This is a genomic window from Rhodobacter sp. JA431 (assembly GCF_900217725.1).
In the GTDB taxonomy this organism is placed as follows: Bacteria; Pseudomonadota; Alphaproteobacteria; order Rhodobacterales; family Rhodobacteraceae; genus Rhodobacter; species Rhodobacter aestuarii.
On sequence record NZ_OBMP01000003.1, the window covers coordinates 392,193 to 448,533 of the forward strand.

Annotated in this window: 50 protein-coding genes and 1 pseudogene (1 of these 51 running past the window's edge); 25 read left to right on the forward strand and 26 right to left on the reverse strand. The window is 61.5% G+C overall.

From position 1 onward, the window contains the following. Both CRO18_RS08720 and CRO18_RS08725 read right to left on the reverse strand, forming a co-directional pair. A protein-coding gene (locus tag CRO18_RS08720; protein ID WP_097081833.1) for a quinone-dependent dihydroorotate dehydrogenase crosses the window boundary here: on the reverse strand, positions 1 to 767 show its 5' portion. Its footprint begins 292 nt before the window's first position; the window shows 767 of its 1,059 coding nt (coding positions 1–767); the start codon lies at positions 765 to 767; the stop codon falls past the left edge of the window. Further along, the gene (locus tag CRO18_RS08725; protein WP_076485556.1) at positions 764 to 1,102 is read right to left on the reverse strand and encodes a DUF952 domain-containing protein; all 339 of its coding nucleotides are present in this window, start codon (positions 1,100 to 1,102) and stop codon (positions 764 to 766) included. The genes CRO18_RS08720 and CRO18_RS08725 overlap by 4 nt, the downstream gene beginning before the upstream one ends. A 147-nt stretch (positions 1,103 to 1,249) precedes the next feature. Here CRO18_RS08725 and CRO18_RS08730 point away from each other — a divergent pair, with 147 nt between their 5' ends. Together CRO18_RS08730 and CRO18_RS08735 are read left to right on the forward strand one after the other, a co-directional pair. Beyond that, positions 1,250 to 2,818, forward strand: coding sequence for a bifunctional UDP-sugar hydrolase/5'-nucleotidase (locus tag CRO18_RS08730; RefSeq protein WP_097081834.1), 1,569 nt, complete (start codon positions 1,250 to 1,252; stop codon positions 2,816 to 2,818). 94 nt (positions 2,819 to 2,912) lie between these two features. Next, entirely contained in the window at positions 2,913 to 3,599 is a 687-nt protein-coding gene (locus tag CRO18_RS08735) for a D-lyxose/D-mannose family sugar isomerase (protein WP_097081835.1), read from the forward strand. A 39-nt stretch (positions 3,600 to 3,638) separates the two neighbouring features. Here CRO18_RS08735 and CRO18_RS08740 read toward each other — a convergent pair whose 3' ends face one another. Further along, complete coding sequence (locus CRO18_RS08740; protein ID WP_097081836.1) at positions 3,639 to 4,469, reverse strand: bifunctional allantoicase/(S)-ureidoglycine aminohydrolase; 831 nt, start codon at positions 4,467 to 4,469, stop codon at positions 3,639 to 3,641. Continuing rightward, positions 4,466 to 5,881 (reverse strand): allantoinase PuuE, encoded by a 1,416-nt coding sequence (gene puuE / locus CRO18_RS08745; protein WP_097081837.1) that lies wholly within the window; start codon positions 5,879 to 5,881, stop codon positions 4,466 to 4,468. The genes CRO18_RS08740 and puuE overlap by 4 nt, the downstream gene beginning before the upstream one ends. Positions 5,882 to 5,978: 97 nt before the next feature. On the opposite strand from puuE, the gene uraH reads away from it, so the two are divergent. Further along, on the forward strand, positions 5,979 to 6,335 hold the full coding sequence (gene uraH, locus CRO18_RS08750; protein ID WP_097081838.1) for a hydroxyisourate hydrolase: 357 nt from the start codon (positions 5,979 to 5,981) through the stop codon (positions 6,333 to 6,335). A 6-nt stretch (positions 6,336 to 6,341) separates the two neighbouring features. On the opposite strand, the gene CRO18_RS08755 is transcribed toward uraH, so the two are convergent. Continuing rightward, a complete protein-coding gene (locus CRO18_RS08755) occupies positions 6,342 to 8,954 on the reverse strand; it encodes a methyl-accepting chemotaxis protein (protein ID WP_170952609.1) in 2,613 nt (870 codons plus the stop codon). A 19-nt stretch (positions 8,955 to 8,973) separates the two neighbouring features. After that, complete coding sequence (locus CRO18_RS08760) at positions 8,974 to 9,543, reverse strand: hypothetical protein (protein ID WP_097081840.1); 570 nt, start codon at positions 9,541 to 9,543, stop codon at positions 8,974 to 8,976. Between the two features lie 220 nt (positions 9,544 to 9,763). Between CRO18_RS08760 and CRO18_RS08765 the strand changes: the two genes are divergently transcribed. The 5 genes from CRO18_RS08765 to CRO18_RS08785 all read left to right on the forward strand — a co-directional run bounded on the left by CRO18_RS08765 (position 9,764) and on the right by CRO18_RS08785 (position 13,116). Beyond that, positions 9,764 to 10,393 (forward strand): ATP-dependent Clp protease proteolytic subunit, encoded by a 630-nt coding sequence (locus CRO18_RS08765; RefSeq protein ID WP_076485548.1) that lies wholly within the window; start codon positions 9,764 to 9,766, stop codon positions 10,391 to 10,393. Between the two features lie 117 nt (positions 10,394 to 10,510). Then, a complete protein-coding gene (clpX, locus tag CRO18_RS08770; protein WP_076485547.1) occupies positions 10,511 to 11,782 on the forward strand; it encodes an ATP-dependent Clp protease ATP-binding subunit ClpX in 1,272 nt (423 codons plus the stop codon). A gap of 117 nt (positions 11,783 to 11,899) precedes the next feature. Beyond that, positions 11,900 to 12,274 carry an NADH:ubiquinone oxidoreductase subunit NDUFA12 gene (locus tag CRO18_RS08775; protein ID WP_076485546.1) on the forward strand — a complete coding sequence of 125 codons (375 nt, stop codon included), beginning with the start codon at positions 11,900 to 11,902 and terminating at the stop codon, positions 12,272 to 12,274. 21 nt (positions 12,275 to 12,295) lie between these two features. After that, on the forward strand, positions 12,296 to 12,751 hold the full coding sequence (locus CRO18_RS08780; protein ID WP_097081841.1) for an outer membrane lipid asymmetry maintenance protein MlaD: 456 nt from the start codon (positions 12,296 to 12,298) through the stop codon (positions 12,749 to 12,751). Further along, on the forward strand, positions 12,748 to 13,116 hold the full coding sequence (locus tag CRO18_RS08785) for a DUF2155 domain-containing protein (protein ID WP_097081842.1): 369 nt from the start codon (positions 12,748 to 12,750) through the stop codon (positions 13,114 to 13,116). The genes CRO18_RS08780 and CRO18_RS08785 overlap by 4 nt, the downstream gene beginning before the upstream one ends. Here CRO18_RS08785 and aat read toward each other — a convergent pair. Then, positions 13,080 to 13,718, reverse strand: a complete 639-nt coding sequence (gene aat, locus CRO18_RS08790; protein ID WP_170952610.1) for a leucyl/phenylalanyl-tRNA--protein transferase — start codon at positions 13,716 to 13,718, stop codon at positions 13,080 to 13,082. The two genes, CRO18_RS08785 and aat, sit on opposite strands and share 37 nt — an antisense overlap. 64 nt (positions 13,719 to 13,782) lie before the next feature. Between aat and CRO18_RS08795 the strand changes: the two genes are divergently transcribed. Then, on the forward strand, positions 13,783 to 14,490 hold the full coding sequence (locus CRO18_RS08795) for a DUF1698 domain-containing protein (protein WP_097081843.1): 708 nt from the start codon (positions 13,783 to 13,785) through the stop codon (positions 14,488 to 14,490). A gap of 30 nt (positions 14,491 to 14,520) precedes the next feature. On the opposite strand, the gene accC is transcribed toward CRO18_RS08795, so the two are convergent. The 3 genes from accC to CRO18_RS08810 all read right to left on the reverse strand — a co-directional run bounded on the left by accC (position 14,521) and on the right by CRO18_RS08810 (position 17,246). Beyond that, the gene (gene accC / locus CRO18_RS08800; RefSeq protein ID WP_097081844.1) at positions 14,521 to 15,867 is read right to left on the reverse strand and encodes an acetyl-CoA carboxylase biotin carboxylase subunit; all 1,347 of its coding nucleotides are present in this window, start codon (positions 15,865 to 15,867) and stop codon (positions 14,521 to 14,523) included. A 7-nt stretch (positions 15,868 to 15,874) separates the two neighbouring features. Further along, positions 15,875 to 16,375 carry an acetyl-CoA carboxylase biotin carboxyl carrier protein gene (accB, locus tag CRO18_RS08805; protein WP_076485541.1) on the reverse strand — a complete coding sequence of 167 codons (501 nt, stop codon included), beginning with the start codon at positions 16,373 to 16,375 and terminating at the stop codon, positions 15,875 to 15,877. Between the two features lie 346 nt (positions 16,376 to 16,721). Next, positions 16,722 to 17,246, reverse strand: a complete 525-nt coding sequence (locus CRO18_RS08810; protein ID WP_097081845.1) for a hypothetical protein — start codon at positions 17,244 to 17,246, stop codon at positions 16,722 to 16,724. A gap of 169 nt (positions 17,247 to 17,415) precedes the next feature. Here CRO18_RS08810 and CRO18_RS08815 point away from each other — a divergent pair, with 169 nt between their 5' ends. The 4 genes from CRO18_RS08815 to CRO18_RS08830 all read left to right on the forward strand — a co-directional run bounded on the left by CRO18_RS08815 (position 17,416) and on the right by CRO18_RS08830 (position 22,041). Next, entirely contained in the window at positions 17,416 to 18,066 is a 651-nt protein-coding gene (locus CRO18_RS08815; RefSeq protein WP_097081846.1) for an ABC transporter ATP-binding protein, read from the forward strand. Next, complete coding sequence (locus CRO18_RS08820) at positions 18,063 to 20,462, forward strand: FtsX-like permease family protein (protein ID WP_097081847.1); 2,400 nt, start codon at positions 18,063 to 18,065, stop codon at positions 20,460 to 20,462. Before CRO18_RS08815 ends, CRO18_RS08820 begins: the two co-directional genes overlap by 4 nt. Beyond that, entirely contained in the window at positions 20,452 to 21,501 is a 1,050-nt protein-coding gene (locus CRO18_RS08825; protein ID WP_097081848.1) for a lipocalin-like domain-containing protein, read from the forward strand. The genes CRO18_RS08820 and CRO18_RS08825 overlap by 11 nt, the downstream gene beginning before the upstream one ends. Before the next feature lie 144 nt (positions 21,502 to 21,645). Further along, a complete protein-coding gene (locus CRO18_RS08830) occupies positions 21,646 to 22,041 on the forward strand; it encodes a hypothetical protein (protein ID WP_097081849.1) in 396 nt (131 codons plus the stop codon). 24 nt (positions 22,042 to 22,065) lie between these two features. Here the strand turns inward: CRO18_RS08830 and CRO18_RS08835 are convergent, their stop codons facing one another. The 5 genes and pseudogenes from CRO18_RS08835 to CRO18_RS08860 all read right to left on the reverse strand — a co-directional run bounded on the left by CRO18_RS08835 (position 22,066) and on the right by CRO18_RS08860 (position 28,724). Then, positions 22,066 to 22,791 carry an NAD(P)-binding domain-containing protein gene (locus CRO18_RS08835; RefSeq protein WP_097081850.1) on the reverse strand — a complete coding sequence of 242 codons (726 nt, stop codon included), beginning with the start codon at positions 22,789 to 22,791 and terminating at the stop codon, positions 22,066 to 22,068. A gap of 25 nt (positions 22,792 to 22,816) precedes the next feature. Beyond that, positions 22,817 to 24,896, reverse strand: a pseudogene (locus CRO18_RS08840) (TRAP transporter permease). Between the two features lie 84 nt (positions 24,897 to 24,980). Next, the gene (locus CRO18_RS08845) at positions 24,981 to 25,985 is read right to left on the reverse strand and encodes a TAXI family TRAP transporter solute-binding subunit (RefSeq protein ID WP_097081851.1); all 1,005 of its coding nucleotides are present in this window, start codon (positions 25,983 to 25,985) and stop codon (positions 24,981 to 24,983) included. 217 nt (positions 25,986 to 26,202) lie between these two features. Then, positions 26,203 to 27,768 (reverse strand): autoinducer-2 kinase, encoded by a 1,566-nt coding sequence (gene lsrK, locus CRO18_RS08855; RefSeq protein WP_076485532.1) that lies wholly within the window; start codon positions 27,766 to 27,768, stop codon positions 26,203 to 26,205. Then, complete coding sequence (locus CRO18_RS08860; RefSeq protein WP_097081853.1) at positions 27,768 to 28,724, reverse strand: sugar-binding transcriptional regulator; 957 nt, start codon at positions 28,722 to 28,724, stop codon at positions 27,768 to 27,770. The genes lsrK and CRO18_RS08860 overlap by 1 nt, the downstream gene beginning before the upstream one ends. Positions 28,725 to 28,988: 264 nt before the next feature. On the opposite strand from CRO18_RS08860, the gene CRO18_RS08865 reads away from it, so the two are divergent. The 7 genes from CRO18_RS08865 (at position 28,989) to lsrF (ending at position 35,685) form a co-directional block, all read left to right on the forward strand. Further along, positions 28,989 to 29,306, forward strand: a complete 318-nt coding sequence (locus CRO18_RS08865) for an antibiotic biosynthesis monooxygenase (protein ID WP_076485530.1) — start codon at positions 28,989 to 28,991, stop codon at positions 29,304 to 29,306. A 5-nt stretch (positions 29,307 to 29,311) separates the two neighbouring features. Beyond that, complete coding sequence (locus tag CRO18_RS08870; protein WP_097081854.1) at positions 29,312 to 30,034, forward strand: ribulose phosphate epimerase; 723 nt, start codon at positions 29,312 to 29,314, stop codon at positions 30,032 to 30,034. After that, positions 30,027 to 31,523 (forward strand): sugar ABC transporter ATP-binding protein, encoded by a 1,497-nt coding sequence (locus CRO18_RS08875; protein WP_076485528.1) that lies wholly within the window; start codon positions 30,027 to 30,029, stop codon positions 31,521 to 31,523. Before CRO18_RS08870 ends, CRO18_RS08875 begins: the two co-directional genes overlap by 8 nt. Further along, the gene (locus tag CRO18_RS08880) at positions 31,520 to 32,551 is read left to right on the forward strand and encodes an ATPase (RefSeq protein ID WP_097081855.1); all 1,032 of its coding nucleotides are present in this window, start codon (positions 31,520 to 31,522) and stop codon (positions 32,549 to 32,551) included. Before CRO18_RS08875 ends, CRO18_RS08880 begins: the two co-directional genes overlap by 4 nt. Further along, a complete protein-coding gene (locus tag CRO18_RS08885; protein ID WP_097081856.1) occupies positions 32,548 to 33,597 on the forward strand; it encodes an autoinducer 2 import system permease LsrD in 1,050 nt (349 codons plus the stop codon). Before CRO18_RS08880 ends, CRO18_RS08885 begins: the two co-directional genes overlap by 4 nt. Positions 33,598 to 33,672: 75 nt before the next feature. Continuing rightward, entirely contained in the window at positions 33,673 to 34,707 is a 1,035-nt protein-coding gene (gene lsrB / locus CRO18_RS08890) for an autoinducer 2 ABC transporter substrate-binding protein LsrB (protein ID WP_097081857.1), read from the forward strand. A 99-nt stretch (positions 34,708 to 34,806) separates the two neighbouring features. Continuing rightward, positions 34,807 to 35,685 (forward strand): 3-hydroxy-5-phosphonooxypentane-2,4-dione thiolase, encoded by an 879-nt coding sequence (gene lsrF / locus CRO18_RS08895; RefSeq protein WP_097080916.1) that lies wholly within the window; start codon positions 34,807 to 34,809, stop codon positions 35,683 to 35,685. Positions 35,686 to 35,771: 86 nt separating this feature from the next. Here lsrF and CRO18_RS08900 read toward each other — a convergent pair whose 3' ends face one another. From CRO18_RS08900 to CRO18_RS08915, 4 genes are all read right to left on the reverse strand, one after another. After that, positions 35,772 to 38,453 (reverse strand): EAL domain-containing protein, encoded by a 2,682-nt coding sequence (locus tag CRO18_RS08900; protein ID WP_097081858.1) that lies wholly within the window; start codon positions 38,451 to 38,453, stop codon positions 35,772 to 35,774. 79 nt (positions 38,454 to 38,532) lie between these two features. Next, positions 38,533 to 40,341 (reverse strand): patatin-like phospholipase family protein, encoded by a 1,809-nt coding sequence (locus CRO18_RS08905; RefSeq protein ID WP_097081859.1) that lies wholly within the window; start codon positions 40,339 to 40,341, stop codon positions 38,533 to 38,535. Between the two features lie 11 nt (positions 40,342 to 40,352). After that, positions 40,353 to 41,366, reverse strand: coding sequence for an endonuclease (locus CRO18_RS08910; RefSeq protein ID WP_097081860.1), 1,014 nt, complete (start codon positions 41,364 to 41,366; stop codon positions 40,353 to 40,355). Further along, positions 41,353 to 43,338, reverse strand: a complete 1,986-nt coding sequence (locus tag CRO18_RS08915; protein ID WP_212710084.1) for an AAA family ATPase — start codon at positions 43,336 to 43,338, stop codon at positions 41,353 to 41,355. The genes CRO18_RS08910 and CRO18_RS08915 overlap by 14 nt, the downstream gene beginning before the upstream one ends. Before the next feature lie 520 nt (positions 43,339 to 43,858). Here CRO18_RS08915 and CRO18_RS08920 point away from each other — a divergent pair. Beyond that, entirely contained in the window at positions 43,859 to 45,598 is a 1,740-nt protein-coding gene (locus tag CRO18_RS08920) for a bifunctional diguanylate cyclase/phosphodiesterase (RefSeq protein ID WP_097081862.1), read from the forward strand. A gap of 134 nt (positions 45,599 to 45,732) precedes the next feature. On the opposite strand, the gene CRO18_RS08925 is transcribed toward CRO18_RS08920, so the two are convergent. After that, complete coding sequence (locus tag CRO18_RS08925) at positions 45,733 to 45,933, reverse strand: hypothetical protein (RefSeq protein WP_076483001.1); 201 nt, start codon at positions 45,931 to 45,933, stop codon at positions 45,733 to 45,735. 185 nt (positions 45,934 to 46,118) lie between these two features. Here CRO18_RS08925 and CRO18_RS08930 point away from each other — a divergent pair, with 185 nt between their 5' ends. Beyond that, a complete protein-coding gene (locus CRO18_RS08930; protein ID WP_249276021.1) occupies positions 46,119 to 48,104 on the forward strand; it encodes a bifunctional diguanylate cyclase/phosphodiesterase in 1,986 nt (661 codons plus the stop codon). Between the two features lie 342 nt (positions 48,105 to 48,446). On the opposite strand, the gene CRO18_RS08935 is transcribed toward CRO18_RS08930, so the two are convergent. After that, positions 48,447 to 49,436, reverse strand: coding sequence for an aldo/keto reductase (locus tag CRO18_RS08935; protein WP_097081863.1), 990 nt, complete (start codon positions 49,434 to 49,436; stop codon positions 48,447 to 48,449). Between the two features lie 181 nt (positions 49,437 to 49,617). Here CRO18_RS08935 and CRO18_RS08940 point away from each other — a divergent pair, with 181 nt between their 5' ends. Further along, entirely contained in the window at positions 49,618 to 50,235 is a 618-nt protein-coding gene (locus CRO18_RS08940; RefSeq protein ID WP_097081864.1) for a class I SAM-dependent methyltransferase, read from the forward strand. A gap of 22 nt (positions 50,236 to 50,257) precedes the next feature. Here the strand turns inward: CRO18_RS08940 and CRO18_RS18615 are convergent, their stop codons facing one another. Next, positions 50,258 to 50,470 carry a hypothetical protein gene (locus tag CRO18_RS18615; protein ID WP_076483004.1) on the reverse strand — a complete coding sequence of 71 codons (213 nt, stop codon included), beginning with the start codon at positions 50,468 to 50,470 and terminating at the stop codon, positions 50,258 to 50,260. 351 nt (positions 50,471 to 50,821) lie between these two features. On the opposite strand from CRO18_RS18615, the gene CRO18_RS08950 reads away from it, so the two are divergent. Then, positions 50,822 to 52,759, forward strand: coding sequence for a methyl-accepting chemotaxis protein (locus CRO18_RS08950; protein WP_249276022.1), 1,938 nt, complete (start codon positions 50,822 to 50,824; stop codon positions 52,757 to 52,759). Positions 52,760 to 52,762: 3 nt separating this feature from the next. On the opposite strand, the gene CRO18_RS08955 is transcribed toward CRO18_RS08950, so the two are convergent. Genes CRO18_RS08955 through CRO18_RS08970 form a run of 4 tightly spaced genes read right to left on the reverse strand, consistent with a single transcriptional unit; the run spans position 52,763 to position 55,526 of the window. Beyond that, entirely contained in the window at positions 52,763 to 53,449 is a 687-nt protein-coding gene (locus CRO18_RS08955; RefSeq protein WP_097081866.1) for an NnrU family protein, read from the reverse strand. A gap of 56 nt (positions 53,450 to 53,505) precedes the next feature. Continuing rightward, a complete protein-coding gene (locus CRO18_RS08960) occupies positions 53,506 to 54,486 on the reverse strand; it encodes a DUF4105 domain-containing protein (RefSeq protein ID WP_097081867.1) in 981 nt (326 codons plus the stop codon). A gap of 50 nt (positions 54,487 to 54,536) precedes the next feature. Continuing rightward, entirely contained in the window at positions 54,537 to 54,818 is a 282-nt protein-coding gene (locus CRO18_RS08965) for a YiaA/YiaB family inner membrane protein (protein WP_076483007.1), read from the reverse strand. A gap of 30 nt (positions 54,819 to 54,848) precedes the next feature. Next, complete coding sequence (locus CRO18_RS08970; protein WP_170952612.1) at positions 54,849 to 55,526, reverse strand: PspA/IM30 family protein; 678 nt, start codon at positions 55,524 to 55,526, stop codon at positions 54,849 to 54,851. A gap of 105 nt (positions 55,527 to 55,631) precedes the next feature. Here CRO18_RS08970 and CRO18_RS08975 point away from each other — a divergent pair, with 105 nt between their 5' ends. Continuing rightward, positions 55,632 to 56,249 carry a TetR/AcrR family transcriptional regulator gene (locus CRO18_RS08975; protein WP_097081924.1) on the forward strand — a complete coding sequence of 206 codons (618 nt, stop codon included), beginning with the start codon at positions 55,632 to 55,634 and terminating at the stop codon, positions 56,247 to 56,249. Positions 56,250 to 56,341 lie beyond the last annotated feature (92 nt).

Sequence of the window (56,341 nt, forward strand, 5' to 3'; positions counted from 1 at the left end):
CCCATCTGGCTTGAATGTGCACTTTTCAAACCTTCGCGCGAAAGCGTGGTGTTGGTGGCAATCAGCCCATCAATGCCAGAGGCGCGCGCCACCTCGGCCACATCTTCCAATTCTGCCGGGGCAAGATCGGGGGCGATTTTCAAAAACACCGGGATCGGTTTGGTCAAACCATCGCGCGCGGTGATCACGCCCGCGAGCAGCGCGGAAAGCGCGTCTTTGCCCTGCAAATCGCGCAGTTTTTCGGTGTTGGGGGAACTCACGTTCACCGTGGCAAAGTCGATCTGCGCGCCTGCGTGGGTCAGAACCTGGGCAAAGTCGGCGGCGCGGTCGGCGCTGTCTTTATTGGCGCCGAGGTTGAGGCCGACCGGGATGCCCGCAGGCCGCGCGGCCAGCCGGGTGGCAATCGGCTCCACGCCCTCATTGTTAAAGCCAAAACGGTTGATCACCGCGCGATCTTCGCTCAGCCGCCACAGGCGCGGGCGCGGATTGCCCTCTTGCGCGCGCGGTGTGGCCGCGCCCACTTCCAAAAAGCCAAAGCCCGCACGCATCAGCGCAGGCAGCGCGACGGCGTTTTTGTCAAAGCCCGCAGCAAGTCCCACCGGATTGGGCAGATCAAGCCCCGCAAGCTTGGTGGCCAGCCGCGCGCCCGTCACCGGGCCGGGCAGCGGCACCGCGCCCATGCGCAACGCCGAAAGGGCCAGCCCATGCGCGGTTTCCGGGTCGAACTGGTGCATCAGCTTGAGACCCAGTTTCTCGATCATGCTCATAGCAAGCCCTCGGGGAAGATATGGCCCGAGACGCCGAGCGGAAGCGCGGTATCCCATGCCACGTCTTCGCGGCGCAAGGCCCGGTAAAGATGGGGGAAAAGCGCGCCGCCGCGCGACACTTCCCATTTCAGCGCGGCGCCCAAAGGCTCAGCGGCGACGGCCACCAGAACCAGATCGCTTTCAGAAGCGAAATGTTTTGCAGCGGTTTCCACCACCTGCGCGGCGGTGGAGAAATGAATGAACCCATCGGCCAAATCAATCGGCGCGCCTAAGGTCTTACCTGCGGCGCAAAGGGCATCCCATTCGGGGCGGCGGAAGATCTTGTAGATCAGCATGGGCTTTTCATGGACCTTGCCTTGAAAATCGTCAATCCCGACGATGCATTGGGCAGCAGATGAAAAGGCAGGCAGTGGCTGGCACGGGCTTTGACAGCGCTGCGGCTTCACGCCACACTCAGCCCATTCCCAACTCCGGAGGATTTCATGACCCGCCGCCTTTTGCTGAGTTCCGCAGCGCTGGTGCTGATGGCTGGCACCGCGCAAGCCGATTACACGCTGCATGTGCTGCACACCAATGACCTGCACAGCCGCATTGAATCGATCAACAAATATGACAGTACCTGCTCGGCAGAAGATGAGACCGAGGGCAAGTGCTTTGGCGGTATTGCGCGGGTCGCGGCCAAGGTGGCAGAGATGCGTGCGGACCTTGCGGGCGAGAATGTGATCTTGCTTGATGCGGGCGACCAGTTCCAAGGCTCGATGTTCTACACCACCTATAAGGGCAAAGACACGGCCGAGTTCATGAGCGCCATTGGCTATGATGCGATGGCGGTGGGCAACCACGAATTTGACGATGGGCCAGAGGCTTTGGCGGCCTTTGTGGATGCGGTGCCGTTCCCGCTGGTCTCAGGCAACCTCGACGTCAGCCGATCCGATCTTTTGAAAGACCGCATTCACGGCATGTACGTGCTGGAGGTCGGCGGCGAGAAGATCGGCATCATCTCGGCGCTGGCAACCGATACGGTAGAGACCTCTTCGCCGGGGCCGAATGTGCTCTTTCAAGATGAAATTGAAAGCCTGAAGGCCGATGTGGCTGCGCTTGAGGCCGAGGGCGTGACGAAAATCATCGCCATCCCGCATACGGGCTTTGTGAAAGACCAAGAGATTGCCGCCGCCGTGCCGGGGCTGGATGCCGTGGTGGGCGGGCATAGCCACACGCTGTTTGGCGAGGGCGGCGAAGCTTACCCGACGATGGTGGGCGATGTGCCGGTGGTCTCTGCCTATGCCTATTCGAAATACCTTGGCCATTTGGTGCTGACCTTTGACGATGCGGGCCATCTGAAATCGGCCACGGGGGAACCGATTTTGCTTGATGCTTCGGTGACGCCGGACCCGGTTTTGGCGGCGCGGGTGGCGGAATTGGCGGTGCCGATTGCCGAGGTGCGCGAAGAGGTGGTGGCGGAGGCCGCCGCCGCGATTGAGGGCGCGCGCGAGGTCTGCCGTGCGGGCGAATGCGCGATGGGCAACCTTGTGGCCGATGCGATGCTTGACCGGGTGAAAGACCAAGGCATTTCCATCGCGATTGCCAATGGCGGCGGGCTGCGCGCCTCGATCGAAGCGGGGCCGGTGACGATGGGCGAGGTGTATACCGTTCTGCCGTTCCAAAACACGCTCTCCACCTTTGAGGCGAAAGGGTCGGTGATTTTGGCCGCGCTGGAAAATGGGGTGAGCGAAATTGAAGAAGGCGCGGGGCGTTTTCCGCAGGTGGCGGGGCTGAAATACAGCTTTGATCCCGCCGCCCCCGTGGGCAGCCGCATCAGTGATGTGATGGTGGGCGCGGGTGAGGCTTGGGCGCCGCTCGACCTTGAGGCCAGCTATGGCGTGGTGACCAACAACTTCATGCGCGGCGGTGGCGACGGCTATAAGATGTTCGCGACCGAGGGGATGAACGCCTATGACTTTGGCCCTGATCTGGCCGATGTCACGGCGGAGTATTTGGCCGCGCATGCGCCCTACACGCCCTATACCGATGGCCGCATCACCCAGAAATAAGCCTTTCCAAAGGCTTGAAAGGCGGGGGCTTCGGCCCCCGTTTTTTGTTGCGGGGCGGGGCGCTTTCGTCAAGGCTGGTGCCAAGGAGGCCCCCATGAAACGCTCAGAAATCAATGAAATCATCCGCGATGCGGATCGGTTCATCCGTTCTTTTGGCTATATTCTGCCGCCCTTTGCCTATTTCTCGCCCGCCGAGATGCAGGCCCGGCGCGATGAGATTGAGGGGATTGTCTCGGCTCGGCTGGGCTGGGACATCACCGATTACGGGCAGGGGGATTTTGCCAATCTGGGGCTCTTTTTGTTCACCACCCGCAACGGACGGGCGGAGGATTTAGCGCGTGGCTCGGGCATGTGTTACGCTGAGAAGATCATGATTTCGCGGCACAATCAGATATCGCCCATGCATCGGCATGTTGTGAAGGCGGAAGATATCATCAATCGCGGCGGGGCCAGTTTGGCGATTGAGATGTTTTCCTCCGATGCCGCGGGGCAGATTGATCCGAGGGCGGAAGTGGTGGTGGCCTGCGATGGCGTCATCAAGCGGCTTTCGGCGGGGGAGGTGCTCTATCTGTCGCCCGGAGAAAGCGTGACGCTGATGCCCGGCAATTGGCACAAGTTCTGGGGCGAGGGCGGCGATGTGCTGATTGGCGAGGTCTCGACCGTGAACGACGACCGCACCGACAATATCTTTCGAGAGCCGATCGGGCGCTTTGCCGAGATCGAGGAAGATGAAGACCCGCTTTACCTGTTGGTGTCGGATTACGAGGCTTGGTTGGGCTAAAGTGCGGTTGGCCCGGGCTGGTCGCCCGGGCCAATAGGTTTACCGCCCCAAAACACCGCCCAAACGGGCGTGGCGGTTGACGTCTTTGTAAAGCAGGTAGCGGAACGGGCCGGGCCCGGCGGCGTAACACGCCTGCGGGCAATAGGCGCGGAGCCACATGAAATCGCCGGCTTCCACCTCGACCCAATCGCGGTTGAGTTTGTAGACCGCTTTGCCTTCCAGCACGTAAAGCCCGTGCTCCATCACATGGGTTTCCTCAAACGGAATGAGCCCACCGGGTTGGAAGGTGACGATATTCACATGCATGTCGTGGCGCAGATCGGTCGGGTCGACAAAGCGCGTGGTAGCCCAGCGGCCTTGGGTGTCGGGCATCGCTACCGGTGCAATTTCGCGCTCGTTCGTCACGAAAGCTTCGGGGGTCTCGATCCCCTTAACGGGCTCATAGCGCTTGCGAAGCCAGTGAAAGCGCAAAGGATCATCGGCGCCGTTTTTCACCGCCCAGTCGCAGCCCGGCGGAATATAGGCATAGCCGCCCGCCGAGAGTTCATGCTCCTGCCCATCAAGTGACAGCCACATCGCGCCTGAGGTGATGAACAGCACATGCTCCACGCCCTCTTCGGTTTCGGGGCTGTCAGAGCCGCCATCGGCGCCCACTTCCATCACATATTGGCTGAAGGTTTCCGAAAAGCCACTCATCGGGCGGGCGATGAGCCACATTTTCGTTTCGCTCCAACCCGGCAAGAAGCTGGTGACAATGTCCGAAAAGCAGCCCTTCGGGATCACTGCATAGGCCTCGGTGAAGACCGCACGGCCTGTCATCAGCGCGGTTTGCGGCGGCAGCCCGCCGGGGGGGGTATAATAGTCGCTCATGCGAAAACCTCTTTCAGGCGGTGCCAAGCGATGCGCTCCACTTGCGCGCAGGCCTCGGCAAATTCGGTGGCGCGGTCGTTCTCGATCCGGCGTTGGAAGGCGGCAAGGATCGTGGCCTTGGTGTTGTCTTTCACCGCGATGATGAAAGGGAAGCCGAATTTCGCGGTATAGGCGGCATTCAGCCCCTCAAAGGTGGCGCGCTCGTCATCCGTCAGCGCATCCAGCCCGGCGGAGGCTTGCTCGGCGGTGCTTTCTGCTGTCAGTCGTTTGGCTTGGGCGAGCTTGCCCGCAAGGTCCGGGTGGGCTTGCAACACGGCCAAGCGCTTGTCTTCGGGCGCGGCGCGGAAGGCCCGGGCCAGCGCGCTCGCCACACCTTCATGGCAATCATGCGCGGGGCCAAGCTCCAACCCATGCGCGACCTCGGCCACCCAAGGGGAATGTTCGTAAATGCCGCCAAAGGCTTGGACAAAATCCGCTTGGCTCATTTCGCTGGGGCGGTTGAAAGCTTTGGGCGGATGGGTCGCGGCCCAATGGGCGGCAATCTCGCCGCGCGTGGCAAACCAAACGCCTTCATGGCTGCGGGCATAGTCCAAGAACCGCTTCAGGCCAGCCACTTTGCCGGGGCGACCAATCAGCCGACAATGCAGCCCGATTGAGAACATCTTCGCCGCGCCCGCTTCGCCCTCGGCATAAAGCGTATCAAAGGCGTCGCGCAGATAGGTGAAGAACTGCTCGCCCTCAATATAGCCCGGGGCCGTGGCAAAGCGCATGTCATTGGCTTCCAGCGTATAGGGGATGATCAGTTGATCGCGGTCGCCGACCCGCTTCCAATAGGGAAGATCATCGTCGTAAGTATCTGAAATCCAATCAAAACCGCCTTCTTCGGCGGTGAGCTGCACGGTGTTGAACGAACAGCGCCCCGTATACCAGCCGCGCGGGCGTTCGCCCACCACTTCGGCATGCAGGCGGATCGCCTCGGCAATCTGGCGGCGTTCTTCTTCTTCGGGCATGTCGCGGTGTTCGACCCATTTCAGCCCATGGCTGGCAATCTCCCAACCCGCCGCTTTCATCGCCGCGACCTGTTCGGGGCTGCGGGCAAGCGCGGTCGCCACACCGTAAATGGTGATCGGCAGGCCCATCTCGGTGAACAGGCGGTGCAGGCGCCAAAAGCCCGCGCGCGCGCCGTATTCGTAAATCGATTCCATATTCCAATGGCGCTGGCCGGGCCATTGCGCGGCGCCCGCAATATCGCTCAGAAACGCTTCGGAGGCCGCATCGCCATGCGCCACGCAGTTTTCGCCGCCCTCTTCATAGTTCAGAACCAGCGAAATCGCGACCTTTGCGCCCTCCGGCCATTGCGCATTGGGGGGATGGGCGCCGTAACCGCGCATGTCTCTGTCGTATCGGGTCATTGTTATCTCCACGGCAACCGCTTGCCGTGGCGAGGATTTCAGGTTTTTCTCGGAAAGGAAATCAACAGTTTGCGCTTGCGCGCGCGAAGGAGACCCAATGGCAGGATATCTGACAACGCATGTGCTGGATACGGCGCGGGGCTGCCCGGCGGCGGGGCTGCGCATCGTGCTCAGCCGGATCACGGAAACCGGGGCCGAGGTGTTGGCCGAGCGGGTCACCAATGCCGATGGCCGCACCGATACACCGATTTTGCCCGCCCAAGACTTCGCCTGCGGGGTTTATGAGTTGAGCTTCCATGCGGGCGATTACCTGTGCGGCAGCGGGCAAGGCGGGGCCGAGCCGCTGTTTTTGGATGTGGTGCCCATTCGCTTTGGCATCAATGATGAAGGGGCACATTACCATGTGCCCCTGCTTCTCTCGCCTTACGGCTATTCGACCTATCGCGGCAGCTGACGCGGCTTAGAAATCTTCCCAGTTGTCCTCAGCCGGGGTGGATTTCACCGCCACAGCGGTCAGGCCACCGCCACCAGCGCGGCGCGCCGGCGCGGGCGGCGGCGGGGCCGGGGCCTTATTGGCCGGGGCAGGCGGTGCCGCCGGTTTGGCGGTCGCTGCTGCGGGGGCCGGAGCAGGCGCAGCCGCGGGCATTTTCGGCGTGTTCGCGGGCATCCCGACGTTGAACCGGCCCATCGTCATCGCCAGACCATCGGCCTCGCGCACCAGCGATTGGCTGGCCGCCGAGGTTTCTTCGAACATCGCGGCATTGTGCTGGGTCACCTGATCAAGCTGGGTGATCGCGGTGTTCACCTCGCTCAGGCCCGCCGATTGTTCGGAGGTGGCCGAGGTGATTTCCGACATGAAGGTCACGATCGAACCGACCGAGCCCTGAATGCCTTCAAGCGCATTGCCCGCTTGGCCCACAAGATCCACACCACGTTTGACCTGTGCCGAGCTGTCAGAGATCAGCGCCGCAATTTCACGCGCCGCTTCCGAGGAGCGTTGCGCCAGCGCACGCACTTCCGAGGCGACAACGGCAAAGCCGCGCCCAGCCTCGCCCGCGCGGGCGGCCTCGACCCCGGCGTTCAGCGCCAGAAGGTTGGTTTGGAACGAGATTTCCTCGATCACCGAGGTGATTTTGGAGATTTTGTTCGAGCTTTCCGAAATCTCGCCCATCGCTTGCACCGCTTCGCGCACCACTTGGCCGCTTTCTTCGGTGTTGCGGCGCGCTTTCGTCACCATGTCATTGGCTTTGAGCGTGCGTTCGGCCGCCGATTTCACCGAAGCGGTGAGTTCGTTCAGCGCGGCGGCGGTTTCTTCCAGCGTGGCGGCCTGTTGTTCGGTGCGACGCGACAGATCATCGGCGGCGCGCGAGATGCTGCCCGACTCGGTGTGGATCGTTTCCGAGTTTTCCATCACGATCTGCATCGCATCGCGCAGTTTCGCGGTGGCTTCGTTGAAGTCGAGGCGCAGGGTTTCGTAGTCGCCCGGGAAGGCTTCCGCGATTTTATGCGTCAGATCGCCACTCGACAGCGCATTGAGCGCGGCGCGCAGCTTCTCAACGACTTGGCGCTGTTCGGCCACGACGCGTTCGCGTTCGGCTTGGCTACGGGTTTCGCGCGCTTCCACATCGGTCACATCGGCGCCAATGCCAATGACACGCTGAATTTTGCCAGCGCGGTCACGCACCGGGGTCATGGCGCCGTTAAGCAGCACTTCGCCCATCGGCATCATAACCTTCAGCCGGCCAATCACGGATTCGCCGCGCGCAATCACCTCAAAGGCCGGTTCGCCCGTGGCGGCGACGGTGATTCCTTGTGAGAAGTCCTGCCCGATCAGCTCGGCTTCGTCCATTTGCGTCATCATGCACATGGCGACGTTGGCAGCGGTCATTTTGCCATCGGGGGTGAATTCCACCCGCAGCTGGGTCGCATCGATCGCCTCGGTGGTGGCGGCGTTGCGTTTTTCTTCGGTGACGTTTTTCCACTCCACCGCATAGCCGAGCACAGAGCCATCGGTATCCGGGATCAGGCTGATCGACAGGCTGTAAAAACCTTTGCCAATCGGGAACTCGCCCGACATCGGCATTTTGTCGGGATTCAGCGCCATATGCTGCTTGGAGCCTGCGCGGTGGAAATAGGTGAAGGGACGGCCTACCAGCGCTTCCGGGGCAAAATCCGGTTTGACGGAGCGGAAATCATCAATGTTCTCGGCAAAAAGCGCCATCAGCGCGGGGTTGGTGGCTTTCACATTGCCTTCGCCGTCGAGCAGCATCATCGCCGCCGAGGAGTAGTTATAGGCCGCGCCGCGGAACAGGCCCTCGCGGCTGTCTTCCTCAGACTTGGCGAGTTTTTCGCGGAACGATTCGAGCGATTGCGCGATTTTGCCGATTTCATCCTTGCCGTTGGTCTCGGGCACTTGGGTTTGCAGCGCGCCCCCGGCGATAGAGGCCATGGCATTGGTGATCCGGCCAAGACGGGTCGAGATCATCGACCGGAACACGAGCGAGGTGGCGACAAGCGCCACGGCCAGAATCGAAATTGCCACGATCAGGCTTTGGCGGGTGGAGGCAGAAATCGCGGCGACGGTCGGGTCATCCGACCAGGTCGACGCGAAATAGCCCACCGTGGTGCCATTGGGCATCACGACCGGGTGGACCTGGGTCAGCATGTCTTCGGAATGCGTTTCATCGCCCGTTGCGATCGATTCTTGGATCAAGGCGTGCATCGGTGCCAGATCAGAATCGTGGATCACATAGCTGGCCAGTTCATTGCCTTCCGCATCGGTGGCAATCATCCCGTTCGACGGGTTTGACGGATCGTCGATCACGGATGTGAAGATATTCGAGATTCGCTCGCCATCGCCGAAGCGCACGGGCGCGACAAGCTGCTTGATGATGATCTCGCTCGACCCATGCGCTTGGTCGCGCAGCTGGCTCATGGCGATATCGGTGGTCGAGCGTAGGTTCAGCATGGTCATTGCAACCACGATGGCCGAGGCCGACAGCAGCACCAGAAGGGCCGCTCGGAAGAAGCTGGAATTGAAGAACGGGACGGATCCGGTCGATTTGGCGCTCATCGCTGGCCTCATGTACTAGTTATTCGATCATTTCGGCGTTGAGGCCGACGGTCATGGCGCCGATGGGCGCGCCGGTTTCAGGGTCGTTGACGGTAAAGGAGGCCTGCACCTGATAGGTCTGCGTGGATTCATCGAATTCCACCTCGCTGACATGCACGGCACCGGCACCTTTCGGGTAGGTTTCTTGGAATTTCGCCTCATCGCCCTGCCAAAAGTCTGAGGTGGGGCGCGCTTGCACGACGTTCAGGCCAAGGTGGTCCATCACGAAGATTTCCGAAATCCGTCCGCGTGAGCTGTCCACCTTGTCGCGCAGCGACAGTGACACCGGCAGCGCCAGAATCGCGTCGATCATCGGTTGCTCGGCGCCGTCGATCTCGGCGCGCCATGTTTGGTCGAGCGCGTCGATCTCTTCTTGCGGAAGATCCCCGCGTTCGGCATTGGCGGCTTTGACGGCCTCAATCAAAGCGGGATCATTGGCCCAGCCGCGAAGGTCTTTTTCGACGGTGGCCGCCACCTGCGCCGAAAAATCTTCGGCCAGTGCGGGCGCCGCCGCAAGGATCAGCGCAAGGGAGAAGAGACGGGTCTTCATTCAGTTGCTCCGGTTTTGGGGAACGGATTCCCCGTGTAGAATTGTCGCACAGACTAGCCAGCAACTCTTTACGGGCCGTGAATCGCCAAGAATCATTCCAAAGCGGGGGAGCGGATGCGCTTTTCCTGTGGCCGCCCTTGCAGGGTGGGCGTGGCAACACTAAGACTCAGGTAAGTATCTCGCGCTAAAGCTGTGCGAGCATTATCAGGAGAGGCAGCAGATGAAAGATCCGGTCGACCTTTACATGAACACGCTCGTGCCGATGGTGGTCGAGCAAACCTCGCGCGGCGAGCGGGCCTATGACATCTTCTCGCGGCTGCTCAAGGAACGGATCATCTTCCTTGCGGGCCCGTTCCATGATGGCATGTCGAGCCTGATCTGCGCGCAGCTTTTGTTCCTTGAGGCCGAGAACCCGTCGAAAGAGATTTCGATGTATATCAACAGCCCCGGCGGCGTTGTGACCTCGGGTCTCGCGATCTATGACACGATGCAATACATCCGCCCGAAAGTGTCGACGCTGGTGATTGGCCAAGCCGCTTCGATGGGCTCGGTGATTTCTTGCGCGGGCGAAAAGGGCATGCGCTTCTCGCTGCCGAACTCGCGGATCATGGTGCACCAGCCGTCCGGCGGGTTCCAAGGTCAGGCGACCGATATCATGATCCATGCGCGCGAAACCGAAAAGATCCGCCAACGTCTCTACGAAATCTACGTGAAGCATACCGGCCGCACGATGGAAGAAGTGGGTGAGGCTCTGGAACGTGACCGCTTCATGTCGCCCGAAGAGGCGCTTGAATGGGGCCACATTGATGAAATTCTCGCCGCCCGCCCGGGCTTGGATGGCGAAAAGTAACAGTAGGATGACCCGCCTTAACCGGAGTGGGGAATTTACGATTGAGAACAACGTGGGGCTGCCCTAGACTTTAAGGACAGCCCACCACAGCCCCTTGGGGGCATTTTGAGGATGACGATGGCGAACAATCAAGGCTCCGACAGCAAGAACACGCTCTACTGCTCGTTCTGCGGCAAGAGCCAGCATGAGGTGCGCAAACTCATCGCCGGCCCGACGGTGTTCATCTGCGACGAATGTGTCGAACTGTGTATGGACATCATCCGCGAGGAGACGAAAACCACCGGCCTGAAGGCCACCGATGGCGTGCCGACCCCGCGCGACATTGCTAAAGTGCTTGATGATTACGTGATCGGCCAAATGCATGCCAAGCGCGTGCTCGCCGTGGCCGTGCACAACCACTACAAGCGCCTCAACCACGCCTCCAAGCAGGATGTGGAACTGGCGAAATCGAACATTCTGCTGATCGGCCCGACGGGCTGCGGTAAAACGCTTCTGGCGCAAACGCTGGCGCGCATTCTGGATGTGCCTTTCACGATGGCCGATGCAACCACGCTGACCGAAGCGGGTTACGTGGGCGAGGATGTGGAAAACATCATCCTCAAGCTTCTGCAGGCGTCGGAATATAACGTCGAGCGGGCGCAGCGCGGCATCGTCTATATCGACGAGGTCGACAAGATCACTCGCAAGTCGGACAACCCCTCGATCACCCGCGACGTGTCGGGCGAGGGCGTGCAGCAGGCGCTGCTCAAGATCATGGAAGGCACGGTCGCTTCGGTGCCGCCGCAAGGGGGCCGCAAGCATCCGCAGCAGGAATTCTTGCAAGTGGATACGACCAACATCCTGTTTATCTGCGGCGGCGCTTTCGCGGGCTTGGATCGAATCATCGCGCAACGCGGCAAAGGCTCGGCGATGGGCTTTGGCGCGGATGTGAAAGATCCGGAATCGCGTGGTGCGGGCGAGCTGTTCAAAGAGCTCGAACCGGAAGATCTGCTGAAATTCGGCCTGATCCCGGAATTCGTTGGCCGTCTGCCGGTGATTGCGACGCTGGAAGACCTTGATGAAGCGGCGCTGGTGACGATTTTGACCGAGCCGAAAAACGCTTTGGTCAAGCAATACCAACGTCTCTTCGAGATTGAAGACGTGAAGCTGACCTTCACCCCCGATGCGCTGAATGCGATTGCCGCGCGGGCGATCCAACGTAAAACCGGGGCACGGGGTCTGCGCTCGATCCTCGAAGACATCCTGCTCGACACGATGTTTGAACTGCCCGGCATGGAAAACGTGCAAGAAGTGGTGGTCAACGAAGAGGCCGTCGAAGTGGGTGGCAGCGCCAAGCCGCTGCTGATCTACGCCGACGACGCGAAAAAAGAGCCGAAATCGGCTGGTTAAGCCCCGAAGCTTGGGGAAAAGGGCGGGGAAACCCGCCCTTTGTTTTTGCCGCCCGCGCGAGGGGCTGGACGTAATTGTCGCACCCGCTATAAGGGGGCAAATGCTGGGAGAGAGACGATGAAATTCCTGCTGCGCCTGCTGACCTGGTGGAACGACCAGACCCTTGGCACCCAGATCTATACCGCCCGCAACGGCGTGAAGGTCGGGGAAGATGCCGAAGGCAACCGCTATTTCCAAAGCAAAGACGGCAAGCGCCGCTGGGTCATCTACAATGGCGAATGCCAAGCCAGCCGCATTCCGCCGGATTGGCATGGCTGGATGCACCACACCTGGGACGAGCCGCCGACCACCAAGCCCTTGGCGCATAAGGGGTGGGAACTGCCCCACCAAGAAAACCAAACGGGTTTGGCCTCGGCTTATATCCCGCCGGGGTCGCTGCGCCGCGCCGCGCCGGTGGAGCGCCGCGACTATGAGGCATGGCAGCCGGAGTGATCCGGCAACAGGATCTTTAAGATGAGCGAGAATCGCGTCGAAGTGCTGACCGGTGCGGCTGTTTTGGCCGTTGCGGTCGGCTTTTTTCTTTGGGCCGGGCAAGGGCATGGGCTCTCGACCGGGGCGGGGAGTTATCCGCTGAAAGCCTCTTTCCGCTCGGTGGAAGGGGTGAGCCTTGGCACCGATGTGCGGATGGCGGGCGTCAAGATCGGTGCGGTCACCGATATCGCGCTCAATACCCAGACATTTTTTGCCGACACCACCTTTAGCGTGCAAGACGGGATCGAGATCCCGGATGATTCCCAAGTGATCGTTGCTTCTGAGGGGCTTTTGGGCGGCGCTTTCGTCGAAATCCTGCCCGGTGGCAGCTTGATCAACCTTGGTCCCGGCGAAGAGGTGATCGACACGCAGGGCGCGGTCTCGACGCTCGGGCTGCTGATGAAATTTGCGGGCGGCGGGTCGGAGGATAGCCAATGATCCGCAAGGCCCTGATGGCGCTTGTTCTTTCAGGCTCGGCGCTTTGTGCGCAAGAGGCGCCCGAGGGCTTGGCCGATGCGCCCGGCGCCTATCTGCGCGGGTTGGATAAAATCGCCGCTGCGGCGAGCGATATCACGCTCGCAGTGGGGGATACGGTCGATTACGGCTCGCTGTCGGTGCGTTTGGTGCAATGTCGTTACCCGGCAGAAGACCCGGCCTCAAACGCCTATTCCTACTTGGAAATCACCGACCGTTCGGTTGATGAGGTGGTGTTTCAGGGCTGGATGATCGCGCAAAACCCGGCGCTTTCGGCGCTGGATCATCAGCGCTACGATGTTTGGGTTCTGCGCTGCAAGATTGACTGAACATCGGGGATCTCGGGCGCGGTGAAATCCGCTGTCACCGCTAGTGCTTCTGCCAACCGCTGACGATAGATCGCGCGGGGGATTTCCACTCCGCCCATGCTTTTGAGATGCGGCGTCAGATATTGCGTATCAAACAGCACAAAGCCTGCGCGAAGCAGCCGGTCCACCGTATAGGCGAGGGCGATCTTTGAGGCGCTGCGGCGGCGCGAAAACATGCTTTCGCCAAAGAAGGCGCCGCCCAAGGTCACGCCGAAAATGCCGCCCACGAGCGTGTCACCCTCCCAGACCTCCAGCGCATGCGCCGCACCGATTTCATGCAGCGCGTCGTAAAGCTCAAACAGCGCGTCATTGATCCAGGTTTCATCGCGTTCTGCACAGCCCTCGACCACCGCGCGAAAAGCGGTGTTGGTGCGAATTGTGTAAGGCATGCGGCGCATTTCGCGGGCCAACGAGCGCGAAATGTGGAGATTGGTCAAGGGAATGATCCCGCGCAAGCGCGGCTCAAACCAATGCAGCTCGGTCGCGTCACGCGCGGCCGCCATCGGAAAAATGCCTTGCGCATAGGCCGAGATCAGAAGGTCTGGGCTGAGCTTCACCGCCATTTGTTGCCAATTGCCACTGTTGCCCCTAGTCTTCCCGAAATAGACAGGAAAAAGCGGCAATACCATGGGATTTTTCAATTTTCTTCAGGGTCTCGACCGTTATGCCGAGGATAAGTCGGGGATTAAGCGGCTCAACCTACGCCATGAATATCTGATTGAGCCGATCCGCAAAGAGTTGCAAGGCGCGCGGGTTTTGGACCTCGCCGCGCATGATGGGCGTTGGGCTTACGCTTTTGCTGCGGCGGGCGCGCGCGAGGTGGTGGGCATTGAAGGCCGCCCGCATCTGGTGGAGCGCTTTCAGCAATTCCCCGAAGGGCTGGCGAAAGACCGGGTTGATCTGCGTGTGGGCGATATTTTTGAGGGTCTGGAAGCCGAGCTGAAGGCAGGTGAAGCCTATGATGTGATTGGGGTTTTGGGCATTTTCTATCACATCATGGACCATTTCCGCCTGATGCAATTGGTGACCCGGTTCAAGCCGAAGCTGATTGTGATGGATAGCGAATTTGCGCTGCGCCCGGGGCAAGTGATCATGTTGATCCGCGAAGACCCATCGAAAGACCTTAACGCGCTGCCGCAGACCGAGGGGCAGGAAAAGGCGCTGATCGGCATTCCAAGCCCCACCGCGCTGGAAGCGATGGCCGATGTTTTGGGCTACACGGTGCAATGGGCGGATTGGGAAACGGTGCCGCAAGGCAAGCGTGGCCCGGTTTTTGACTATTACCGCCCCGAAACGAAGCGCCGCGCCACCGCGTATTTGCGCCCACGATCTTAAGAAAAACGCCCCCTCGCGGGGGCGCTTTTGTTATCCGAAGGTGCGGTCGAGCCATTTCTCGAGCCAGTGGATCGAGTAGTCGCCGCCCAAAATGTCGGGCTCTTCCAGCAGGTGGCGGAACAGCGGAATTGTGGTGTCCACGCCATCCACGATCAACTCGCCAAGCGCGCGGTTGAGCCGGGCCAAAGCCTCTTGCCGATCACGCCCATGCACGATCAGCTTGCCGATCAAGCTGTCGTAATAGGGCGGGATTTTATAGCCGTCATAAAGCGCCGAATCGATCCGCACACCCAGCCCGCCGGGGGCATGGTATTGCGTGATCTTGCCGGGGCAGGGCGCGAAGTTCGGCAGTTTCTCGGCGTTGATGCGCACTTCAATCGCGTGACCGCGCAATTGCAGCTCGTCTTGGTGGAAGCTCATCTCTTCGCCCGCGGCGACGCGGATTTGCTCGCGCACAAGGTCTACGCCAAAGATGCCCTCGGTCACCGGATGTTCCACCTGCAAGCGGGTGTTCATCTCGATGAAGTAGAACTCGCCATCCTCAAACAGGAATTCGATCGTGCCCGCGCCCGAATAGCCCAGCTCGCCCATCGCATTGGCGCAGATCATGCCGATCCGCTCGCGTTGCTCGGGCGTGATGCAGGGGCCGGGGGCTTCCTCGAACACCTTTTGGTGGCGGCGTTGCAAAGAGCAATCGCGCTCGCCCAAATGCACGGCACGGCCACGGCCATCGCCAAAGACCTGCACTTCGATGTGACGCGGCTTTTGGAGATATTTCTCCATATAAACCTCGTCATTGCCGAAGGCTGCTTTCGCTTCCGAGCGCGCGGTGCGGAAGGCGATCTCGATCTCATCGGCGTTGAGCGCGACTTTCATGCCGCGCCCGCCACCACCTGCGGTGGCTTTGATGATCACCGGATAGCCAATCTCCGCGGCAACTTTTTTGGCGGATTCGACATCGGGCACACCGCCATCCGAACCCGGCACAACCGGAATGCCCAGCTTCTTGGCCGTGTCTTTGGCGGTGATTTTGTCGCCCATAATGCGGATATGCTCCGCCTTGGGGCCGATGAAGGTGATGCCGTGATCTTCGAGCACCTGCACGAAGGTGGCGTTTTCCGAAAGGAAGCCATAGCCGGGGTGAATCGCTTGCGCGCCGGTGATTTCGCAAGCCGCGACGATCGCGGGGATCGACAGGTAGCTTTCCGACGACGGGTTCGGCCCGATGCAGACGCTTTCATCGGCCATGCGGACATGCATCGCATCGGCGTCCGCGACGGAATGCACCGCGACCGAGGCGATCCCCATCTCGCGGGCGGCTCGGATCACGCGCAGCGCGATCTCGCCCCGGTTGGCGATCAGGATCTTGTCGAACATGGGCGCCTCACTCGACGATCATCAGGGGCGCGCCGAATTCGACGGGCGCGCCATCATCGACGAGAATGCGTTTCACCGTGCCCGATTTCGGCGCCGGGATGTGGTTCATCGTCTTCATCGCTTCGACGATCAGGAGCGTTTGGCCTTCTTTGACCGTATCGCCCACTTTCACAAAGGCGTCCGCACCCGGCTCGGGGGCCAGATAGGCGGTGCCGACCATCGGCGAGGTCACGGCGCCCGGGTGGTTGGCCGGATCATCATTGGCCGGGGCGGCCGCTGCCGCCGAGGCGGCTGCCGGAGCGGCGGCCACAGCAGGCGCGGCTGCCGGGGCAGCGTAGACAGGCGCCGGGGCGGCGACAACGGTGGCTTGTTTCACCACGCGCACCTCAAGGCTGTCATCTTCGCCGTATTCCCGCACCACCGCGATTTCGGTCAGTTCGTTTTGGTTCAGAAGTTCCGCCAACGCCTGGATGAAGGCGACGTCGTTTTCATGCGATTGTTTGGTCATGCGGTCCTCGAGGTCTCTCGGTATGCCGCGGTCAGCGCCAGCGGCGGTCTTCATTGGCCGCTTATACGCGAGGCGCGCAGGGGAGGAAAGCGCGAACGGATGACGCAGGGGCACTGCGCTGCCGTGGCACATGACATGGCAAAAGCCACTGCCGCGAGCCGAGCGCTGCAATGGGCACAAAATGCACGCGCGGTGACGTGGGGCGCGCCAACCGGGTGCGAGATACAAAGATCACGACAAGCCGCGCGATCGGTCGATCGGCGGCCACAGCAAACCAATCCGGAGGGACAGCCTCCGGGCAGGGCGCAAACGCCCTCGACACTAAGCGCGGCGACAAGCGTCGCGCTTAGCGGGTCACGTCAAGATGCGGTTCGGCGGTGTCACTGCCCGCTTGCCAGTCGGTGCTCGGCATCGGTGCAGGCGGCGCTTCCGGCGCGGCTTCCTTGGGGGCCGCGTCTTGCGTTGCGGCGGTTTCCGGTTCGGCTTCCGGGGCGCGCGTGTCTTCGCTTTCTGCGGTGTCGGCCACCTCAGTACCTTGACGCGGGACAGAGCGCAGTTCGGCGGCTTTCGCCTCAAGCGGTGTCACGTCGAAGGTCGGCGGCGGGCCAGTCGGCGCATCCGGGTCAGGCATCGCCTGCGCGCGGCTTTGTGCGAGCACAGCCGTTTCCAGCGTCACGTCGCGGCTGCGTGCTTTAAGCTCTTGCACGCGTTGCGCTTGCGAACTGGTATCGACATCGGCGCCAAGTTGCGAATTGGTGTTCGCGGCGTTCGATGCCGGTTCAACCGTGGTTGCTGGCGGTTTTTTCGGTGCCACTGCGCTTAGCAGTGGTGACCATCCGGTTTGGGGCATCAGCCCCGATATGCGGTCCATTCCCCACTCTCCTCATTACTATACCCCCAAGGAAAACGATGCGCCCGACAGGTTACACAAAGGTTACCAAATAGGGGTTTTCACACGCAGGGTTAACAGCGTGCAAACTGCGCAAGGCGGGCCTTTTCCTTGTGGCACGGGGACATATCTTGAAGGCGCAGGAGGGATCATGCTGGTTGAACTTAGTGATGTGGTAAAGCGCTACCCCGGGGCCGAGGCTGCGGTGCTGCGAGGCGTGTCGGTGCAAGTGCAGCCCGGTGAGATGCTGGCCCTCACGGGCGAGTCTGGCTCTGGCAAAAGCACGCTTTTGCATTTGGCGGGCGGGCTGGATGTGGCCGATGCCGGGCGCGTTTTGGTGGCTGGGCAAGATCTGACCGGGTTGACGGATGCCGGGCGCGCGGCTTTGCGGCGCACCACGGTGGGGGTGATCTTTCAGCAGTTCAACCTGATCCCCTCGCTTGATGTGGCCGATAACATTGCCTTTCAGGCGCGCTTGGCGGGGCGGCATGACCCGGCGCGGGCGGCGGGCCTGGCGGAGCGTTTGGGCTTGGCGGCGCAGTTGCGCAAATATCCAGAACAGCTTTCGGGCGGGCAGCAGCAGCGCGTGGCGATTGCCCGCACGCTTGCCGCCGCGCCGCGATTGGTGCTGGCCGATGAGCCGACGGGCAATTTGGATGAAGCCACGGCGGATGCTGTGTTCGACCTTTTGTGTGATCTGGTGCGCGAAACCGGGGCAGGGTTGGTCTTGGTCACCCATTCGGAACGGCTTGCCGCGCGCCTGCCGCGTAGGCTGCATCTGCAGGCTGGGGTGGTGCGGTGACCCGCGCGATCTGGGCGGCTTTGTTGGGGCATTGGCGGCGCAATCCGCTGCAATTGATCACGCTGCTCGCTGGTTTGGCGCTTGGCACGGCGCTTTGGTCCGGCGTGCAAGCGATCAATGCCGAGGCGCGGGCGAGTTATGCGGCGGCTGCCGCCACGTTGGGGGAGGGGCAATTTGCAAGTCTTGCTCCGTCTCAGGGCGGGAGCATTGCGCAATCCACCTATATCGCCTTGCGCCGCGCGGGTTGGCTGGTCTCTCCGGTGATCGAGGGGCGCTTGCGGCACGGCGCACAGACGGTGCGGATCGTCGGGATCGAGCCGCTGAGCGCCCCTTCGGGCATTATCCCCATGCCCCATGGCGTGGCCCCCGATCCTTTGGCCTTCATGTCTGGCGCGGGCCAAGTTTTTGGGCGGGCTGAGGCTTTGGCGGCCTTGCCTGAGACCGTGACCGCACAGCGTGTCGCGGTGCCCGAAATCGCTCCCAACACCGTGCTGACCGATATTGGGCTGGCGCAAAGGCTTTTGAACCGCGCGGGCGAAGTGGATCGGCTGCTCGTCTCACCCGATCAGCCGCTGACCCGACGCCCGCTTGCCGAGGTGGCGCCGGGGCTGAGCGAGGTCGCCCCGCAGGCCGAGGCCGATATGGCGCGGCTCACCGATAGTTTTCACCTCAACCTCACCGCCTTTGGACTTTTGTCCTTCGCGGTGGGGCTTTTTATCGTGCATGGGGCAATTGGGCTCGCTTTTGAGCAGCGCCGGGCCATGGTGCGCACGCTGCGCGCGCTCGGTGTGCCGCTCACGCGATTGATTGGCTTGATGGCGGCGGAACTGGCACTGCTGGCGATTGTGGCGGGCGCTTTGGGCGTGGCTTTGGGCTATGCGGTGGCGGCGGCGCTTTTGCCCGATGTGGCGGCCAGCCTGCGCGGCCTTTATGGGGCCGAGGTCTCGGGCAGCCTGTCTTTGCGGCCCGCGTGGTGGCTTTCGGGGCTCGCGATTGCTTTGGGCGGCACCGCCTTGGCGGGGGGCGGCGCGCTGATCTCGCTGGCGCGTATGCCGCTTTTGGCGAGCGCACAGCCGCAAGCCCGCGCCTTGGCGCGGCGCGACCCGTGGTTGGCCGCGCTTGCTGTGGCGCTTTTGCTGCTTGCGGGCAGTTTGGTGCTGTGGGGCCATGGCTTGCGCGCGGGCTTTGTCATGCTCGGCGCGCTTTTGTTGGGCGGCGCGCTGGCCCTGCCGCCGCTTCTGGGTTTGGTCCTGCGGCTTGCCCAATCCCGTGCGCAAGGCCCGGTGGCACAATGGTTTTGGGCCGATAGCCGCGCGCAATTGCCCGGCCTCTCGCTCGCGCTGATGGCGCTTTTGTTGGCGATGGCGGCGAATGTGGGCGTGTCCACCATGGTTTCGTCGTTCCGGCTGACCTTCACCGCTTTTCTGGACCAACGCTTGGCGGCAGAGCTTTATGTGACCGCCGCGACGCCCGAACAGGCAAGCGCGATTGAAGCACTTGGCCCTCCGGTGCGGGCAGTGTTGCCGTTGATGAGTGTGGAGACCCAAATTAACGGCCAGTCCGCCACGCTTCACGGGCTGCGCGATGATTCAACCTACCGGGACAATTGGCAGTTTTTGCGCGCCGTGCCGCAGGTTTGGCAGGCTTTCGCGCAAGGCAAAGGGGTGCTGATCAACGAACAGCTTTACCGCCGCGCGGGGCTGAGTTTGGGCGACACCATCCCCATCGCGCCGGGGCTGCGCCTACCCGTCTTGGGGATTTACGGCGATTACGGCAATCCGGTCGGGCAAGTGAGCCTTTCGGAGCCGCTTTTCCGCGCCGCCTTTCCCGATGTTGCGCCGCGCCGTTTTGGCCTGCGGGTGCCGCCCGATCAGCTGCCATCGGTGCGTAGGCATTTGGTGGAGGAACGGGGCATTGCACCAGATGCGATGATTGACCAATCGGGCCTGAAGGCGCTCTCGCTCACGGTGTTTGAACGCACCTTTGCCGTTACTGCGGCTCTCAATGTGCTGACGCTGGCGGTCGCGGGGTTTGCAATGCTGATGAGCTTGCTCACGCTGGCCGCGATGCGCTTGCCACAACTCGCCCCGGTTTGGGCGTTGGGGCTGACGCGGCGCTCTTTGGCGGGGCTCGATTTGCTCCGCGCTTTGGTGTTGGCCGCGCTCACGGGCGTTTTGGCGCTGCCCTTGGGGCTGGCGCTGGCATGGGCGCTTTTGGCGGTGGTCAATGTCGAAGCCTTTGGCTGGCGCTTGCCGATGTATCTCTTTCCTGCCGATTACGCGCGGCTCACGCTGCTTGCCTTGGCGGCTGCGGGCTTGGCCGCGCTTTGGCCCGCGTGGCAGCTTTCGCGGATGGCGCCTGCGCGGCTTTTGGGGGTGTTTCGCAATGAACGCTAAGGCTTTGATCGTTGCGCTTTTCCTGCCTTTCCCCGCCGTCGCGCAGGGGTTTGCCGGGCTTGGGGCTGAGGCCGATGGCTTTGCCTACCCGCAGCCGGGTGTGGCCTTGACCTTCCCGCAAGATCATGGCGCGCATCCCGATTACCGTATCGAGTGGTGGTATCTCACGGCGAATATGACGGGCCCCGATGGTACATCCTACGGCCTGCAATGGACGCTTTTCCGCTCCGCCCTCGCGCCCGAGCCAGCAGAAGATCAACGCGAAGGCTGGCAGAGCCCGCAGCTTTGGATGGGGCATGCGGCGGTTACCACGCCCTCCGCGCATTACGTAGCCGAACGGCTGGCGCGTGGCGGCATTGGGCAAGCGGGGGTGAACGCGGCCCCATTCGAAGCGTGGATTGATGATTGGCAAATGGCGGGGCCGGATCTGGATGATCTGCAGCTCACGGCTTCGGGTGACGACTTCGCTTATGATGTCAGGCTGACGGCCCAAGGCCCGCTTGTCGAACATGGGCAGGGGGGCTATTCGGTCAAATCCGGCGCGGGGCAGGCGAGTTATTATTATTCCCAGCCGTTTTATGCGCTGACGGGGGAATTGACCTTGCCGGAAGGGCGCGTGCCCGTCACCGGCACGGCTTGGCTGGACCGAGAATGGTCCTCGCAACCGCTTGCCGCAGATCAAAGCGGGTGGGATTGGTTCTCGCTCAGTTTCAAAGATGGTGCGCGGCTGATGGGTTTCGTGTTGCGCGGGGCTCAGGATTTCACCGCCGCCACATGGATTGCCCCGGACGGCACGCCCACAGCTTTCGAAGATGGCGCGTTTCAGGCCACGGCGCTGAAACTGCGCCGCGTGGCAGGGCGAGAACTGCCAGTTTCATGGAAGATCACCCTGCCTGAAAAGGGCGTTGCCGTCACTGTGCAAGCCTTAAACCCACAGGCTTGGATGGAGGTCTCGGTGCCGTATTGGGAGGGGCCGGTGACGGTCTCGGGCAGCCATGAAGGTGTGGGCTATTTGGAAATGACGGGTTACGGGAATTAGGCGCGTTTGGGCCTGCGTCTTCGCGACGCGGGACGTTTCTCCGGGCCTTGCGCTAAGCTTCTGGCGTTGCCTTGCCCTGTTGGGCTGGGGCGGTATCTCCGGCACTATCCCAACCCATGCACGCCCGCGCCAATGGAGGCTAGGATGACCGAACTCCCCGTCTTGTCTGAAGATCGCAAATGGTGGGTGATTGAGAGCCTGCGCAGCAAAACCGGCAGCGGCGAGAAGTTTCGCGCGTTTCACGCGGCGATTGGGCAAAGCTCGAAAGAGGCGCTCGCCCATGTGCAAAAGGCCGATCTGGCGCAGGAAAGCGCTTTGATGGAGCAAGCGATCAAAGCGGGCCAGATCGAAGATGAATGGGCATGGGAGCCGCCCAGTTGCCTGATTTCGCGCATGCAAGTGGTGTCTGTGCGCAGCGAAGAAGAGATCGCCGCGCTCGACCCGGATTTGCTGAGCATGCTGAAAGGGCACGCATTCTTTATGGAGGACTTCGAAGCCGATCCAGCCACCGCGATTGGCGGCGGGATTTATCCGGCTTAAGCGGAGGCCTTTTCGACGAATTGGCTAGCGGGTCAGCGCCTCAAACCCCTCATGCAGGGCTTTCACCATGCCCGCGCGTTCCATATGCTGGCGCAGGCCTTGGTTATAGCCGCCCTCGGTATTGAGCGAGGCAAGCAGCTCCGCCGCCGGGCCTGCGGCAAGGCTTGAAGACACCAGCATCCGCAAGAAGGCCTCGCCTCGCGCGGGGTCTTGCAAATGGGGAGCGAGCCAGTTTGCGGCTTCGGCCACGAGTTGCGTGGCAGGCGAAAGCACCGCTTGCGCGGCAAGGTAGGCGCCAAGCTCGGCCCGGTCGCGCAGGGCAAAGACGGTGTTGCGTGCGCCCAAAAGCGTTTCCACCAGCGCCGTTTCCCCCAGCACCATGATCGGCGTGCCGCCTGCGGGCAGGCTGGGGTAGGGCAGCATCACGGTTTTGACAGAGGCCGGGGCAACCAAAGTGGCCACCTGATCGAGCGGCACATCGGCCATGAGCGAGATCACCTGTTGCCCCTCGCGGAAGGTGAGCGCGCCAAGGGCGGCCTCGGCATGTTCGGGCAAGAGGCCGATCAAGATCAGATCGGCGGCTTCCACCACCTGCGCATTGGCGGCAACGGTGACATTGGCAAATTCTGCTGCCAGCGCCGCCGAATAGGCCCGCCCACGTTCCGAGACCGTAATCTCATGCCCCTCGGGCGCAAGCGCGCGCACCACGGCGCTGGCAATGCTGCCCGTTCCAATCACCCCAATGCGCATGTGATCCCTCTCTCGGTTCGTTTCGTTAGGCGGTGGCCGCGTTCGGCCCGCGTGGCCATTTTTGGCGGACGATGATCGGCGCGACCAGCGCAAGCCCCACCGCCGTGGCCCCAAGGTTGGGGGCGACCAGCAAGAAGGCGGCAATCACCAAAACGATCCGCTCAAACCAGTAAAGCGGCGCGAAAAGCCAGTTGGAGACTGCCGAGGCGAGCACCCAAATGCCCAAGACCGCGCCAGAGAAGGCGAGCGCGAAAGCCTGCCATGTAAAGCCATCGGTCACGATCAAAAGTGCCGGTTGGAAGGCAAAGACAAAGGGCACCAGCGCCTTGCCCATGCTGAGCCGGAACGCGGTATTGCCCGCCTTAAACGCATTGGCGCCCGCAATGCCCGCGCCCGCATAGGCTGCCATTGCCACCGGTGGTGTCACATCGGCCAAAACCCCGTAGTAGAAGACGAAGTAATGCGCCACCATCTGCTGCACGCCCAGCATGCCCAAGATCGGTGCGGCCACGGCCACCATGATGATGTAGTTCGCGGTCGTCGGGATGCCGCAGCCCATCAAGATGCAGACAACGGCGGTGAGGATCAGCGTGAAAAGCAGCGTCAGCCCTGCCACCGTCATCACTTCAAAGGGCAGGAAGGCCAGCGTGTCATGCAGCGATACCGCCCAGCCCTGCGCGATGGAGGTGACCATATAGGCGATTTTGAAGCCCACGCCAGTGAGCGTCACAACGCCAATCACCACGCCCACCAAAGCCGCGGCAGCGGTAACCGAAAGCGATTGCTTGGCGCCCAGAATAAAGCCTTCAATCACACCATCCAGCGTGCCGCGCAGGCCCTCAAGCAGGCCCGATTTCATCACCTGCTGGATCGCCAGCACGATGATCGACGACGAGATCGACCAGAAAGCGGCGGCAAAGGGCGTGCGGCCGGAGAGCAGCACCGCGACCAGAACCGCGAGCGGCAGCACCGAGAGCCAGCCCTTTTTCAGCACTTTCCACGCATTGGGCAGTTCTGCCGCCGACAGACCGCGCAGGCCCAGACGGCGCGCTTCAAGGTGCACCTGCACCAGCACGCCAAAGAAGTGCATGAAGGCGGGCACAAGGGCGGCGGTCAAAATCGTGGTGAGCGGCACGCCCAGATATTCGATCATCAAAAACGCCACCGCGCCCATCACCGGGGGGGGTGATTTGCCCGCCGGTGGAGGCCGCCGCTTCAACAGCGGCCGCGAAATGGCGCGGGTAGCCGATGCGGATCATCGCCGGAATGGTCAGCGCGCCGGTGGTCACGGTATTGGCAATCGAGGAGCCCGAGATCGAGCCCAAAAGCGCCGAAGAGAGCACCGACACTTTGGCCGGGCCCCCGGCGTAGCGCCCCGCAAGCGCCGAGGCGATGTCGATGAAAAGTTGCCCCAGCCCGATGCGCGTGGCCATCACGCCAAACAGCACGAAGTGGAAGACATAGGTGGCAATCACCCCCAGCGCCGTGCCGTAAATCCCCTGCGAGGTCAGATAAAGGTGGTTGACGATGTTGGACCAGCTTGCGCCCGGATGCACCAAAATCCCCGGCATGGATTTGCCGAAATAGGCGTAAGCGATAAAGAGAATCGCAATCACCGGCAGCGGCCAGCCCATCGAACGGCGCACGGCCTCCAGCAACACGCCGATCAGCACCGTGCCCATGATGATGTCGATCGGCAGCGGGTTGCCCACGCGGAAGGCCAGGTCGCTATAAATCCACGGCACGTAAAGTGCGGCCACCAACCCCGCGAGGCCCAAGAGCCAATCGCTTAACGGTAGCCCCCAAGGAGCGAACACGCTGGGCCGCAGGTGTTTGCGGCCAAAGGCGGCAAAACTGAGGAAAACCAACAAGATGGTGACGCCAAGGTGGAAACCCCGGTGCACCGTCGCCTGCGGAATGCCAAAACCTGCCGTGTAGTAGTGATAGCACGATAGCAAAAACAAAATGGCGGCAGAGGCCACCATCAAGGGGCGCGCTAAAACGCGAAACCGCAATTCAGGGTCGAATTTTTCCTCGATCGCCTTCAGTTCCTCGGCGCTCAGATGACGGATCTCTTCGCTTTCGCTGTTGCGGTTTTCGGCCATGGGCGCGCTCCTTCGCATTGGGCGAGGGGGGCGCGATGGTCTTCGCGCCCCCCTGAAGGTCATAGGGTCAAGGTTTGGGGCAGCTTATTGCAGCAGGCCCGCTTCCTTGTAGAATTTTTCTGCGCCCGGATGCAGCGGGATGCCGATGCCGTCAAGCGCGGTTTCGGCGGTGATCATTTTGCCTTTGGCATGGCCCGCATCCAGTTGTTTGCGGGTATTGGCGTTCCAAAGGGCTTTGGTGATCTCATAGATCAGCTCTTCGGGTTGATCGGCGCTGGTCACCCATTGTGCGCCCACCGATAGGGTCGCGACGTCATCGGGGTTGCCTTCATAGGTGCCGCCCGGAACGGTGTCGGGCGCGAAGAATTTGTAGTCTGCGCAGATCGAGGGGGCCTCGTCGCACGAGATCGGCACCAGTTTCACGTCATGTTGGCTGGCAAGCTCGGCAATCGCGCCAGCCGGGTAGCCGCCCACAAAGAAGAACGCATCCATCGCGCCATCGCGCATCCGGTCGGCGGCTTGGTCGGGCTTGAGGAATTCTTCTTCGATGTCATCTTCGCTCAGGCCATAGCCCGCGAGGATGATTTTCGCGTCCACCAGCGTGCCCGAGCCGGGTTCATCCAGCGACACGCGCTTGCCCGCAAGGTCCGCCACGCTCGAAATGCCGGAATCGGCGCTGGCCACAAGGTGGATGCTTTCGGGGTAGAGGTTGGCAATGGCGCGCAGTTTGTCGACCGCCGGTTTGCCTTCCCAGATGCCGGTGCCGGTATAGGCCCAGGTGGCAACGTCGGATTGCGAGAAGCCGGATTCGAGCGAGCCGCCCGCGATGGCGTTGATGTTGGCGACCGAGCCGTTGGCCGAAAGCGCCGAGGCGATCAGGCCGGGCACGCCGCACGAGCCGCCTTCATCGCAAGGCCGCGAGCCGGGCGGGTTGGAGATCGCATTCGCCAGCAGGCCGCCGATCGGGTAGTAGGTGCCCGCGGTGCCGCCGGTGCCGATGCGGAAGAAGGACATGTCTTGGGCTTGCGCGACCGGGGCGGCGAGGCCAGCGGCCAGCACAAGGCCAGCAAAGAGCTTGGTATGTTTCATTGGCAGATCCTTCCTGCTGTTTTTTAGATGGCGGATGCTACCGCTATCTGCGGCAAAACCGCAACCCGTGAAAAGCGGCTGAAAGGGCCCTCTGGGCCGAACAATCTCCGAAAAATTTGCGTTTTGACGCAAGCTTCTAGCGCGAAGGGCCGCAAGAAGAAGGGCCCCGTCCCGATCTGGGGCAGGGCCGTCTTGTTCTTGGGGGCGCTGGCTGGAATCAGCTGCCCGGCGCGCGCCACATCGAGGTGGTGAGCCCTGCATCCACCAGCGCTTTTTGCGCGGCGTAGGCCTGCTGCCAGCGTTCGCGCGCCTCGTCATAAAGCGCGCGGTTCGCGGCATTGGGGGTCAGCGTGCGATCCCAGCGCACAAAGGCGCGGCCCGCTTCGGCGATGTTGGAAAACTGGCCCACACCCGTTGCTGCAGCGGCGGCCCCCCCCAAAGCGGTGGCTTCGCGCACTTGCGGAATATGGATCTCGCGCCCGGTCACATCGGCCAGAATTTGCGGCCACAGCACGCCTTTCGCCGCGCCGCCCGCCAAAATCAGTGGCCCGGTGCCGCCCACGCCCGCGAACGCCTCCACCCGCGCAAGGTTCACCGCAGCGACAATGGCGGCATTTTCCTGAATCGCCCGGAAGATCGAGCCTTTATTGGCGACGGCGGGGTCAATCGACAGGTTCAAAAGCGAGGGCGCGGCGTGATACCAATTGCCGAAATCCATCGCATCGGAAAAGACCGGGATGATGCCATTGGCGCCGGGCGGCACCTGCATCGCCAATTCTTCCATCAGCGCATAGGCATCGCGGCCCGTTTCAGCGGCGATGCGCATTTCTTCTTGGCAAAAGGCGTCGCGGAACCAGCGCGCGGTGAGGCCCACGAAAAAGCTGATCGCCTCGGCTTGGTTCATATCGGGGAGCGCCGCGGCGTTGACCCGAAGGCGCATCGTGTCATCGACCTTGCCTTTGGGGATGTTCACCACCTGCTGCCAGAAGGTGCCGCCCAAAACGGCGGCAGAGCCAAGCTCCACCACGCCAAGCCCGATGGAGCCAAGCTGCACATCGCCACCGCCCGCAACCACCGGGGTGCCCTCGGCCAGCCCTGTATCGGTGGCAGCCGCGCCCGTGACATGGCCCACAATGGTGCCGGGTTCGACGATGCGCGGGAAGATCGCGCGATCCAGCCCCGCTTTTGCAATCAGCTCATCGGACCATTGCCGGGTGGCGAGGTCCAACAGCCCATTGGTGGAGCCATTCGTCGGTTCCACCGTGATCTCATCTGTCAGCCGTTTCGCGATCCAGTCATTGACCATGGAAATCGCGCGGACTTGCGCAAAGATTTCGGGCGCGTGTTTGCGCACCCAATTGAGCCGGGGCAGGGCGCCCAAAGCAAAAGCCTCGCCCGAGACATCATAAAACTCGCGCTCAAAAGTGTCTGACCGCGCACGCAATTCCGCCACTTCGGCGCTGGCGCGGCTGTCCACATTGGCGCAGGCCCAAATTTCTTGGCCCTTGCCATCATAAAGCACAATCGCTTCGCGCATGGAGGTGGAACTAATCGCGGCAATATCGCTGCCTTTCAGCCCGCAGCTTTCCAGCGCGCCTTTGATACAGCGGCGCAGCAAGGCCCAGCCGCCCTCGATATCAAAGGCCATCGAGCCGGGAACACCCTCTTCGGGCAAATGCCGCCACTCTTCCTGTGCCACGCCAACTTGGCGCCCTTCACGATCAAAAATCACAGCGCGTCCGGAGCCGGTGCCGGCATCCAGAACTAGCAGGTGAGTGGACATCATTTCCTCCGCAACAATTCCCTTGCTGTTGGTTCGTCGGTCACCAGAATATTGGCGAGCCTTCCGCGCAACAGACCAAGGATAGCTTCCACTTTCTCCGGCCCCGCCGCCGCGCCGATCACCGAAGGGATCTGGCGCAGGTCATCGGGCGTGACGGCCACAACATGGCGGTGCACATCAAGGTCGAGAATCTGCCCGTCACGGTCGTAGAAATAGCCCAGCACATCGCCCACCGCGCCGCGCCGAGTGAAAAGTTCGATCTCGGCACCGGTGCAATAGCCATAGCGCACCAAGGTCGCCGAACGCGCGACCGACCCCACGCCGATCAGCGCGGTTTTGGCGGTCAGCGCCATATCAAGAACATTGCGCACATAGGGTTCAAGCCGCAGCATCTCGGCCAATTCGGTCGAAGAAACGCGCAGCGGCGTGGGGATCAGATGCGCAAAGCCCTGCGGGCCATAAAGCCCGGTATTGCCGATGTAGGCCGAGACGCCGCCCGTCAGGCTAACGAGCGAGATGTTATTTTGCGGAAAGACCGGCGCCATATAGCGCAAGGTGGTCGAAACCGCTTCGCCCCAGCCAATTGCCAGCAGATCATTGGGGCAAAGCCCTTGTGTGAGCAGGCTTGCCGCCGCGCGACCGATGCGCGGGCCCGCCGCCAAGCCCTCTGCTTGCGGCACGACACGCGCCTGCGTTAGCCCAAAAGCGCTGACAAGTTCCTCTTGCAGGCCAAGGCTGCCCTCATGCGGGGAGTTGATGCGCAATTCGATCAACCCGGCCTGTCGCCCCTTTTCCAAAAGGCGCGAGACCTTGATGCGCGAAACCCCCACCAGATCGGCGATCTGATTTTGGGTCAGCCCATCATTATAATAGTGCCAAGCGGCGCGACTGATCTGCTCGACCTCCTCGGCATCGAGCAAAAAGCCGTTGTCTTGTGGCGTAGAGACCTGGCTCATGGCTGCCTCCTCCTGGCGCACAAGGGATCATTTGATCGTCATTCTGTCAACCGCGAAGCATGGCCCGATGTGCGAATGTGCAATAATTTCCCTTATTTTGCAGGTGCAGAAAGAAATGTTAGCGCTTTTCGCTGCTTGACAGGTTTGTTCAAAAGGTTTTCCATGGAACAAATGATCGGCAAACGAGTCCCGGGCCGCAGGCCTGCCGCCGATCTTCCGGGGAGCCGGAACTTAGGAGGAGGGGCTCGCATAAGGAGGAGTGCGATGTTCGTTCAACTTGTCCACATTCGGGTGAAACCGGGCTGTGTAGAGCGGTTTCTCGAAGTGTTTCGTGTCAATTTTGAAGGCACCCGCGCCGAACCCGGCAACTATCGGTTCGACGTGCTGCAAGACCCCGAGGACGATCATCACTTCGTCATCTATGAGGGCTTCGTGAATGAAGCTGCGGTCGATGAGCACCGCAAAACCGCCCATTACGCCGAAGTGGTGAAGGGCCTCGCCGAGATTCAAATCGGCGGACGCGAAAAACAATTCTTCCGCATGGTCATGCCCGATCACGCTGCGGCGCTGGCCGGGGAGTAAGTCCCATGGATAGCGTTGAGCGCGCTGCGCTACAGGCCCGTGCCAAAGGCATCGGGGTCGGGATCTTTGCTGCGCCTGCCATGGCGATCGGCGCGGCGCTTGAGGCGCTTCAATCTGCCGAAGTGCTGCATTTCGACATTATGGATGGGGTCTGGGTGCCGCAATTCACCGGTGGGCCGGGCTTTGTCTCTGCGCTGCGGGGGCAAGGGTTCTTGGATGTCCATCTGATGGTGGCGGAACCGGAAAACCAGATTGATGCTTTTGCCGCAGCGGGCGCCGATTTGATCACCGTTCATGCCGAAGCGCTGAATGCGGCCGGGGCACTGGCTGCAATCCGGGCGGCAAGCGCCTGTTTGGAGAGGCCGATCCTTGCGGGGCTGGGCGTGATGCCCGGCACATCGCTCGAAAGCTTGGCGCCGCTTTTGGCGCAAAAGCCTGATGTGATCTTGGTGCTGGCGATTGATCCGCGCGATGGTGCGCCGGCGGATGTGCCCGCCGCGGCCGAGCGGTTGGCGCAATTGCGCGCGCTTTGCGCCGATTTCGCCCCCGTGATGGCGATTGATGGCGGCATCACCGCCGACAGCATCAAAGACGCCTGTGCCACCGGGGCTGATCTGGTGGTTTCGGGTTCTGCGATTTTCAAAGCTGCCGATCCTTCGGCCATGCTGGCGCAGCTTGAAGCGGTGCGCCAAGCCGGACAAGCGGCAGCGGAGCAAGCCAATGACTGACACAACTCCCCCACTTGTGGCGCTGCGTGGCATCTGGAAGGTGTTTGAAAGCGTCACCGTTTTGCGCGGGATCGACTTTGAAATCGCCCCCGGTCAGGTGCATGCGCTTTTGGGCGGCAATGGCTCGGGCAAATCCACCATCGTCAAAATCATCTCGGGCGCTTACACGCCGACCGCTGGGACGGTTGAGGTGAATGGCACGCCGGTGGCGCTGAAAAAGCCCTCCGATGCGCATGAAAAAGGCATCTATATGGTGCCGCAAGAGCCGCATATCTTTCCCAATCTTACGGTTTTGGAAAACCTGACCATGGGGCTGGCGGGCGACCGGGCGGAGAACGCGCGCCGGGCCGAAAAAGCCGCGCAAGAAATTGGGCTCGAGGCGGATTTTTCCGCCCCCGGTGGCGAGCTTTCAATCGCCAACCAGCAATTGGTCGAGATCGTCCGGGGCTTGTTGCGCAACGCCCATGTGCTGATTTTGGATGAACCTACCTCGTCGCTCACGCGGCGCGAAGTGGCGAGCCTTGCGGCGCAGATCAAACATCTGACCGCGCAGGGGATCGGCATCCTGTTCATCTCGCACCGTCTGAATGAAGTGCTCGATTTCTCGGATCGCGTCAGCGTTCTGCGTGATGGGCATTTCGTGCTCTCGCGTCCGGCCTCAGAACTGACCGCCGAGCAATTGGTCGAGGCGATGCTGCCCGAAGATTTCACGCCCCATGATGCCGATGCCCGCAAATGCTACCGCATCGAAGGCGCGCATCCGGTGCTGCAAGTGCGGCATCTGTCGGGCCAAGCCTTCCGCGATGTCAACTTTGACGTCTATCCCGGTGAGGTTGTGGGGATTTCGGGCGTGGTCGGCTCTGGCCGCACCGAATTTGCCGAGGCGATCTTTGGCATTGATACCGAAGCCACGGGCGAGGTGGTGATTGCGGGCAAACCCGCCCCCGAACGCTCGCCGCAGATCTGCCAAGAGATGGGTCTGTCTTACGTGCCAGAAGATCGGCACGCGCATGGCATCTTTTTGGCACTGCCCTCGGCGCAGACCATTTCCTCTGGTGTGATGTCGATGCCCGAAGGCCGCTTTATGTCGAGCGCGGAAGAACGCAACCTTGCGACCCGTTTTATCGATAAGCTGCGCATCAAGCTCTCGTCGCCGATGCAATCGGCCAAAACGCTTTCGGGCGGCAACCAGCAAAAGATCGTGCTGGCCAAAACCCTCGCGCCGGAACCGCGCGTGGTGATTTTGGATGAACCCACCCGCGGGATCGACGCGCGCGCGCGCCAAGACGTTTACCGCATCATTCGTGACCTCACCGCCGATGGCGTGGGGGTGGTCGTGATTTCCTCGGAAGTGGGGGAAATCTCGGAGGTGAGCGACCGGGTGCTGATTATGAAACGCGGGCGGCTGGTTGAATTGGCCGCCGGTGTCACGGGGGTCGAGCAAATCTCGGCTGCCACCTTCGATGCGACCGGAGGCGCAGGGGCATGATGAAAATTCTCAAAAGCCGTGAGCTTCTGGTTCTGTTTTTGCTGGTGGCGATGATCTTAGCCGTCGCCACGCAAAACAAAGCGGTGCTCTATCCGTTCACGCTGATCAATATCGTGAACTCTTCGCTGTTCCTGATGCTGATCGCTGTGGGGCAGATGTTTGTGGTGCAAACACGGGGTATTGACGTTTCGGTTGGCGCGATTGCGGGCCTGTCTGCCGTGATCTTTGGTTTTGCGTTAAATGCCGGAATGCCGTTGCCACTGGCGATGATCTGCGCACTTATCACCGGGGCTTTGGCGGGCGCGGTGAACGCTGTGGGCGTGGTCTTTATTGGTATTCCGCCGATCATCATGACGCTTGGGACTTTAGGGGCTTATCGCGGCTTCATGCGGGTGCTGACGGGTGGCAGCTGGATTGAATCGATCCCGCAAAACATCAAAAGTTTCGCCGTCACCCGTTACATGAGCATTCCGCTGATGGTTTGGGCCGTGGCGGTGCTGGTGATCGTGGTGGCCGTCCTGTTGTGGCGTATCCGCGCCGCGCGCAACTTCTATGCCGTGGGCGATAATGCCGATGGCGCTTACCTGCTGGGCATCAATGTGAAGGCCACGCGCTTTGCCGCCTTCACGCTTTCGGGCCTTTTCGCGGGGGCTGCGGCGATCGTCTTTGTCGGCCAAATTGGCTTTGTGCCAATGCAGACCGGCAACGGCCAAGAGCTGAAAGCCATCGCGGCTGTGGTTTTGGGCGGTGTCAGCCTGATGGGCGGCACGGGGTCCATTTGGTCCGCCGTCATTGGCGCGCTGTTCCTTACTGCGGTCGATAGCATGATGATCTTCCTGCATGTGCCGGGAAGCTGGAACAATGCCGTCGCAGGTGCCGTGCTTCTGGGCATCGTGGTCTTTGACTACCTGATCCGCCGCACCGTGCATAACCGCCAACTGGCTGCCCGCGCTGCCGAAATGCGCCGCGCAGAGGCCGACCAAGACCGCTCCACCAACACCACCGAAACGCGGGAGATGGCATCGTGAAAGCTTCTGTCTTTAAAAGCTGGGAATTCATGCTGGCGGCTGTGCTGGTGGTGGAACTGATCGTGCTTGGCCTGATCAACCCGGCCTTCCTCAATATCGAAAACCTGCTCTTTTCCACCTCGGACTTTGTCCATGTGATCATCGCGGCCGTGGGGTTGACGCTGGTCATCATGACCGGGGGGATGGATATTTCGGGCGTGTCGATCATGGGGCTTGCCTCGATCGTGCTGGGGCTATCTTTCGTGGCGGGCGTGCCGATCGGCGCTTGCGCGGTGCTGGCGCTTGCCGTTGGTGTGGGGGCTGGTGCCTTCAACGGCACGGTGATCGCAAAGACCGACGTGAACCCGCTCGTCATCACGCTCGCGATGCTCTTCTTCTATGCGGGTGTCGCCTCTGGCCTGCCCACGCTTCTCGACATGATGGGCTTTGCGGTTGCCGGGGCCGGGGGCTTTGAGGCTTACCAATACGAGGGCATCTCGGGCCTGCCGAAAAGCTTCACTTGGATTGGCACAGGGGCTTTGGGCTGGGTGCCGGTGCCGCTGATCATCACCGTGGTGATTGCGGCGGGGGCGACGTATCTCATGCATCGCACGCGCTTTGGCCGCTTTCTCAAGCTGATCGGGGTTAGTGCCGATGTGGCGCGCTTCACCGGCGTTCCGGTCACGCGCACGCTTGTCACCGTCTATGCGCTCAATGGCTTTGCGGCGGCTGTCGCGGGGCTGGTGCTGACGGCTTACTTCACCTCGGCGCGCTCTGACCTTGGGGCCGAGGCACTTTTGAACATCATCACCGCCGTGGTTCTGGGCGGCTCGTCAATCTACGGCGGGCAGGGCTCGGTGCTGGGCACCTTCCTTGCGGGGCTGGTGCTGGGCTTCCTGCGGCAAGGTTTGCTGGCACTCGGCATCAGCTCCGATGTGGTGCCGGTGATCGTCGGCGCGCTTCTGATCGGATCGGTCGCGCTGAAGATCGGCATGGGTGTGCTGGGCACCCGCCGCGCCAACCGCTTGGCCTATGAGACCGAGCGCGCGGCGGTCGCGAATGGCTAACGCCCGTGGTGGGCGTGGCTAAAGAGGCCGGGGCGCGCGGCGCCTCGGTGGGAAGAACTAAGTGGAGGAACTACCATGACTTTCGGACGTATCGTGACGGGGCTTGCGATTGCATCGCTCACCACGGCGCTCACCACTTTCGCGGCCAGCGCTGACGGTGCACGCGTCGCTTTCATTCCGAAACTGACCGGTGTCGGCTTCTTCGAAAGCGGTGGTAAAGGTGCGCTTGCGATGGGCGAACAGCTTGGGATCGACGTGAAATACGACGGGCCGAGCGAAGCCTCTGTCTCGGGCCAGGTCGAGTTTATCAACAACTTCGTCAACCAAGGCTACAACGCGATCGCGATTTCCTCGCTCTCGCCCGAAGGCCTGTGTGAATCGCTCAAACGCGCGATGGACAAGGGCGTCAAGGTTCTGACCTGGGACAGCGACGTGAACCCGGAATGCCGCAGCTATTACATTGACCAAGGCACGCCCGCGCAATTGGGGGCACTCTTGGTGCAGATGACGGCCGATCAAATGGATGATCCGACCGCGCCGAAGAAAGTGGCTTTCCACTATTCCTCGCCGACCGTGACCGACCAAAACCAATGGGCCGAAGAAGCCAAGGCGCTGATCGCGAAAGAATATCCGAGCTGGGAAATCGTCGCGACCGAGTTCTCGAACCAAGATGCGCAAAAAGCCGTGCAGGTGCCGACCGCGCTTTATCAGACCTATCCTGATCTTGACGCGATCATCTGCCCCGATGCGAACGCCCTTCCGGGCTCGGCGCAAGCGGCTGAAAACCTTGGTCTTGCGGGCAAAATCATCGTCACCGGCTTCTCGACGCCGAACACGATGCGCCAATATGTGAAATCGGGCACGGTTGCGCAGTTCGGTCTGTGGGACGTGGTCACGCAGGGCAAACTCTCGGTCTATATCGCCGACCAACTCGCCAATGGGGCGACGTGGCAAGTGGGCGACACGATCGACGTTCCCGGCATCGGCACCGTCGAAGTGAGCCCGAATGCCGTGCAAGGCTATGATTATGAAGCCGAAGGCAGCGGCGTGATCTTGCTGCCCGAACGCACCGTCTTCACCGCTGAAAACATCGACAACTACGATTTCTAAGCGAAAGACACGCGCGCGCGCCCTTTTTGAAGGGCGCGCGTACTCAAGAAGGCCGGTGCTTTGGCGCCGGCGACAACGCGCCAGCGAAAGGAACCCCTCATGGCCGATCTCGACGACATCAAGGAAGGCAAGGATTTCGGGCTCGACCAGCCTGCCGACCTGCAAGGCTTCTACCTGAAAGGGGCCGCGCATTACGATTGGGGGATGAAGAACCGCCTGAGCCGCATCTTCAACCCGAAAACTGGCCGCACGGTGATGCTGGCCTTTGACCACGGCTATTTCCAAGGCCCGGCGACGGGGCTGGAGCGGATGGACCTCAACATTCTGCCGCTGGCGGATTACGCCGATGTGCTGATGTGCACCCGCGGCGCGTTGCGCTCGACCATTCCGCCGACCAACACCAAGCCGGTGGCGCTGCGCTGCTCGGGCGGCAACTCGATCTTGACCGAGCTGTCGAACGAGACGGTTGCGGTGGAAATCGAAGATGCGATCCGCCTTGGTGCCTGCGCGATGGCCGCGCAGGTCTATATCGGCTCGGAATACGAGCATAAATCGATCACCAATGTGCTCAAACTCATCGACACCGGCACCCGTTACGGCATCCCGACGCTAGCGGTGACGGGCGTGGGCAAAGATATGGCGCGCGATGCCCGCTACTTTGGCCTCGCCACCCGGATCGCGGCGGAATTGGGCGCGCATTATGTGAAGACCTACTTCGTCGAAGAAGGGTTCGAGAAGGTCGCCGCTGGCTGCCCGGTGCCGCTGGTGATCGCAGGCGGCAAGAAGCTGCCGGAACTCGAAGCGCTTGATATGGCGTATAAAGCCATCGACCAAGGCGCGGCGGGCGTTGATATGGGGCGCAACATTTTCCAATCGGACGCGCCGATTGCGATGATCCAAGCGGTCAACAAAGTGGTGCATGAAAACTTCACCGCCAAGGAAGCCTATCAACTCTTCCTCGATCTGAAAAACGCCTGAGGGAAAACCTCACGGAACTGGTCCACTCCAGCTCCGCTCAGGCGGTGCGCCCCGTCCCCCCGGTCGGGGCGTACGTTATTTTGGCTTCAGGCACTTTGGTAATTTGCATCGGTCTCGACCCAATGGCTCGGCTTGTCACTTTGTTTTGCGGCGATCCAATGTGCGAAATCTTGCTCGGGCATCGGGCGGGCGAAGTAGAAGCCTTGCAGGCAATCGCACCCCAGCCGCGCCATGGCCAAGGCTTGAGGAAGCGTTTCCACCCCTTCAGCGGTGAGCCCGATGTTCAGCGCATGGCCCATATTGCCAATCGCCTCCACCACAGGATCCACGCCTTTGCGCGCAATCAAAGAACGGTCGATTTTCAGCCGATCCGGGCGGATGCGCTGCACCGTCGCCAAAGAGGTGCGACCGCGCCCGAAATCATCCAATTCAATCTCGATCTGCTGGGCGCGCAGCCGGTCAAGCACGTCTAACAGCCCGTCGGTGATTTCATCGTAATCAAGCGTTTCCAACAGTTCAAAGGCAAGCCCACAGGGGAGCGGACCCAACGCGGCCAGATCGTCGAGCAGGTCGGGCTGCATCAGCCGCTGCACATCGACATTGACCGAAACCTTCGGCACGATCAGCCCGCGCGCCTTGAGGTTGTGCACCGTCTTGATGGCTTTGCGCAAAACGATCCCGTCGATGCGCGCCATATGCCCCATCTCGCGGGCAATCGGTAAGAAACGGTCGGGGCTGATCGGGCCATCTTCGGCGTCGTGCCAGCGCAACAGCGCTTCCGCGCCGATAAGCTCATGGTTGATCGCCCCTACCTGCGGCTGGAAATAGACCTCTAGCCGATCATGGCGCAGGGCATCTTCCAGCTTATCGGCCAAGCGTTTCGTTTCTTCGACTTTGCGGCGCAGTTCCGGCGAAAAGAGCACCATCCGGTCGCGTCCGGCGTTTTTGGCGGCATAAAGGGCGATGTCGGCATCTTGCGCCATGGCCCCGGCTTCGGCGGCCCCGGCCTCGCCTGCGGTGCGCGCGCTAAGCCCGACCGAGGCGCTAAACCACAGTTTGCGCCCCTCAAACTCCACCGGGTCGCGACAGGCGCTTAGGAAACTTTCAGCACAGGCGCGGGCCATCGGTTCGGCGGCCTCGCCTTGCACAAAAATAGCGAATTCATCACCGCCCATCCGTGCCACTTTGGCGCCGGGCGGAGCGGCCAACTTGAGCAACCGGGCTGCGGTACACAGCAAATGATCGCCTGCAACATGGCCGAACACATCATTGATGGATTTGAACCGGTCGATATCAATATGCAGATAAGCGACGGGCTGGTCTGGCGCGGCCTTTGCAAGGCTGTCTTTCAGGTGCAGGTCCATGCCGCGACGGTTCAAAAGCCCCGTGAGTGGATCATGTAGGGCGTCATAGGCGATGCGGGCTTGTGCGGCTTCGGCTTCGGCGCGGGCGGCCAAAAGTTCGCGTTCTCGCGCGACCCGCTCCGAGACATCGTAATTCACGCCGATGGCGCGCACGGCCCGCCCCTCGCGGTCGCGGAAAATCCGCGCATGCGTGCTGATCACCCGGATATCACCATTCGCGGTAATGATCCGGTATTCGGCTTCCATATCTGTGCCCTCTGCGATGGCACGCTGAAACTTTTCTTGTGCATAGGGGATGTCGTCGGGATGGACGAGCTTGCACCAATGCTCAAACGTGCCCTGAAACGTGCCCGGTTCGAGCCCGTAGAGCCGATGCATCGTTTCGTCCCAAACCTCATGGCTGTTGATGATATCGAGATCCCAGACCCCGATTTGAGCGGCATCGGTGGCGATGCGCAGCCGTTCGCCCAAGAACCGCGCCCGCTCGGCCTCGGTATGGGCGGCATTGGCCCATCTTAAAAGCCCAAGCCCGGCAAGCCCGATCAGCAAGGCCGCAACAAAGGCGGCCAGCCCGGTTTTTGCGCTGTCGATCAGGGCGTCTTGGCGCAACGCACTGGTGGTGCGCACCGCCAAGACATCAAATAGGCCCGAGGGGCTTTGGCGTAGGGTGCCGACGGCATCGGGCTGGTCATAACTGCGCGCGCCCGCTTGCGGTTCTAGGGTTTGCGCAGGCCGCCGCGCGATGGCGGCTTTGAGCGATTGCGGCAGGGGGCGTGCGCCAAACGGGCTGGGCAGGGCGATAAACTGCCCATCGGGGTGCACACGGAGATAGACTTGCACGTCATTCGCCTGAAAAGGCTTGCGCAGATAGGCAAAATACCCCTCTTGCGCGGCCACCGCGATCACCCCGCCAAAGCGCCCCTCGGGCGTATAGATCGGCACACTGAGCGGCAGCGACCAGGTGCCATCCACTCGGGCACGGACCGGGGGATTGATGTAAAACCCTTCCCACATCTGGTCGCGAAACAGCCGGAAATAGGGCCGGTCGGAGAGGTCCAGCCCAACCGGGCTGCCCCGTTCATAATAGCCTTCGATGACATGGCCGGTGGCATCAATCACCAGCACTGCGGAAATGCCGATATTCTCGCGCACCACCTTTTCGATTGCTTCATCGGCGGAATGGACAAGGTCATCGGTGCGCGCGACCTCGGCCACGGTTTCTGCCGAAAGCCGCATCGAGCGGATTAGCAATTCCATGTGATCCGCAGCGATATAGGTGTCATCGACCATATTGGCGAGAGATTGCGTCCAACTGCGATGATATTGCAAAACCGCAATCAGCCCCCCCAAGGTGGCCGCCAGCAAAAACACAAGCGCTGATCCAGAGACACTACGAAACGTCATACTAATTATCCCGACACGCGCTTTACGTTATGCTCACCGGGGTTAATGAGGTCTTAACGGCTTGAACCTCTTTCTGGGCTCAACTCATTTCCGCGATATGGCGCAGACGGGAGCGCGATTTCGGCAATTGCTCTTTCTCGGCCGCGCTGAGCCCATTGGCGCCAAGTGCCGCGATTTGCGCGGCCCGATCATGCAGTTTTTGCCGCAAGCCCGCCGGCAGACGATATTCGGTCGTGCCATCTTCGAGCGCGAGCGCGGGGTAATTCGGCGCATCGCCAAATTCATGTGCCCAATTGGCGGCGAACTGCGCCAGAAGGTCATCCAAAGCGCGGATCTCGGTAAGGAAACGGCGGCGACGATGCGCTTCAAAGTCGAATTCACGCACCAGCGCATCGCCCGCCTGCGCCCCAAAGCTGTTGAGCAGCTTGATCGTCTTTTCAGGCATTTGCAGGTTCATCCCGCCTTCGGTTTCGGTCAGGTTGATCGTTACAATCCGTTCGCGGAACCCGGTCAGCACCGCTTGCAGCGAGTCTTGCCAGTCTTTTGCACTGTCAAATAGCGCGCCAACAAAGCCCCCCAAACCCGTCACCGGATGGGTGCGCAGCGCGCGGCCTTCTTTCACGTCAACGGGCAGATCAATGCGGCCTGCATAGGCATCTTCCGGGCCATTGCGGTCGGGGTCGAAGCTCGCCAGCGCAATGCCGAAGGTGGGGCGCTTGGGCAGAAGGCTGTCGAAGAAATGCACCGGGAAGTTGGACGATAGGCCGCCATCGGAAAAGACGCAGCGACGCAGGCGGTCTTTCGGGGCGGCATGGGTGAGCGTGTGGTCAATGCAATAAAGCGGCACGGCCGAAATCAGGCCGGGGAAAGACAGGCTCATCCGGGCCAGCACCACAAGCGGCACATCATCCATTTGGAAGTAATAAAGATTTTTGTCGCCAGCGTGCCAATGCTCAGACACACGATTGCTGCGCGTGATCATCGCATCGACCACCCGATCGGGGAACAGGGCGCGGAATTCGGTTTCATCAAAGGCGTAAAGATTGCTTTGCATCGGCAAAATGAAGGGGCGGCGCGTGGTGATATCGGTCGTCATCGTTTGCACGGTGATCTTGTGCGAGCGCGTCTCGGCGCACAGCATCCCGGTGCTGAGCGGCCCTTGACCGGGGGCGAGCCCGGCAATCTCGTCCAGCTTCACGGTCATCCAATCCGTCAGACCACTGTTTTCGGGGTAGCCGACCTGCGTGCGCCCGCGGCACAGCCCGTAATCTTGTTTGGCGAGATTGTCTTGCAATTGCTGTTTGATCGCCAGCGCAGGCCCCGCAATAAGCCCCGCCACCAGCACGATCAGCCCGACGATGAGCCAGCCCCAGACCACGGAGGAGGAGGCAAAAAGCGCCAGCACCAAAAGGATCGCGCCGGGAATAGCGCCCTTTGCCATATCGCGCGGATAGCCGCGCAACAGCGCCCAAACGACCGCGAGCGGGGTCTTCCAATCGATCTTGCGGCTGTCTTGCGGTGTGTCGTCTTTGGGGGCCTTGGGCTGCAAGGACATCAGCAGCCGAAACAGATTGGCCATGGCGGGTTCGGGTTGGAATTTTTCGAGCACCGAATTGGAAAGCTCGTTACCCACTTCTTCGATCTTCTCAAACCCACCGCTTTCCCGGCCATATTCGGCCGCCGCCGCAAAGGCCGCCGCAATCGCCCCCGCCGATGTGCCGCCGATATTGACGAAGCGATAGCTTTCAGAAAGCCGTTTGAGCGCACCGGGATAGACCACGCCCGAGGTGATCCCCCCTTTCATCACCAGATCGCATTCGCGGCTTGGCAGCGGTTTGGTCTGGGGCGGGGCAATGGGGTCGGTCGGGGTCGTCGTGGCCTCGGTCATCGCGTTCTCCTTCAACTGTTCATCTCGCGCAGCCAGTGGTCGATCCACTGGCACACCATTTCGGAATAAGGTTGGTCGGGTTCGGCCATCGTGCGGATCACGCCAATCAACCGGTCGGCAAAGGCATCAAGCAGGGCCGCGGCCTCGCGCGTGCCGGGGTCTGGGCTTTGTCCGAGCCGGGCGGACAGCGCATCGGCCTCAAGGATCATCTGCTCCAAAAGCGCCAGATGCCGCAAAATCCGGGTGCGCGCTTGCACAAGGCCGAGCCGGTTCAGCCCATAAACTTGGATCGACACGGCCCCGCGTGCAGAGACATGGGGCGGCACCTGATCCGGGGCGATATCGGCGCCAGCGGGCAAAAGCGGCAAGGCATCGGGGGCGCCTTGGTCTAAGGCTTTGGGCACCACAAGGCCCAAAGGTTCGGCCGCATCCACCAAAAAGCGCAGATGCGCGCGCGGGTCATCGCGGCACGGGTCCAGCAGATAGGGCCGCTCCGCCGCGCTTTCGGCAAAAGGATCGGCGCTTGTGCCATAGGCGCGGGTGCCCGCAAAAACCGGAAAGGCGTTTTCTTTGCCGGTTTGCCAGATCGGTTTGGCGCTTTCATCCAACTCAGCCAAGCTTGCCGTCTCGGGAGTGGGCAAAATTTGATAGCGGCGGCGGTTGCAATCAATGCAAGAGGGCAGAAGGTTCTCCCAATCTGCGGCAAGCCACCAATAGCCGAAATGGTCCGGGTCATCTTCGACGCCACCTTTGGGGCGATAATGTTCAATATCCACAGGGGCTTGGGCGGCATAATCGCTTTCGCAATAGGCGCATTTGCCGTGGAAAAGCTGGGTGAGCGCGAGCTTCACCGCCTCATCTTTGTAGATTTTGAAGCCATAGGTTTTGGGGCGGTCTTCGCCCGCGGCCACTTTCGCGCGGGCTTTGGCCACATGTTTGGCGGCTTTTGCACGTTCTCTCGCGGCGGCGCTTTCGGGGCCGTTCATCGCTTTTGGGACGGGGCCGGTCCGCTCAACTTGGCGCATCGCGCACCCCTTTCAAAATCGCGACGATCCGTTTTTTGGTTTCGGCGCGCAGTGCGCTGCGGCGCGCGGCGGTAAGCTTTTGTTGCTCGCGCAGAAAATCGGCAACGGCCTCTTGCACCAGCATCGACACTTCGGACGAACCGACCGGCAGCGCGCCGTTCACCTCGGCGCGGAATTGCGCCAAGAGCGCCTCTTGTTTTTCGGTCTCCGTGCCGTCTTCCGAGGAGATTCCGGCCAAAGCATCGACCAATTCCGCCATACTGGCCCCGGTATGGGGATCATCGGTGTCGTAAAGCGCGAAGAAATCGGATTTCAGCAACTGCTCGATTGTGAGCTTGCCGATATCGGGCAGGGTGGTCAGCGCATCGACCTTCATCGGCAGTTGGCTGCCCGCCTCTATGCCGGGGATGCGGCGCAGCACCAGCACTTCACCATCTTTCATGCCGCGCAGGCACAAAGGGTCGTGGGTGGTGGCGATGATCGTCATGCCCGGCAGCGCTTGGCGTAGGCCCGCCATGACTTGGATTTTCCAGCGCGGGTGCAGATGCGATTCAATTTCATCGACCAAAAGCACCCCGCGCGCGGATTTGAGCGAGGGGAAATGGCCGGGGCTTTCGGGGTCGATCAGCCAGCGCATCACGTCGCAAGTGAGGGCGAGCATCGTCCGAAACCCAGAGGAGACGGCATCAAGCGGGGTGAAGGTCTCCGCCCCCTCGGGCTCATGCCGTTCGGCGCTTGTCACCACCATGCAGCCGCTGGTGCTGCGATCAATCCGTAAAAATCCACCGCCCGGACCAAAGATGAAGCGCAGCGCCTGCACCACCTCGTCGAACTGCGCATCAGAAAGGCTTTCAAGCCATGTGCCGGGGTTGGAAAGCAGGTTTTCCGCACGAAAGAGCGTGATGATCCCGCGCTCGGGGGCCCAGCCGTGGCAGGCTTTGACGTAATGGCGATAGGCGCCATAGGCGAAGATTGGCAGGCCCTTCGGGAGCACGCCCTCGGTTTCAAAGCCATCACGGGTGAGCCGCAACATGACGCGCGACAGCGTACCATCAACGGCGCGGAAGGTCAGGCGGACGAGCCCGCTTTTGCGGGCCGCGAGCGCGCTGCCCATTTGCGCCGGGTCCAAAAGCAGGGCTTGCGGATCAAGCTTCAGCGCTGCGCGCGCCTCTGGCGGGGCAAGCGTCAGCGCGATGGCTTCCAAAAGCGAGGATTTCCCGGCCGAGTTTTCCCCCAAAATCAGCCGCGCGGTGGCGGCGGCATCGGGCGGGTCCGGCGCAGGCAGATCAAGCTCCAGCTTCTCGATCCCCTTGAAGCCTTTGATTTCGACTTTCACCAATGCGGGCGGCAGGGTGTAGTTCGCCTCGGTGTCTGCGGGCTGCAACAGATCCGCGAGGCCGCTGCCTGTGCCCATGGAAAAGAGGTTCTCGGCGGGCCGCTCAAATCCGCGCCGGGTGATCGGCGCGCTGGGCGCAGCGCGCTCAGATTGGACAAGATTTCGTAGAAAGCCCGCAAATTCAGAGGCCTGATCCGGCGCGCCGGTTTGCGCGGCAACGGCGGCGGCCCGCGCGGCCACCAGTGCGGGGCGGTTGAGTTTATAGGTTTTGATCGTTTCGCTGCCGCGCTCGGTCAACCGTTCCCAATGGCCATCGGGGCGCGCAAGCAGATGGCTATCAAGGTCTTGATCAAGGCTGGGGTCCAAAAGGAGCGCTTCTTCTGCTTGAAGGCTGTCATCTTGCGGCCAGCTTCCTGCGCCCTCAGTCATATAAGCCGTGTAAAGCTCGGGCGAGGGCAGCGCCGCGCGTCGCGCTGCCACCGGAAAGGCATTGCGCGGGGTGGGCAGGCAATCGGCGCAGATGGGCAAAAGATTTTGCCAAGCATCGGCAAGCCAGCCATAGGCCAGATCGCCATTCGTATTTTGAAACGGCAAAGCTTCTGAGGGCGGGCGGAAGCGAAACACCTGCAAGGTCACCTTGCGTTCGCAAAAGGCGCATTTGTGGTCAAACAGGGCAGCTAGATCCGCAAGCAGCGCGGGGGAGGGCGGCAAGGACCGTTCCGGCGGGCGCGTTTGTGCTCGGGCACGCGGGTCGCGCCCCAACCAGTCCAAATAGGCCGCCCGGCGCCGCACAAAGGCCGGAGCGGAAAGCGAAGGAGGCGCCTGCGGCGGTCTTGAAACGAAACGCATGGCAAGAACTCGGACAGGAAAAGCAATAACTCTTGCCCGATGATAGCACAGCACGGGACAAAATCATCCGTTGCGGCTTGCGCGCGCGGATCGCGCAAAAGCGGCCTCTTTTTTTGACCAGTTCGGGCGCGCGTCAAGGATTTGGTTGCATATTTCTGCGCAGATGGGGCGAGTGGCGACCTTTGGGGCGCCTGAATGCCTTGCCTAAGCACGGAGCGCCCTTCGTGAGCCGACCCTGCTCCTCCTTCCGTTTTCATCGCGCGTGCCGCGAGATCTCTGCGGGTGCCTGCCGCAGAAAGGGGCGCTGATGGAGGCACGATTCGACCCATTTGGCGCGCGCTCCAGCGCTTTTGGCGAAAGCGGTGGGTGCCGGCCCGAAGCCTTGGCGCGTCTGGAACGTTTGAGCGGGCTCGGTGCATGGTGCCATGACCCAAAAGGCGGGCAGGTCCGCGCCAGCGCGCAGGTGTATGAGGTGCTTGGCCTGTCACCGGACAGCGATCTGGACCTCGAAACGGTTCTGGCGCGGTTTGTTTCGCCCAAGGCACGGCAATTGCTTTTGGATCGGCTGGCCGCATTGTCTGCGGGTGGGGCACAGGCCGCCAAAGCACGCCCTGCAAGTTTGCCGCTGTCGTTTGATGCCACCATTGCCACCCCGGCGGGGCAGTTGCGCCGGGTTCGGTTGCGCGCGGAGGTGGATGGGGGGGCATCGGGCACGGGCTGCGTGATTGGGACTTTGCGCGATGTCACCCATGAAAACCGTGACCGCCAGCGGCTTTGGCAAGCGGCGAATATTGACGATCTGACCGGGCTTGCGAACCAGCGCTGGTTTCAGCGGCGCTTACAATTAGCGCTGAACGAGGGCACGGCTTTGGCGCTCGTGTTGCTTGATCTCGATGGCTTCGCGCAGATGAGCGACCAATTGGGCGCGGTGCAATCCGATGCGGTCTTGCGCGAAATCGCCGAGCGGCTTTCCGGGCTTGTTGGCGATGAGGGGATGGTGGCGCGGATCGCGGGCGAAGAATTCGTTTTGATGCGCGCGGGCCCCGATACGGATGATCTGGCGCAGGCTTTGGCCGATGGGGCTTTTGCTGCGCTTGAGGAGCCATTTTCCATTGCCGCCTCGGCAGGGTTCGCGCTTCATGCCGCGGCGGGGATGGCGACAAGCCCAACAGATGCCAAAGACTCCGAAGGGTTGATGCGGTGCCTGCGTCAGGCTTTGGCTGAGGTGAAACAGATGGGGCCGCTGACCCATGCCGCGTTTTTGCGCGGGCCGACGCGGGCGCGGTTTGAAGCGCGGCGCGAAGCGATTGCTTTTGTGCTGGCCGCCGCCAAAGAGGGGCGCGTGCGCGCCTATTACCAACCCAAAGTGAGCTTTGCGACGGGTCAGGTCGTGGCGCATGAGGCGCTTGCGCGGATCATCGGCCGTGACGGGAAGGTGAGCGGGCCGGAGCAATGGGGCGCGGCGCTGGATGATGTGGATTGCGCGCGCCACGTCGATGCGGCGGTGCTGCAAGCGGTGCTGGATGACCTAGAACGCGATGCCGGGCGGTTGCACCGGGTGGGGGTGAATTTCTCGGAACACAGCCTGCGCTGTCCCGTATTTGCCGACCGGCTTTTGCAAGAAATCGCCACGCGTGGCTTGGTGCCTGACCTGATCGAGGTCGAGGTGATCGAGACGGTCTTGGTGGGCGAGCGGATGCAGCCACTTTCGCAAGGCTTTGCCCGGTTGCGGGCGGCGGGCATTCGGATTGCGCTTGATGATTTCGGCACCGGTTTTGCCTCGCTTTCGCATCTGCGCGATCTGCCGATTGACCGCATCAAGCTCGACAAATCCTTTGTGCTGGGGCTGGGTGCCGACGCCCGCAATGCGCCGATTTTGCGCGCGATCATCGAGCTTGCGCATGCGCTTGGCCTTGAGACCGTGGCCGAAGGTGTGGAGACAGAGGAAGCCGTGGCCTTTTTGCGCGCGCTCAATTGCGGCGAGGGGCAGGGCTACCATTTTGGCATGGCCCAACCTTTCGAGGCGCTTCCCTCCCCCAACGTCTGAGCCTTTTGACAAGCGCAGGCGCGTCCCTTTGCGCCAGCGACAGAGGCTAGGACAGGCGGAATACTCCGCCTGTGGGACGCGAGTGCATGATGGGTTTGTGCATGGCTGGTGATGTGGGTCGGGTGCGCGGCTTTTTAGAGCGCGCGCAGATAGGGGGCGATCGCCTCTTCTACCTCGGCGCGAGTGAAGTGCTCGCTGTAACCTTGCGGTTTCCCACGGCTATTCACAGCAACGCTAAAGCCCGCCGCGCGCCACAAATACAGCGTGACATTGCCGTAGCACGAGATTTGCGGTGGTTGGCGCGTGATGGTTTTGGCGATGGCGCTTTGGCCCATGGTGATTCCCCTTTCTGGTGGCAGGCAGTGGGGGCAGCTTCACCGCTCAGGGTTAACAGCGCGTCAACCGCGTTTGCATCCAATTCCGCTTCGAAACAAATTTTCAAAACCGCTTCAGGGTCCGACAACCTTTTGCTGCGACAACGGGATAAACCGTCCTTTGGACCTTGCCGAAGATCCTTGCCGTGAGACAGATTTTTCGCTCCTTGATCGCGCCGATCCGCGCGGTGCTGACGCGACACCCAAGCCCGGAAGATGTGAATTCCGTGGTTTCGGGCACGGCGTTTGGCGCGTTTATCACAGCGCTGAATGCTGTGATCTATGTGATTGGGGCTTTCGACAAGGAAGAGGTCGCTTTCTTGGCGCCGTGGCTCGGCGCGGTCGTGGTGCTTTGCGCGGTGCTCAGCTGGATGTCGATCCGATCGTCCAAGCGGGCGGTGCGCCGGGTGTCCAAGCGCACTGCGCGGCGATTGATGATCACCTCTGTATTGTTGGCGCTGCCGTGGGCGGCGCTGCCGATCCATGTTTTCGCGCTGCATGGGGCGGGCGATCCGCATGGCGCGGGAGAGCCGATGTTGGTGATGGTGGTTTCCACCGGGATGCTCGCGGGGGGCGTGTTGGTGCTGCACCGCGCGCTGACAGCTGCGGTGACCTATATGACCACGATCTTGCTGGCGGTGACAGGGTCGGTGCAAATCGGTGGCTGGGAAGAGGCTTGGCCGATCACCGCCTATTGCTTCATCTATGGGATGTTTCTGGCCTATTTCGCCACTTCGGCGGGCGATACAGCGCGCCAGCGCGACGAGTCGGTTGCCGCCCTTTCGCAAGCGGTGGAGGGGCTGCGCGCGGCGCGAGATGAAAACTACCTGCTTGCCAATATCGACGACACGACCGGGCTCTTGAACCGCAAAGCCTTCAATGCGCGGTTGGCCGAGGCGGTTGCGCAACAAGCGAGCAACGGAGGTGGCTTTTCGGTTCTTTTGATGGACCTTGACCGGTTCAAAAACGTCAATGACCTGTTTGGCCATAGCGTGGGCGATGAGCTTTTGGCCGAAATTGCGCGGCGGTTGCGGGCCAATTTGCATGAAGGCGATGTGATTGGGCGCATCGGTGGCGACGAATTCTGCATCATCTTGGTGGAAGCGGCGACCGAGGCTCAGATCAAATCCGTCGCCGGGCGGCTTTTGGAGGCGCTCAACGTGCCGGCACGGCTTGCGGGGCGGCAGGTGCACCCCGGGGCCTCTATTGGCGCGGTGATCTGCCCCGATGATGCCGCCGATCCGGTGGAATTGTTCCTTAAGGCGGACCTTGCGCTGAACCGCGCGAAAGAGGCCGGGCGCGGCCAATGCGTGAAGTTTGACGACCATCTGCGCCAGCAGGTGATCACCAATGACCGGATCGAGGCGGGCCTGCGCGATGCGCTGAAAGACAACCTGCTCTACGTGCAATACCAGCCGAAAATTTCGCTCCGCGACGGTCGCCCGATGGGGGCAGAGGCCTTGGTGCGATGGACCTTGCCTGATGGGCAGAAGGTTTCGCCCGAGTTCTTCTTGTCGATTGCGGCAGAGCGCGGCCTTTTGCCCTCGCTCTCGCGCCATATCGCGGAAGCGGTGGCGGATCATATTCTGGGCTGGCGCGCCGAGGGGCTGAACCCGGGTAAGATTGCGCTCAACATCCACCCCGATGACATCAAATCCCCCGAACTCTTGATGGAAACGATCCAGATGTTCGAGAGCAAGGGGATCACCGGCGACGATCTGCTGCTGGAGATCACCGAGGGCTGCTTGATCGGGCGCGGCACCGATATGGTGAGCCGCCTTCTCGATGCGTTGGCGGATCGCGGGTATGATCTCTCGCTTGATGATTTCGGCACCGGCCATGCGGCGCTGGCGCATTTGAAAAAGATCCCGGTGGCAGAGATCAAGATCGACCGTAGCTTCGTTTCGGGGCTGGAGGTGCGCCGCGACGACCGCGCGATTGTGGCCGCAATCACCGAGATTGCGCGCGGCATGGGGATTCGCTCCGTGGCCGAAGGGGTCGAGACACAGGCGCAATGCGACATGCTCAAAGCGCTGGGGGTCGAGGTCGGTCAGGGCTATCTTTGGTCGCGCCCGATCAGTGCCGAAAGCTTCGCTGCCTTTTTGGCGGAGCAGCAGCGCAAGGTCGGCTGAAAAAGTCGGGTATCCCTCCCTTCCATCCGTGGCGCGAGACAGACCACGCCGCTCAGCAAGCTGAACAGCCGCCACACAAGTGCGACGGGACGGTTAAGGGACTGGTTAAAAGCAAACGTCTCGCGGTAAAATGAAAAAATGTAGCGGAAATGGGTCGCTACGGATCACTGGTAACAAACTCCTTTGCCCCACTCTATTGGGGGAAAATCCCCATAGGGCGGGGTGTCGCAGGGCCCGAGGGCCCCGAAACGCCTTAAAACATTGCGCTTGAGGGGCGCGAACTGAAACAACTCTGCCGCAAAAAATTTCAGTTTTCAACTTTTGGTTGCGACATATTCAGAATTAGAGACCGGCCGCGTCTTCCAGCACTTTGGGATAGCGCGCGCCCACGACCCCAAGGGTAGCGGTGGCCTCGGTCAGCGCCTTTTGCACCGCTTCGGGCAAGACCAGATCAGCTGCGGCCAAGTTCTCCGCCAAACGTGCCCGTTTTGTGGTGCCGGGGATCGGCACGATCCACGGTTTTTGCGCCAGAACCCAAGCCAATACCACTTGTGCGGGTGTCGCGTTCAAATCGCGGCCAATCTCGGCAATGCGGTCCACCAGCGCTTTGTTATGGGCCATCGCCTCGGGCTGGAAACGCGGATGCGATTTGCGGAAATCCTCCGCCCCAATCTCATCGGCGCTGGCAATCGCGCCGGTCAAAAAGCCCCGCCCCAGCGGGCTAAAGGCGACGAGGGCGATGCCGCGCTCTTCCAAAGTGGGCAAAATCTCTGCTTCGATCTGCCGGGTCCAAAGCGAATATTCGCTTTGCAGCGCGGTCACCGGGCAGACCGCATGGGCGCGTTTGATCGTGCCCGCGCCCGCTTCCGAAAGACCAAAGTGCAAAACCTTTCCCTCGGCAATCAGATCGGCGACCGTGCCCGCGACCTCTTCAATCGGCACGGCAGGGTCAACGCGGTGTTGGTAGAAAAGGTCGAGCCGATCAGTGCGCAGGCGTTTGAGCGAAGCCTCACAAACCGCCCGAATATGCTCCGGGCGGCTGTCGGTGCCAACCGAGCGGCCCGCATTGTCGATTTCGAAGCCGAATTTCGTGGCCAGCACGACCTGATCGCGGATCGGTTCGAGCGCTTCGCCCAACAGGTCTTCATTCGCGTAGGGGCCATAGACCTCGGCGGTGTCGAAGAAGGTGACGCCCATTTGATGCGCGTCGCGCACAAGTTGCACCATTTCAGCCCGCGCAGGCGGTGTGCCATAGGAAGCGGTCATTCCCATGCAGCCAAGGCCAAGGGCAGAGGTTTCGGGGCCGCGTGCGCCCAATTTGCGTGTGATCATCTGGGGTCTCCTTTGCGCCAAACTATGGGGCGGGCGGGGACGATGAAAAGGGCGCGGCGGCACTGTCAGTTATGTGCGGACCTCACAAATCGGGCTGCGCCAGATCGTCCCGCGTGTGGGCGGGGGCTACCGCCGAGGCAAGCGTGGCGCTAGGGTCGCGGCATAAACGAGGGGGCCTATCATGAGCGACGTGCAACTTCAGTTCTGGGACAAGGTGGCCGAGCGCTATGCGGCGCGCCCGCTGAAAGACCCGGGGGCGTTTGAAGAGATGCTGGTCGAGGTGGGCGGCTGGTTGCAACCTGGCGATAAAGTGCTGGAAATTGGCTGCGGCACGGGCTCGACCGCGGTGCGTTTGGGTGGCGGTGTTGGGCAGTGGCTCGCCACCGATCTTTCGCCCGAAATGGTGCGGATTGCCCAAGCGAAAGAGGCGCCTGAAGGGGTGCGGTTTGTCGAGGCCCCGGCCGATGCATTGCATGATGCCGCGCCCTTTGACGCGATCTGCGCTTTTCACATTTTGCATCTGGTGCCCGATGCGCAAAAAACGCTTGCCGTCTTGCGCGAGCAATTGGCGCCGGGGGGGCTTTTGATCTCAAAAACTTGGTGCTTGCGGGACTTTAACCCGCTGATGCGGATGATCTTTCCGATCTTGCGCAAACGCGGCTTGATGCCGCCGATCAACCAACTGCGCTACCGCGATTTGCGTGCGATGATCGAAGGTGCTGGCTTTAAAATCGAGGGCGAGCGGCACTTTGGTAAGCACCGCCACAGCCGGTTCGTGATTGCGCGCAAGGCGGGCTAAAGCGCCCGCCTTCGGTGCAGGCTTAGCTGTCGGATTTGGGCGCGTCTTTCGGCGCGGGGGGCGTGTATTTGATCAGCAAATGCCAGCCCGCATAAGCGCCAGCCGCCGCGAAGATCGCCGCCCACATATAGCTTTTGGTGCTGACCACCTCAAAGGCGGCCCAAGCAAAGCAGAAGCCCACCACAGCAATGCGCACCACCAGCGGCTTGAACATCGGATGATCGAAGCTCGACATCAAGAATTCCCCTTTTGCGCCCAACCGCGCGGCGGTGCGGCGCCTCTTTGGCCCGGTCTGGGCCCCTTCTGCCTTGGTCCGGCCGCAAGCCGCGGCACGTGGGCCCGCCGCATGCGAGCCGTGCCGCAAGGATCGCGAGCCGGGGGGTAATGTCAATGCGACGAGAAGGAAGGGGCAGACGGTTACCGCCGCGCGAAAAAGGATGCCTGCAAACATACATAATTGAGATTTCTATGAAAATAAGGGTTTCTTGACCCTTTGGTGCAATGGTCGACTCGCCCGGTTTGTATTTTCTTCTGTGCCTTTTTGAGTTGGCCGGGTGTTTTCGTCCCCAGACCCATAGGCCCAATCGTGACCCGATTTCGTATATTGCGTGGTATTTCCGCGCGCGTTTATGGCATTGTCGCCGTGGCGGCGCTTGCCCTCGTTCTGCTCTCTGAATTGCTTTTGACCTTCGCGGCCGACAATGCCGTGGCGATGCGCCGACAACATCTGAGCGATGTCACCGACACGGCGCTTTCGGTGCTGCGCGACCTTGATCGACACATACACGAAGGCGAGATGACGCCTGAGGCTGCCCGTGCCGAAGGGGCGCGCCGATTGGCCGAATTGCAGTTCGATCAATCGGGTTATTTCTACGTGTTCGATCACACCGGCACGATCGTCATGCATCCGACCCATCCTGACTGGGTGGGGACCTCACAGCTTGATTATACTGATGCCAACGGCACCCGGATCTTTGCCGAGATGATTGATCAGGCAGAGTCAGAGGGATCGGGCGCGCTGCGCTATGAATTTAACAAACCCGGCACGACGGAAGTTGAAGAAAAGATTGGTTTCGTGCGCGATTTCGCACCCTGGGGCTGGATCGTCGGCACCGGGTCTTACATGAGCGATATCCATGCCGCGCTCGGGCATTTGCGGACGGTCTCGACGCTGGCAATGGTGGTTGCGCTCTTGACGCTGATCGGTGTTGCCACGGTGCTTGCGCGCAGCGTGACCAAGCCTTTTGCGGCGATCCATCGGCGGATGGAGGCGATGACGACCGGGGATATCAAGAGCCCGGTGCCCGGCACAGATCGGTGCTGCGAAATGGGCGATATGGCCCGCGCGCTTGACAATTTCCGCGCCGAACTGGCCGAAAAAGAAACGCTAGAGGCGCAGCAACGCCTTCAGGCCGAAGAGATCGCCCGCGCCGAAGCCGAAGCCCATGCCCGCGAAGAGGAACTGGCCCGCCGTGAGGCAGAGGCGGAACAGGCGCGCAAGCGGGAGGCAGAGGCCCTTGCCGCAGAGCGCGCCGCAGAAGAGGCCCGCCTTGCGGCCGAGCGCGACGAACAGGTGCGCCAACAGCAATTGGTGGTTTATTTGCTTGCCGAAGGGCTGCGTGCAATTTCGGAAGGCAATCTGACGGTGCGTATCGACAATGAAGACTTCCCGCCGGGCTATATTGAATTGCGCAATGATTTCAATGCCGCTGTGGAGAAGATCGCGGGGTTGATCTCTGGCATTATGGACTCGACCGATGCGGTGGAACATAGCGCCGGTCAGTTGAGCCTTGCGTCTGAAGATTTGGGGCGGCGCACCGAGACGCAGGCGGCCTCTTTGGAGGAAACGGCTGCCGCGATGAACCAGATGGCCTCATCGGTGGAGCAATCGGTGACCAGTGCGCGCAATGCCGCGCAAGCGGTGCGCCGCACGCGCCGCAGCACCGAAGTGGGCCTGAGCGTGGCGCGCGAAACCCGTGGCGCGATGCAAGATATTGCGGAAAGCTCGGATCAAATCTCGCGCATTACCAGCGTGATTGACGATATCGCCTTCCAAACCAACCTCTTGGCGCTCAATGCCGGGGTTGAGGCGGCACGTGCTGGCGAAACGGGGCGTGGTTTTGCCGTTGTCGCCTCTGAGGTGCGGGCACTGGCGCAGCGCTCCTCAGAAGCGGCGCAAGAGATTGCCAAGCTTATTGAAACCTCGGGGCGGCATGTCCAGCTTGGGGTGAAATTGGCGTCGCGGTCTGACACCACCTTGGAAGAGATCAATACATTGGTGGGGGATTTGGATCGGCTTTTGGGCGATATCTCCAATGCCGCAACCGAGCAGAACGCTGGCATTTCAGAGGTATCGGCGGCTGTGAACCAATTGGATCAGGTGACCCAGCATAATGCGGCGATGTTTGAGGAAAACTCCGCCGCAACGCAGGGGCTGCTCAACGAGGCGCGCACGCTCAAAGACCTGAGTGCGGTGTTTCGTATTCAGGGCGGTGCGCCTGAGGGGCAAAGGCTGGCGTCCTAACCCTTACCAAGCGCCGGGCCAAAGCCCGATCACCGGTTGATGGAGATGCCAAAGTCCGACCCAAAGGAACACTGCAATCCCTGCGCGCCGCCATGACGGTGCTGCGTGAGGCTTCCAGCGACCGGTGATCAGGGCGGCAAGGGGCAAAAGATGGGTATGCGCGGTTAGTTGCGCCCATCTTTTGGCCCCGAGCGCCCGGCGCTTGCGTGCTTCAACCACGGGCATGCCGATCAGCGCGAGCAGCAAAAACGGCCCAAACAGAAGCACATGCGCCACGTCGCCATTGGGCAGAAGATGCGCGCCCGCCCAAAGTGCGAGCGCCCAAAGCAGCGGTTGGCGGGTAAGCCCTGCAATGCCGGGATGGGCCGGGTCAAAGCCCTTGGGCGTGCCCTCAAAGGCAAAGGGGTTCGGGGCGGCAACACCAAAGCTCCCCAAAGCAATCACCACCGGCATGACGATATTCACGGCCCAGCGGTGCCATGGTTCGGGCGCCCAAAGTTCTACAAACGGCGCGCGTTGCGCGGCCATGATCACCCACCACAGCAGCGCCAAAGAGACGATGGAAAAGGCGATCAGATAGCCGCGCGGCCCCAGTTTGCGCAACAGCCAGCCCTTCACGCCAAGCGCGGCAGGCAAGCGGTGCGACACCATAAAAAGCCCCATGGCGAGGGCGAATTCGATCCAGTCCATGCGGCGAGTTAGCCTGAAGCGGGGGGCTTTCGCTAGCCCCCCGTTGGGGCGCTTGCCTATTCCGGCTGGCGGATCTTGTCGGAGAAGCTGACGCCGGGCAGGTTGCGCTGGGCGCGCAAGGTGATGAGGGCAGAGGCATCACGCGCGCCGGGATCTGCCGGGCTGACCACGCCCAAATCGGTAAGATAGTCGGGCAAATGCCCCGAAAGCACCAAGCGCCAATCCAGCGGCAGATCGGGTTTGAGGCTATGGGCCAACTGCCAGACCACGGTGGTGCAATTGGCGGTCAGCGTGTTGTAAAACCGCGGCGCGGCTTGCAGCTCTTGCGCCAGCGTGACGTAGGAGAGGAACATCGTGCGGCGCTGGTCCGGGCTCAGCGCGATCGGATAGAGCCGCACCTGTTCTTGGCGGTAATTGGTGCGCAACTGCACGATGTCGCGTTCGGTTGCGCCGATCAGCACCAGTTCAAACTGCCGAAAGAAGCCGCCGATTTCGTTGAATTTCTCCCCCTCTTCGCGGCGAATCTCAACCGAAAACACCACATGTTCGCCGGTGGTGAAACCAAAGCTGACCAAGAGATGCGCGATATCGGGGCTGTCCCAGATCGAGGTGAACATATCCACCGTTTCAAGGTCATTGAGATCAACGGTTTCGCTGATCCAGCGCTGCGTGGCCTCGGTTTCCGAGTGCCAGTCAAAATCGCGGATATTGCCCAAGGTGATGGTCTCGCCCGAGATGTCAGCAGTGACCCCGCGCGCGACATCTACCGCCCAATCGCGGTCTTGGTGGGGTGTGATGGTTTGATACCAGCCGCCCACCAATAGGGCTGCAAAAGCGGCCAGCAGCCAGCCCATGCGCCGGGAGCGCAGAAACCGTGCCGCAAGGCTTGCCATCACCGCAAAGGCCAGCCCCGCCAAAGCGAGAAGGCGCAGTGCCCCCGCCAAATGCAGCCAAAGCGCGGTCGCAGCCCAAGCGCTGCCCAAAACAAGGATCAAAACAAACAAAACGTGGGCAAGAACGGTCATCAGGCGGGGCATTTGGTGTCTCCTGCGAAGGGCGGGCCGGGCGTGTCGCCCGGCGCCAAGGCTTAGATATCGGTCTTGCCAGAGGCTTCGGCCAGCAAACGTTCGGTGCGGGCATCTTCAAGCTTGTTATAGATGCGCGCGGATTCTTCTTTGTCACGCAGGGCTTTGGTGATCGAGGCGGTGGAATAGACCAGCATCAAAGCCGCCATCGCATAATAGCCTTTGGCCGAAAAGCTCGCCTCAAGCGACCAGATCCCCGCGCCCATCATCAAAGCAGCCACGGCAAAGTTGAAATAGGTGAAGATGTTCCATGCGTTGGACACTTTGGGCATATAGTCAGACATCGGTTTCTTCCTTGAGTAAATGAGGTTGGATCAAACGGCTTTGGCACGCAGTCGGGCGAGCACATCCGCCGCGCCAGACCGCAGGGGCGCCCCGCAACCCGCCGCGGCCAAGCGCGCCGAGGTGGATTCGGCCGAAGACGAAATCGAAAGCTCGGTCAGTGCGATTTCCACCTCTTCGGAATGGGATTGACGGTCTTGCAGGCGTTCGAGCGTGGCCTCCGCCTCGCGCAGGCTCGCCATCACCCCATCGGGCAGGGTGCCGCGCAGCTTTTGCGTGCGTTGCGCCGCATCGGCGATTTGTTTGCCGCGTTGCAGGGTGCGCAGGCGTTGTTCGGCCAAGCTGACCGTGTCGCGCAGACGGTGAATTTCCGCTTTGTAATGGGTAATCGCGCGGGCGGTGGCATCCGCTTCGGCCTCAAGCTCAGCAATCGCGGCTGCGGCCTCTGTCGCCAGATCCTCGCGCCCCTTGGCGAGCGCATCAAGCGCGCGGGCTTCCAAATCGGCCAACTGATCGGCAATCCGCGCAGCGGCTTTTTCTTCGCGTGCCGCATAGGCCATCACCACGGCCACCGCACGTTTGGCCCCCTCAAGCGCTTCGGCGGCATCACGCAGTTGTTGGCGCAAGATCGTCAGTGCATTGGCATCGGTGAAGGCGTCCACCGCATCATGGCTGCGGGCCCGGATTAGCGTCGTCATCATCTTGAACATCTGGCTCTCCATCGCTATGAACGTTGTTCATGTGATCTATATGGCAGACACATGAACATTGTTCAAGATATTTTTGAACGTCGTTCACAAATAATGGAGTCCCAAATGGGAAGCACGCGCGACGAGAAAAAAGCCGAGTTGAAAACCCGGCTGATTGAGGCCGCAGAAGCCGAGATCATTTCCGAGGGGCTTTCGGGTCTTAAAGCGCGCGCGGTGACGGCGCGGGCGGGCTGTGCCTTGGGCGCGCTTTATAACGCCGTCGAAGACCTCGATATGCTGGTCCTGCACGTCAATTCCCGCACCATCGCGCGGTTGGGCGCGGCTTTGCAGGAGGTCGCGCCTGCGGAGGCCGAAGATCCGCGTGCAGCGCTTCAAGCTTTGGCGGCGCGTTATGCGCAATTTGCGGTCGCTGAACGGCCTTTGTGGCTCGCGCTTTTTGAGCATCGGCTCGCCGCAGGGCGCGATGTGCCCGAGTGGCACCGCCAAGAACATGCGGTGTTGCTTGAAGTGATTCTGCCCCATTTGGCGCGGTTGCGCCCCGATCTGGACCGTGCTGCGCTGGCGCTGCGGGCGCGCACCACTTTTGCGGCGGTGCATGGGGTTGTGCATCTGGCGCTTCAGGGAAGATTCGTCGGCGTGCCGATGGCGGATTTGCAATCCGAGATCGCGGGGCTTGTTGAAACCCTGACCGCCGGGGCCGACCATCTCGCCGTGCGCGGCTAAGCAGGGCAGGGGGCGTGAACTGGGCGGACTAAAAACGGAAACGCCCGCTCTTCAGTCCCTCCCAGGAGGTCAGAAGAGCGGGCGTCAACCCG

Bases quoted from the DNA above. Each gene is read 5' to 3' on its own strand.
- CRO18_RS08730 (WP_097081834.1), top strand. From the start codon at position 1,250: ATGACCCGCCGCCTTTTGCTGAGTTCCGCAGCGCTGGTGCTGATGGCT.
- CRO18_RS08765 (WP_076485548.1), top strand. From the start codon at position 9,764: ATGAAAGATCCGGTCGACCTTTACATGAACACGCTCGTGCCGATGGTG.
- CRO18_RS08795 (WP_097081843.1), top strand. From the start codon at position 13,783: ATGGGATTTTTCAATTTTCTTCAGGGTCTCGACCGTTATGCCGAGGAT.
- CRO18_RS08875 (WP_076485528.1), top strand. From the start codon at position 30,027: ATGACTGACACAACTCCCCCACTTGTGGCGCTGCGTGGCATCTGGAAG.
- CRO18_RS08740 (WP_097081836.1), bottom strand. From the start codon at position 4,469: ATGAGCGACTATTATACCCCCCCCGGCGGGCTGCCGCCGCAAACCGCG.
- CRO18_RS08880 (WP_097081855.1), top strand. From the start codon at position 31,520: ATGATGAAAATTCTCAAAAGCCGTGAGCTTCTGGTTCTGTTTTTGCTG.
- accB (WP_076485541.1), bottom strand. From the start codon at position 16,375: ATGACCAAACAATCGCATGAAAACGACGTCGCCTTCATCCAGGCGTTG.
- puuE (WP_097081837.1), bottom strand. From the start codon at position 5,881: ATGACCCGATACGACAGAGACATGCGCGGTTACGGCGCCCATCCCCCC.
- lsrB (WP_097081857.1), top strand. From the start codon at position 33,673: ATGACTTTCGGACGTATCGTGACGGGGCTTGCGATTGCATCGCTCACC.
- CRO18_RS08725 (WP_076485556.1), bottom strand. From the start codon at position 1,102: ATGCTGATCTACAAGATCTTCCGCCGCCCCGAATGGGATGCCCTTTGC.
- CRO18_RS08830 (WP_097081849.1), top strand. From the start codon at position 21,646: ATGACCGAACTCCCCGTCTTGTCTGAAGATCGCAAATGGTGGGTGATT.
- CRO18_RS08775 (WP_076485546.1), top strand. From the start codon at position 11,900: ATGAAATTCCTGCTGCGCCTGCTGACCTGGTGGAACGACCAGACCCTT.
- CRO18_RS08870 (WP_097081854.1), top strand. From the start codon at position 29,312: ATGGATAGCGTTGAGCGCGCTGCGCTACAGGCCCGTGCCAAAGGCATC.
- CRO18_RS08865 (WP_076485530.1), top strand. From the start codon at position 28,989: ATGTTCGTTCAACTTGTCCACATTCGGGTGAAACCGGGCTGTGTAGAG.
- CRO18_RS08955 (WP_097081866.1), bottom strand. From the start codon at position 53,449: ATGGACTGGATCGAATTCGCCCTCGCCATGGGGCTTTTTATGGTGTCG.
- CRO18_RS08970 (WP_170952612.1), bottom strand. From the start codon at position 55,526: ATGTTCAAGATGATGACGACGCTAATCCGGGCCCGCAGCCATGATGCG.
- lsrK (WP_076485532.1), bottom strand. From the start codon at position 27,768: ATGTCCACTCACCTGCTAGTTCTGGATGCCGGCACCGGCTCCGGACGC.
- CRO18_RS08910 (WP_097081860.1), bottom strand. From the start codon at position 41,366: ATGCGCCAAGTTGAGCGGACCGGCCCCGTCCCAAAAGCGATGAACGGC.
- CRO18_RS08935 (WP_097081863.1), bottom strand. From the start codon at position 49,436: ATGATCACACGCAAATTGGGCGCACGCGGCCCCGAAACCTCTGCCCTT.
- CRO18_RS08810 (WP_097081845.1), bottom strand. From the start codon at position 17,246: ATGGACCGCATATCGGGGCTGATGCCCCAAACCGGATGGTCACCACTG.
- CRO18_RS08835 (WP_097081850.1), bottom strand. From the start codon at position 22,791: ATGCGCATTGGGGTGATTGGAACGGGCAGCATTGCCAGCGCCGTGGTG.
- CRO18_RS18615 (WP_076483004.1), bottom strand. From the start codon at position 50,470: ATGTCGAGCTTCGATCATCCGATGTTCAAGCCGCTGGTGGTGCGCATT.
- CRO18_RS08760 (WP_097081840.1), bottom strand. From the start codon at position 9,543: ATGAAGACCCGTCTCTTCTCCCTTGCGCTGATCCTTGCGGCGGCGCCC.
- CRO18_RS08785 (WP_097081842.1), top strand. From the start codon at position 12,748: ATGATCCGCAAGGCCCTGATGGCGCTTGTTCTTTCAGGCTCGGCGCTT.
- CRO18_RS08940 (WP_097081864.1), top strand. From the start codon at position 49,618: ATGAGCGACGTGCAACTTCAGTTCTGGGACAAGGTGGCCGAGCGCTAT.
- uraH (WP_097081838.1), top strand. From the start codon at position 5,979: ATGGCAGGATATCTGACAACGCATGTGCTGGATACGGCGCGGGGCTGC.
- CRO18_RS08905 (WP_097081859.1), bottom strand. From the start codon at position 40,341: ATGACCGAGGCCACGACGACCCCGACCGACCCCATTGCCCCGCCCCAG.
- CRO18_RS08900 (WP_097081858.1), bottom strand. From the start codon at position 38,453: ATGACGTTTCGTAGTGTCTCTGGATCAGCGCTTGTGTTTTTGCTGGCG.
- CRO18_RS08780 (WP_097081841.1), top strand. From the start codon at position 12,296: ATGAGCGAGAATCGCGTCGAAGTGCTGACCGGTGCGGCTGTTTTGGCC.
- CRO18_RS08920 (WP_097081862.1), top strand. From the start codon at position 43,859: ATGGAGGCACGATTCGACCCATTTGGCGCGCGCTCCAGCGCTTTTGGC.
- CRO18_RS08925 (WP_076483001.1), bottom strand. From the start codon at position 45,933: ATGGGCCAAAGCGCCATCGCCAAAACCATCACGCGCCAACCACCGCAA.
- CRO18_RS08975 (WP_097081924.1), top strand. From the start codon at position 55,632: ATGGGAAGCACGCGCGACGAGAAAAAAGCCGAGTTGAAAACCCGGCTG.
- aat (WP_170952610.1), bottom strand. From the start codon at position 13,718: ATGGCGGTGAAGCTCAGCCCAGACCTTCTGATCTCGGCCTATGCGCAA.
- lsrF (WP_097080916.1), top strand. From the start codon at position 34,807: ATGGCCGATCTCGACGACATCAAGGAAGGCAAGGATTTCGGGCTCGAC.
- CRO18_RS08845 (WP_097081851.1), bottom strand. From the start codon at position 25,985: ATGAAACATACCAAGCTCTTTGCTGGCCTTGTGCTGGCCGCTGGCCTC.
- CRO18_RS08815 (WP_097081846.1), top strand. From the start codon at position 17,416: ATGCTGGTTGAACTTAGTGATGTGGTAAAGCGCTACCCCGGGGCCGAG.
- CRO18_RS08755 (WP_170952609.1), bottom strand. From the start codon at position 8,954: ATGAGCGCCAAATCGACCGGATCCGTCCCGTTCTTCAATTCCAGCTTC.
- CRO18_RS08735 (WP_097081835.1), top strand. From the start codon at position 2,913: ATGAAACGCTCAGAAATCAATGAAATCATCCGCGATGCGGATCGGTTC.
- CRO18_RS08965 (WP_076483007.1), bottom strand. From the start codon at position 54,818: ATGTCTGACTATATGCCCAAAGTGTCCAACGCATGGAACATCTTCACC.
- clpX (WP_076485547.1), top strand. From the start codon at position 10,511: ATGGCGAACAATCAAGGCTCCGACAGCAAGAACACGCTCTACTGCTCG.
- CRO18_RS08860 (WP_097081853.1), bottom strand. From the start codon at position 28,724: ATGAGCCAGGTCTCTACGCCACAAGACAACGGCTTTTTGCTCGATGCC.
- CRO18_RS08825 (WP_097081848.1), top strand. From the start codon at position 20,452: ATGAACGCTAAGGCTTTGATCGTTGCGCTTTTCCTGCCTTTCCCCGCC.
- accC (WP_097081844.1), bottom strand. From the start codon at position 15,867: ATGTTCGACAAGATCCTGATCGCCAACCGGGGCGAGATCGCGCTGCGC.
- CRO18_RS08960 (WP_097081867.1), bottom strand. From the start codon at position 54,486: ATGCCCCGCCTGATGACCGTTCTTGCCCACGTTTTGTTTGTTTTGATC.